The 57,671-nt window shown below is 37.0% G+C and carries 50 protein-coding genes, 1 tRNA gene, 2 pseudogenes and 1 riboswitch (1 of these 54 running past the window's edge); of the genes and pseudogenes, 29 read left to right on the forward strand and 24 right to left on the reverse strand.

Translation table 11 applies throughout. From position 1 onward, the window contains the following. Window positions 1–19: 19 nt before the first annotated feature. From HC728_RS11580 to HC728_RS11590, 3 genes are all read right to left on the reverse strand, one after another. Window positions 20–110, reverse strand: a tRNA-Ser gene (locus HC728_RS11580). An 82-nt stretch (window positions 111–192) separates the two neighbouring features. Next, window positions 193–690 (reverse strand): RimK/LysX family protein, encoded by a 498-nt coding sequence (locus tag HC728_RS11585; RefSeq protein ID WP_005422204.1) that lies wholly within the window; start codon window positions 688–690, stop codon window positions 193–195. Window positions 691–834: 144 nt separating this feature from the next. Next, entirely contained in the window at window positions 835–1,791 is a 957-nt protein-coding gene (locus HC728_RS11590) for a TerC/Alx family metal homeostasis membrane protein (protein WP_065640148.1), read from the reverse strand. A 388-nt stretch (window positions 1,792–2,179) separates the two neighbouring features. Here HC728_RS11590 and HC728_RS11595 point away from each other — a divergent pair, with 388 nt between their 5' ends. Then, window positions 2,180–3,349: a tetratricopeptide repeat protein gene (locus tag HC728_RS11595; RefSeq protein WP_005422208.1), complete on the forward strand. Its 1,170-nt coding sequence runs from the start codon at window positions 2,180–2,182 to the stop codon at window positions 3,347–3,349. Between the two features lie 61 nt (window positions 3,350–3,410). Here HC728_RS11595 and HC728_RS11600 read toward each other — a convergent pair whose 3' ends face one another. Further along, window positions 3,411–4,304, reverse strand: a complete 894-nt coding sequence (locus tag HC728_RS11600) for a metal-dependent hydrolase (RefSeq protein WP_233651386.1) — start codon at window positions 4,302–4,304, stop codon at window positions 3,411–3,413. Between the two features lie 240 nt (window positions 4,305–4,544). On the opposite strand from HC728_RS11600, the gene nrdD reads away from it, so the two are divergent. The 4 genes from nrdD to HC728_RS11620 all read left to right on the forward strand — a co-directional run bounded on the left by nrdD (window position 4,545) and on the right by HC728_RS11620 (window position 9,128). After that, the gene (gene nrdD, locus HC728_RS11605) at window positions 4,545–6,665 is read left to right on the forward strand and encodes an anaerobic ribonucleoside-triphosphate reductase (RefSeq protein WP_012535347.1); all 2,121 of its coding nucleotides are present in this window, start codon (window positions 4,545–4,547) and stop codon (window positions 6,663–6,665) included. After that, window positions 6,665–7,135 (forward strand): anaerobic ribonucleoside-triphosphate reductase-activating protein, encoded by a 471-nt coding sequence (gene nrdG, locus HC728_RS11610; protein ID WP_017020316.1) that lies wholly within the window; start codon window positions 6,665–6,667, stop codon window positions 7,133–7,135. The genes nrdD and nrdG overlap by 1 nt, the downstream gene beginning before the upstream one ends. 90 nt (window positions 7,136–7,225) lie before the next feature. After that, the gene (locus HC728_RS11615) at window positions 7,226–8,413 is read left to right on the forward strand and encodes an amino acid aminotransferase (protein WP_005422226.1); all 1,188 of its coding nucleotides are present in this window, start codon (window positions 7,226–7,228) and stop codon (window positions 8,411–8,413) included. Between the two features lie 64 nt (window positions 8,414–8,477). Further along, complete coding sequence (locus tag HC728_RS11620; protein ID WP_005422227.1) at window positions 8,478–9,128, forward strand: ATP-dependent zinc protease; 651 nt, start codon at window positions 8,478–8,480, stop codon at window positions 9,126–9,128. A gap of 70 nt (window positions 9,129–9,198) precedes the next feature. Here HC728_RS11620 and HC728_RS11625 read toward each other — a convergent pair whose 3' ends face one another. The 4 genes and pseudogenes from HC728_RS11625 to HC728_RS11640 all read right to left on the reverse strand — a co-directional run bounded on the left by HC728_RS11625 (window position 9,199) and on the right by HC728_RS11640 (window position 13,405). Further along, window positions 9,199–10,617 (reverse strand): lytic transglycosylase F, encoded by a 1,419-nt coding sequence (locus HC728_RS11625; protein WP_190395526.1) that lies wholly within the window; start codon window positions 10,615–10,617, stop codon window positions 9,199–9,201. Between the two features lie 90 nt (window positions 10,618–10,707). After that, window positions 10,708–12,141, reverse strand: a pseudogene (locus HC728_RS11630) (transglycosylase SLT domain-containing protein). 263 nt (window positions 12,142–12,404) lie between these two features. Beyond that, on the reverse strand, window positions 12,405–12,944 hold the full coding sequence (locus tag HC728_RS11635) for a hypothetical protein (protein ID WP_011263176.1): 540 nt from the start codon (window positions 12,942–12,944) through the stop codon (window positions 12,405–12,407). 80 nt (window positions 12,945–13,024) lie between these two features. Beyond that, window positions 13,025–13,405 (reverse strand): YgiW/YdeI family stress tolerance OB fold protein, encoded by a 381-nt coding sequence (locus HC728_RS11640; protein ID WP_012535384.1) that lies wholly within the window; start codon window positions 13,403–13,405, stop codon window positions 13,025–13,027. 191 nt (window positions 13,406–13,596) lie between these two features. Between HC728_RS11640 and HC728_RS11645 the strand changes: the two genes are divergently transcribed. The 5 genes from HC728_RS11645 to yjjG are packed head-to-tail and all read left to right on the forward strand — an operon-like array spanning window position 13,597 to window position 18,314. Continuing rightward, window positions 13,597–15,084: a cobyric acid synthase gene (locus HC728_RS11645; protein WP_065621856.1), complete on the forward strand. Its 1,488-nt coding sequence runs from the start codon at window positions 13,597–13,599 to the stop codon at window positions 15,082–15,084. Between the two features lie 11 nt (window positions 15,085–15,095). Continuing rightward, entirely contained in the window at window positions 15,096–15,833 is a 738-nt protein-coding gene (gene modA / locus HC728_RS11650; RefSeq protein ID WP_017020312.1) for a molybdate ABC transporter substrate-binding protein, read from the forward strand. Beyond that, complete coding sequence (gene modB / locus HC728_RS11655; protein ID WP_005422234.1) at window positions 15,830–16,519, forward strand: molybdate ABC transporter permease subunit; 690 nt, start codon at window positions 15,830–15,832, stop codon at window positions 16,517–16,519. The genes modA and modB overlap by 4 nt, the downstream gene beginning before the upstream one ends. Before the next feature lie 3 nt (window positions 16,520–16,522). Then, on the forward strand, window positions 16,523–17,617 hold the full coding sequence (gene modC, locus HC728_RS11660; RefSeq protein WP_065597400.1) for a molybdenum ABC transporter ATP-binding protein ModC: 1,095 nt from the start codon (window positions 16,523–16,525) through the stop codon (window positions 17,615–17,617). Window positions 17,618–17,627: 10 nt separating this feature from the next. Then, window positions 17,628–18,314, forward strand: coding sequence for a pyrimidine 5'-nucleotidase (gene yjjG / locus HC728_RS11665; RefSeq protein ID WP_012535622.1), 687 nt, complete (start codon window positions 17,628–17,630; stop codon window positions 18,312–18,314). A gap of 65 nt (window positions 18,315–18,379) precedes the next feature. On the opposite strand, the gene HC728_RS11670 is transcribed toward yjjG, so the two are convergent. Further along, window positions 18,380–18,556 carry a DUF2986 domain-containing protein gene (locus tag HC728_RS11670; protein WP_065597398.1) on the reverse strand — a complete coding sequence of 59 codons (177 nt, stop codon included), beginning with the start codon at window positions 18,554–18,556 and terminating at the stop codon, window positions 18,380–18,382. A gap of 4 nt (window positions 18,557–18,560) precedes the next feature. Beyond that, window positions 18,561–19,079, reverse strand: a complete 519-nt coding sequence (locus tag HC728_RS11675) for a DUF2058 domain-containing protein (RefSeq protein ID WP_012535642.1) — start codon at window positions 19,077–19,079, stop codon at window positions 18,561–18,563. An 83-nt stretch (window positions 19,080–19,162) separates the two neighbouring features. Here HC728_RS11675 and HC728_RS11680 point away from each other — a divergent pair. The 6 genes and pseudogenes from HC728_RS11680 to HC728_RS11705 all read left to right on the forward strand — a co-directional run bounded on the left by HC728_RS11680 (window position 19,163) and on the right by HC728_RS11705 (window position 28,066). After that, a pseudogene (locus HC728_RS11680) lies at window positions 19,163–19,471 on the forward strand (DUF1289 domain-containing protein). Between the two features lie 332 nt (window positions 19,472–19,803). After that, window positions 19,804–19,980: a trimethylamine N-oxide reductase system protein TorE gene (gene torE / locus HC728_RS11685; protein ID WP_012534944.1), complete on the forward strand. Its 177-nt coding sequence runs from the start codon at window positions 19,804–19,806 to the stop codon at window positions 19,978–19,980. Window positions 19,981–20,037: 57 nt separating this feature from the next. Beyond that, window positions 20,038–21,216, forward strand: a complete 1,179-nt coding sequence (torC, locus tag HC728_RS11690) for a pentaheme c-type cytochrome TorC (RefSeq protein WP_017020309.1) — start codon at window positions 20,038–20,040, stop codon at window positions 21,214–21,216. A gap of 23 nt (window positions 21,217–21,239) precedes the next feature. Next, complete coding sequence (gene torA, locus HC728_RS11695; RefSeq protein WP_012534849.1) at window positions 21,240–23,702, forward strand: trimethylamine-N-oxide reductase TorA; 2,463 nt, start codon at window positions 21,240–21,242, stop codon at window positions 23,700–23,702. Between the two features lie 237 nt (window positions 23,703–23,939). Further along, window positions 23,940–25,925 (forward strand): methyl-accepting chemotaxis protein, encoded by a 1,986-nt coding sequence (locus tag HC728_RS11700; protein WP_017020308.1) that lies wholly within the window; start codon window positions 23,940–23,942, stop codon window positions 25,923–25,925. Window positions 25,926–26,323: 398 nt separating this feature from the next. Continuing rightward, entirely contained in the window at window positions 26,324–28,066 is a 1,743-nt protein-coding gene (locus HC728_RS11705) for a glycoside hydrolase family 36 protein (protein WP_017020307.1), read from the forward strand. A gap of 67 nt (window positions 28,067–28,133) precedes the next feature. Here the strand turns inward: HC728_RS11705 and HC728_RS11710 are convergent, their stop codons facing one another. The 6 genes from HC728_RS11710 to pspF form a co-directional block, all read right to left on the reverse strand. Next, window positions 28,134–28,958, reverse strand: a complete 825-nt coding sequence (locus HC728_RS11710) for an ATP-binding cassette domain-containing protein (protein WP_005422269.1) — start codon at window positions 28,956–28,958, stop codon at window positions 28,134–28,136. After that, window positions 28,942–29,955: an oligopeptide/dipeptide ABC transporter ATP-binding protein gene (locus HC728_RS11715; RefSeq protein ID WP_065621857.1), complete on the reverse strand. Its 1,014-nt coding sequence runs from the start codon at window positions 29,953–29,955 to the stop codon at window positions 28,942–28,944. The genes HC728_RS11710 and HC728_RS11715 overlap by 17 nt, the downstream gene beginning before the upstream one ends. Next, complete coding sequence (gene sapC / locus HC728_RS11720; RefSeq protein WP_005422273.1) at window positions 29,955–30,842, reverse strand: putrescine export ABC transporter permease SapC; 888 nt, start codon at window positions 30,840–30,842, stop codon at window positions 29,955–29,957. The genes HC728_RS11715 and sapC overlap by 1 nt, the downstream gene beginning before the upstream one ends. Continuing rightward, entirely contained in the window at window positions 30,829–31,791 is a 963-nt protein-coding gene (locus tag HC728_RS11725; RefSeq protein ID WP_017020305.1) for an ABC transporter permease subunit, read from the reverse strand. Before HC728_RS11725 ends, sapC begins: the two co-directional genes overlap by 14 nt. Then, the gene (gene sapA / locus HC728_RS11730) at window positions 31,791–33,416 is read right to left on the reverse strand and encodes an ABC transporter substrate-binding protein SapA (RefSeq protein ID WP_017020304.1); all 1,626 of its coding nucleotides are present in this window, start codon (window positions 33,414–33,416) and stop codon (window positions 31,791–31,793) included. Before sapA ends, HC728_RS11725 begins: the two co-directional genes overlap by 1 nt. Window positions 33,417–33,493: 77 nt before the next feature. Further along, window positions 33,494–34,513, reverse strand: coding sequence for a phage shock protein operon transcriptional activator (gene pspF, locus HC728_RS11735; RefSeq protein WP_017020303.1), 1,020 nt, complete (start codon window positions 34,511–34,513; stop codon window positions 33,494–33,496). Between the two features lie 175 nt (window positions 34,514–34,688). Here pspF and pspA point away from each other — a divergent pair, with 175 nt between their 5' ends. From pspA to thiD, 6 genes are all read left to right on the forward strand, one after another. Continuing rightward, complete coding sequence (pspA, locus tag HC728_RS11740; protein ID WP_017020302.1) at window positions 34,689–35,354, forward strand: phage shock protein PspA; 666 nt, start codon at window positions 34,689–34,691, stop codon at window positions 35,352–35,354. Window positions 35,355–35,417: 63 nt separating this feature from the next. After that, window positions 35,418–35,642: an envelope stress response membrane protein PspB gene (pspB, locus tag HC728_RS11745; RefSeq protein ID WP_005422281.1), complete on the forward strand. Its 225-nt coding sequence runs from the start codon at window positions 35,418–35,420 to the stop codon at window positions 35,640–35,642. Further along, a complete protein-coding gene (gene pspC, locus HC728_RS11750) occupies window positions 35,642–36,028 on the forward strand; it encodes an envelope stress response membrane protein PspC (RefSeq protein WP_017020301.1) in 387 nt (128 codons plus the stop codon). The genes pspB and pspC overlap by 1 nt, the downstream gene beginning before the upstream one ends. Window positions 36,029–36,123: 95 nt before the next feature. Further along, the gene (locus HC728_RS11755) at window positions 36,124–37,521 is read left to right on the forward strand and encodes a YcjX family protein (protein WP_065594871.1); all 1,398 of its coding nucleotides are present in this window, start codon (window positions 36,124–36,126) and stop codon (window positions 37,519–37,521) included. Next, window positions 37,518–38,549 (forward strand): YcjF family protein, encoded by a 1,032-nt coding sequence (locus tag HC728_RS11760; RefSeq protein WP_065597396.1) that lies wholly within the window; start codon window positions 37,518–37,520, stop codon window positions 38,547–38,549. The genes HC728_RS11755 and HC728_RS11760 overlap by 4 nt, the downstream gene beginning before the upstream one ends. A gap of 53 nt (window positions 38,550–38,602) precedes the next feature. Next, window positions 38,603–38,700, forward strand: a riboswitch (TPP riboswitch). Between the two features lie 102 nt (window positions 38,701–38,802). Next, window positions 38,803–39,657, forward strand: coding sequence for a bifunctional hydroxymethylpyrimidine kinase/phosphomethylpyrimidine kinase (gene thiD / locus HC728_RS11765; protein WP_065604781.1), 855 nt, complete (start codon window positions 38,803–38,805; stop codon window positions 39,655–39,657). Here thiD and HC728_RS11770 read toward each other — a convergent pair. Further along, window positions 39,650–40,435 (reverse strand): diguanylate cyclase, encoded by a 786-nt coding sequence (locus HC728_RS11770; RefSeq protein WP_065622647.1) that lies wholly within the window; start codon window positions 40,433–40,435, stop codon window positions 39,650–39,652. The two genes, thiD and HC728_RS11770, sit on opposite strands and share 8 nt — an antisense overlap. A gap of 375 nt (window positions 40,436–40,810) precedes the next feature. On the opposite strand from HC728_RS11770, the gene HC728_RS11775 reads away from it, so the two are divergent. Further along, window positions 40,811–42,472, forward strand: a complete 1,662-nt coding sequence (locus HC728_RS11775; protein ID WP_065640984.1) for a methyl-accepting chemotaxis protein — start codon at window positions 40,811–40,813, stop codon at window positions 42,470–42,472. Between the two features lie 57 nt (window positions 42,473–42,529). Here HC728_RS11775 and HC728_RS11780 read toward each other — a convergent pair whose 3' ends face one another. Further along, window positions 42,530–43,228: a metal-dependent hydrolase gene (locus tag HC728_RS11780; protein ID WP_011263211.1), complete on the reverse strand. Its 699-nt coding sequence runs from the start codon at window positions 43,226–43,228 to the stop codon at window positions 42,530–42,532. Between the two features lie 56 nt (window positions 43,229–43,284). Here HC728_RS11780 and HC728_RS11785 point away from each other — a divergent pair, with 56 nt between their 5' ends. Then, a complete protein-coding gene (locus HC728_RS11785) occupies window positions 43,285–43,455 on the forward strand; it encodes a hypothetical protein (protein WP_017020289.1) in 171 nt (56 codons plus the stop codon). Between the two features lie 165 nt (window positions 43,456–43,620). Here HC728_RS11785 and HC728_RS11790 read toward each other — a convergent pair whose 3' ends face one another. Both HC728_RS11790 and HC728_RS11795 read right to left on the reverse strand, forming a co-directional pair. Beyond that, entirely contained in the window at window positions 43,621–44,289 is a 669-nt protein-coding gene (locus HC728_RS11790; RefSeq protein WP_005422307.1) for an OmpA family protein, read from the reverse strand. A gap of 142 nt (window positions 44,290–44,431) precedes the next feature. Further along, window positions 44,432–44,899: a MarR family winged helix-turn-helix transcriptional regulator gene (locus HC728_RS11795; protein WP_065604778.1), complete on the reverse strand. Its 468-nt coding sequence runs from the start codon at window positions 44,897–44,899 to the stop codon at window positions 44,432–44,434. A 150-nt stretch (window positions 44,900–45,049) separates the two neighbouring features. Between HC728_RS11795 and HC728_RS11800 the strand changes: the two genes are divergently transcribed. Together HC728_RS11800 and HC728_RS11805 are read left to right on the forward strand one after the other, a co-directional pair. Further along, window positions 45,050–45,472, forward strand: coding sequence for an organic hydroperoxide resistance protein (locus tag HC728_RS11800; RefSeq protein WP_065604777.1), 423 nt, complete (start codon window positions 45,050–45,052; stop codon window positions 45,470–45,472). Window positions 45,473–45,490: 18 nt separating this feature from the next. After that, the gene (locus tag HC728_RS11805) at window positions 45,491–45,886 is read left to right on the forward strand and encodes a DoxX family protein (RefSeq protein WP_190395527.1); all 396 of its coding nucleotides are present in this window, start codon (window positions 45,491–45,493) and stop codon (window positions 45,884–45,886) included. 80 nt (window positions 45,887–45,966) lie between these two features. Here the strand turns inward: HC728_RS11805 and ygjK are convergent, their stop codons facing one another. From ygjK to HC728_RS11820, 3 genes are all read right to left on the reverse strand, one after another. Beyond that, complete coding sequence (gene ygjK, locus HC728_RS11810; protein WP_190395528.1) at window positions 45,967–48,345, reverse strand: alpha-glucosidase; 2,379 nt, start codon at window positions 48,343–48,345, stop codon at window positions 45,967–45,969. Window positions 48,346–48,475: 130 nt separating this feature from the next. After that, window positions 48,476–49,471 (reverse strand): protein YgjJ, encoded by a 996-nt coding sequence (gene ygjJ / locus HC728_RS11815; protein WP_017020279.1) that lies wholly within the window; start codon window positions 49,469–49,471, stop codon window positions 48,476–48,478. 361 nt (window positions 49,472–49,832) lie between these two features. Continuing rightward, window positions 49,833–51,257, reverse strand: coding sequence for an amino acid permease (locus HC728_RS11820; RefSeq protein ID WP_017020278.1), 1,425 nt, complete (start codon window positions 51,255–51,257; stop codon window positions 49,833–49,835). 601 nt (window positions 51,258–51,858) lie between these two features. Here HC728_RS11820 and HC728_RS11825 point away from each other — a divergent pair. Genes HC728_RS11825 through HC728_RS11835 form a run of 3 tightly spaced genes read left to right on the forward strand, consistent with a single transcriptional unit; the run spans window position 51,859 to window position 55,983 of the window. After that, window positions 51,859–53,232, forward strand: a complete 1,374-nt coding sequence (locus HC728_RS11825; RefSeq protein WP_017020277.1) for a GGDEF domain-containing protein — start codon at window positions 51,859–51,861, stop codon at window positions 53,230–53,232. Further along, window positions 53,219–54,547: a GGDEF domain-containing protein gene (locus tag HC728_RS11830; protein ID WP_017020276.1), complete on the forward strand. Its 1,329-nt coding sequence runs from the start codon at window positions 53,219–53,221 to the stop codon at window positions 54,545–54,547. The genes HC728_RS11825 and HC728_RS11830 overlap by 14 nt, the downstream gene beginning before the upstream one ends. 5 nt (window positions 54,548–54,552) lie before the next feature. Next, on the forward strand, window positions 54,553–55,983 hold the full coding sequence (locus HC728_RS11835) for an EAL domain-containing protein (RefSeq protein ID WP_017020275.1): 1,431 nt from the start codon (window positions 54,553–54,555) through the stop codon (window positions 55,981–55,983). Between the two features lie 73 nt (window positions 55,984–56,056). On the opposite strand, the gene HC728_RS11840 is transcribed toward HC728_RS11835, so the two are convergent. Beyond that, window positions 56,057–57,671, reverse strand: the 3' portion of a protein-coding gene (locus tag HC728_RS11840) for an HD domain-containing phosphohydrolase (protein WP_238933811.1). The gene runs 1,286 nt beyond the window's last position; only the last 1,615 of its 2,901 coding nucleotides appear in the window; its start codon lies beyond the right edge, outside the window — the gene reads right to left on this strand; the stop codon is at window positions 56,057–56,059.

Below are 57,671 nucleotides of genomic sequence, written 5' to 3' on the forward strand. Positions count from 1 at the left end.
TCTATCTGAATCTCGAAAGTGGCGGAGGGATAGGGATTTGAACCCTAGAAGGGCTATTAACCCTTGCCGGTTTTCAAGACCGGTGCTTTCGACCACTCAGCCATCCCTCCAACGCGGTGAATAATAGTAATCTTTAGTTTTTAAGTAAAGTACTTTTTTGAAAAAAGAGTTTAAGCGTTTAAAAAATAAACGTTATTCTGCATTTTTTTCGACATCGACTAAATAATCGCCTTCTAACCAGTTGCGACCAATAAGTAATTTATAGTCGAGCTTACTGCGATCACGTAAGTTAACGGCTACTTTCTTTTCTTCACCATTGAATCGTAAATGCATGCGTACTGCGTATCGACGTTCTACACCTTGTGCATTTCGGATTTTGCTTACTTTAATGATTCGTCCAGTATGTTCTGTTGCAACGTTGTCTTCGTTATAAGTTGTGAACTTAACAGTATCACCAAGATGATCACGCATATCATCACTTTCATCTTCTTGGTTTATTATTTGGATATTGGTTGCGTGAATTGACGTTGTTGCTGCACCTGTATCGATACGAGCTTCATAATCGGTATTAAGTTCATCAACGTGAATAGTTTCAATTTGTCCAACAATGGTTTTATTTGAACAACTTTCATGAGCAAAAACAGAAGATGATAGTAACAATAGGCTAATAGATAAAATGGCTTTGTTCATAACAACCTTTATGTAAGTAAAAATAAAGTTCAATAAGGATGAAGTGTAGACGTTTATTTTGGAAAGGAGTTCAGGTTTGTGTAAAAAGTTTGAATAGTAAATATAAAAAAGGCGATAACTATCGCTATCGCCTTAAGAGTTTTTTTAATCTTGTACTTCTTGTTGCTGAGAACGGTTTTTATAAATAGAACCGATGATCGCTAAGGTAATGATTGCAACGATCGTTAATAATGAGATGACCGTTGGAACTTCGTATTTTGTACCAACCAAGAACATTTTTATACCGATAAAGCTCAGTATGAATGCCAATGCAGGTTGCAGGTAGCAGAACTTATCAAGCATACCTTGAAGAACAAAATACAATGAACGTAGACCTAATAGTGCAAACACATTTGCAGCAAACACTAAGAATGGCTCTTGTGTAATCGCAAAAATTGCAGGTATTGAATCCAAAGCGAACATAATATCGGTAAACATAATTACAATAACCACTAGTAATAGAGGTGTTGCAATTGTTTTTCCGCTTACTTTAGCAAACAGTTGATTGCCATGGTATTTGTCATCAAATGGGATGTGCTTTTTAAAGAACATAACCAATTTTGATGATGCAAAATCACTGTTTTCTTCTGTATCTGCAAACCACAACTTCACACCAGTAATGATTAGGAATACAGCAAAGATGTATAGGATCCAGTGGTACTGAGCTAATAATTCAGCGCCAACAAAAATCATCACTGCACGTAAAGCAAGGGCACCAATAATACCCCATAACAGAATACGTGGACGACTTGACTCTGGAACGGCGAATTGACTAAAAATTAATGCGAAAACAAAAAGGTTATCGACACTTAGCATTTTTTCAAGCAAATAGCCGGTAAGGAAAGCAACACTAGCATCGGTGCGTGTATAACTACTTTCTGGAGCCATTAATGGCCAGTAAAGATAAATGACAGCACAAAAAATAAATGCAAGAACAAACCAGAATAAAGACCAAACTAATGCTTTTTTAAGGCTTGGTGTATCTTTTCTTGTTTGAAATAGATCAAGAGCGAACATAGCGAGAACAACGAAACCAAAAAGTTCCCAAGTTAACGGTGACATAAGTATTCCTTAAATAGAGGCGAAAGGAATAGGCATGAATAAAGAGCATAGACCTTCCACCACAAACAATAAAAATTAATGTTATGGTTTTGGTCTTGTCAAAGCGATTGGCAACCTTTGCCCACTTACAGATACCGGAAGCCGAAGCTTCGGGATGACGATATCTGAACAAGATTAAGTATTAAATCTTGTGACTACTCCCCAATGATCTGGATAGTAATCCCGATCTTTAAATAATTCAAACAAAAAATAGTCGTAGGAAATTTATTTATCGAGAAAATTGATAATAAGCTGAAAATTAGGAGGAAATCACAAACTTTTTTTTATGTTTTTAACATTTATGTCGATAATAAAAAAGGTAACTAAATTTAATAGAATATGGTGTCGGATGAATTGGATTCAAATAGCAGTCGTAGGATTGTTAATTTTACTCGCAATTGTATGTATCAACTTTTTCTTTGCGAATCAAAAACAGAAGAAAATAGAAAAAAGAAAAGAGCTTGAAGAGAGCTCTTATCGTCGTGCGCTTGCAGAAGCTCGAGCAGCAGAAAGACAAGAGCGGGTATATAAAGCGCAAACCGGGCATATTTCAACTCAACTCTTTTTAGCTAAAGAAGCAGAAATGAGTAATTTTGAAGAAGCGCTACATTGGTATGAAATGGCAGCCAATTTAAACAACAGTATTGCTATTCGTTCTGTTATTCGTTTATGTGATAGTCGTCGTGATAACCCTGAATTAAGAGAGAAATCGACATTTTGGGGGAAAGTGGTTGCGGCTGAAGAAGGTGGGCCTGAGGATAAATTAGCGCTTGGCATTGCGTTTTTACAAGGTAAAGGCGTTGAGGCCAATATTGAAAAAGGCATTGCGTTGATAACAGAAGCAGCAGAAGCTAATCATATCCCTGCACAATTGTTTATTGCCGATTGGTATGTTGCAGAAGCTAACCCGCAACCGAATGCAAAATTAGCCGCGGAATGGAATCTACGAGCAGCGATGCTTGATAATGTTGAAGCGCAGATCCGTATCGGTAAGCAATACGCTGAAGGAAGAGGTGTTGCTGTGGATCCGAAGAAAGCAACATATTGGTTAGAAGTTGCAGCTGAATCTGGTGATGCTAAAGCGCAATATTTCGCTGGTGAAATGGGGGCAGATACCAATGAAAAAGGTAATTCAATAGCCTATATCTGGTTATGGCTTGCTGCTAAAAATGGCATTGAAGCCGCAGTTTCTCGACGAGATCATGTCGGGCATTTAGTCGGGGTTGATGCGGTAATTGGCTTACAAAGCATGGCAAAACCACTTTATGAAAAAATGAGTAAAGGTAAGCTTAAAAAGCACGCCATTATTAAATCTTTGGATAAGCTGTATCAACGAGAAAGTTATTTTCCTGATGAAAATGAATTTATGGTTGGAGAAGAGTCAAATACTTCAGCTACTGAAAATGAGATTACAGCAGACAATGTAGAAGATGTGGTTTCAGTAACTGAGAAAAAAGAAGAAACAAAAGAACCGATGAATTTTAGTCAAACTAAAATGGATAGTGGGGCGAAGTTTTAATTCTACATATGTAAAAGGAGCGCAAGGTGCGCTCCTTTTTTATATGTTTAATAAAAGAGAGTTAATTATTCATTTCAAATAAAATAGGGCAATGATCACTCAGTTGATATTTTTTGACATCGGCTTCCGTAAATTGTTGCTGAGTCACTTGGAAAGAACGATTCGAGATATTTGTAATGCCGTGATCGATCAAACGAGTGAATGTCGTGTACTTAGGCCAGTCTCGTTTCCATTGCTTAACTGTGCAACGAGCTTTTGTATCTTCAGTTAGTAATAATGGTGTATCAGAAGTATTACTCTTTATATTCTTCCATAACCAGCTTCTCGGATGCGCAAGAGTATGATTGAAATCCCCCAAAATTAGATACTCTTCATTATTGGCTTCACGAGAGTTAATCCATTCTATTACTTCATCAGTTTGTTGCTTTAACGTCGAACACGAATAATTTTTCTTTTTTTGTCCTAGACATCCAGATTTTAGATGCACAGATAAGAGGTGTACTGGACGTGATGGATTGCCTATATCAGCCACAATATAAGTGGCATAACGCAACTTGCTGGTTTTTTTCTTTGGTAATAATGAAAAATCATTAGGATCTATAACAGGGATTGACTGATGAACGGCGAAACCTGTGTATTGATTTATGTCGGTAAACTGAAGTTTTGAGTTTAAAGAACGATCAGAGAGGTAAATTTTATAATCATTTCCCACTATTCTTTGGATTGCTTCTTTTGAATCGACTTCTTGAAAAGCTAAAATTTTGCTATTGGATTGCGAAAAGTAAAAATTTAGCTGCTCAAAATCTTGTTGACTTCGATCTGATGAGCGAAATTTTTCAGAAGGCGAGAGCGTTAACCATTCCATATTCCATGTCGATAATGTGATCGCATAGCTTGAAAATGTACTAAAAGTAAGCATTAAAAAAATCAGTGTTCGAGTAATTCGTTGATTCATAAGTCCTCCAGAAATCGCAAGCAGTTTAATTAAAAATTTACCACTTAGCACACAAAAAAATGTTTCATTTTCATACATTGCAACGAAAGTGAGAACAATCTTAAAGCAGTGGTGAAAGTAGAATCACCCATAAAATTAGATTGATCTAGATCAAAGTATTTTATTCTCAGATCGAGCCTAATACACCACATCTTGTGTTGGCTAGTTCAACACCCCCACTATTTAGTATTTGGAGTCACTGTGAATATAACTGTAATCAAGCGAGATGGAAGTCGCGCAGCATATAAAAGTTCTCGTATAATTGACGCTGTAAAAGGTGCTTCAGAGCAGGTGACTCCTGAGATAGAGAGTTACGCTAAATTAGTTGCTCATGCTGTTGAGATTGCATTACAGGGACAACAAGAAGTGGGCATTCGCCAGATTCAAGAACTGGTTGAAAACGAATTAATGCAAGGACCACATAAAGTGCTTGCTCGTGCTTATATTGAATATCGTCATGATAGAGATATTGCTCGTGAAAAAATCAGCGTACTAAATAAGGAAATTAGTGGTCTGATTGAACAAAGTAATGCTGAGTTACTGAATGAAAACGCAAATAAAGACGGTAAAGTGATTCCAACTCAACGTGATTTATTAGCGGGTATTGTTGCTAAGCACTACGCAACTCGTCATATTTTACCTCGTGATATTGTACAAGCTCACGAGCGTGGTGAGATCCACTACCACGATTTAGATTACGCACCATTTTTCCCAATGTTTAACTGTATGCTAATTGATTTAAAAGGCATGTTAACTGGTGGCTTTAAAATGGGTAATGCGGAAATTGATACACCAAAATCAATCGCAACCGCAACTGCCGTAACTGCACAAATTATTGCACAAGTAGCAAGTCATATTTATGGCGGAACTACGATTAACCGTATTGATGAAATTTTAGCGCCTTACGTAACTGTGAGTTATGAAAAAGCGTTAAAGCTTGCTGAAAAATGGGGCATTCCTGATGCTGAAGCTTTTGCTCAAGCTCAAACAGAAAAAGAATGTTATGACGCATTCCAATCGCTTGAATACGAAGTAAACACATTACATACAGCAAACGGACAAACACCATTTGTAACATTCGGCTTTGGTTTAGGTACGAGCTGGGAATCAAAACTGATCCAACGCTCTATTTTAGAAAACCGTATTGCAGGTCTAGGTAAAAACCGTAAAACAGCGGTATTCCCTAAATTAGTATTTGCTATTCGTGATGGTCTAAACCATAAAAAAGCAGATCCAAACTACGATATTAAACAATTAGCATTAGAATGTGCGTCAAAACGCATGTACCCAGATATCCTTAACTATGACAAAGTAGTTGAAGTAACGGGGTCATTTAAAACGCCAATGGGTTGTCGTAGCTTCCTAGATTTATATGAAGAGAACGGTGAGCAAATTCACGATGGTCGTAATAACCTAGGTGTGGTGAGCTTGAACTTACCTCGTGTTGCGATTGAAGCAAAAGGTGATGTAGATACATTCTATAAATTGCTTGATGAGCGCTTAGTGCTATGTCGTCGTGCGTTAGAATCACGTATTTCTCGTTTAGAAGGCGTGAAAGCTCGTGTTGCTCCAATCCTTTACATGGAAGGGGCGTGTGGTGTTCGTCTAAAACCAGATGATGACATCATTAATATCTTTAAAAACGGTCGTGCGTCTGTATCGCTTGGCTACATTGGTGTACATGAAACTATCGAAGCACTATTTGGTAGTGATGATCACTTATATGATAATGCTGAGCTTCAAGTTAAAGCATTAGAAATTATTCAGTACCTAAAAGACGCTGTTCAAGTATGGACAAAAGAAACTGGCTTTGGTTTTAGTTTATACGGTACTCCAAGTGAAAACCTATGTTCTCGTTTCTGTAAGCTTGATAACACACAATTTGGTGTGATTGATAAAGTGACAGATAAAGGTTACTACACAAATAGTTTCCATTTAGATGTACAGAAGAAAGTGAATCCATACGATAAGATTGACTTTGAAATGCCATACCCAGAAATCTCAAGTGGTGGTTTCATTTGTTATGGTGAATTCCCGAACATGCAACGTAACATCGAAGCATTAGAAAACGTATGGGATTACAGCTATACGCGTGTTCCTTATTACGGCACAAATACACCGATCGATGAGTGCTACGAATGTGGTTACACTGGTGAATTTGAATGTACAAGTAAAGGTTTCACTTGTCCTAAATGTGGAAACCATGACTCAACGAAAGTATCAGTAACACGTCGTGTGTGTGGTTATTTAGGTAGCCCTGATGCTCGTCCATTTAACTTCGGTAAACAAGAAGAAGTTCAACGTCGAGTGAAACATTTATAATGAACTATCACGTATATCATTCAATTGATGTGGTTAATGGACCGGGTACGCGTTGTACCCTGTTCGTTTCAGGTTGTGAGCACAACTGTAAAGGGTGCTATAACAAATCCACACTTAATCCAAATTCAGGACATCTTTTTACTAAAGAGCTAGAAGATAAGATTATTGCTGATCTGAATGATACACGTATTCCACGTAGAGGGTTGTCACTGTCGGGCGGCGATCCTCTTCATCCAATGAACTGTGAATCTATTCTTAAGCTAGTAAAACGTGTTAAATCTGAATGTGAAAGTAAAGACATTTGGATGTGGACGGGTTATACCTTAAGTGAGCTAAATCCAATACAAAAAGAGATCGTTGACTTAATTGATACGTTAATTGATGGTCGTTTTGAACAAGATAAGGCTGATCCATCATTAGATTGGCGTGGTAGCAGCAATCAGATTATTCATACATTCAATGTATTGTGAGAAAATTGTAAAAATCTAAACAATAAAACGTGATATTTTCCTATCTGAATGGTAACTTAAATACATTACAGATCATAAGGATATGAAAATATGCTGCAAAATATAGCGACTCCTGCTAAAGATCCCATTCTTTCTCTTTCTATCGAATATCGAGCCGATGATCGCGATAATAAAGTCGATCTCGGTATCGGTGTTTATCGTAACGATCAAGGTTTAACACCAATCATGAAAGCCGTAAGCGATTCGGCGAAATCTATTGCAGCAGAGCAAACCACAAAAGCTTATGTTGGTCTTGCTGGTTGTGAAGTTTTTAATCAAAGCATGGTTGATTTACTGTTACGTGACACCTCTGCTTATGAGCGTGTTTCTGCAATTCAAACTCCAGGTGCGAGTGGGGCTTTACGCATGCTTGCTGATTTAATTAAATCAACAGAACCTGATGCAACAGTTTGGATAAGTAATCCAAGTTACGTTAATCATCAACCAGTGATGGAAGCGGCAGGTCTTAAAGTTCGTCATTACACATATTTCAATCCTCTGACAAAACAGGTGGATAGCGAAGCTATGCTTGCTGACTTAGCAAAAGCGGGTCCTAAAGATATCATTTTACTGCACGGTTGTTGTCATAACCCAACTGGTGCAGATATTCGTCTTTCGGATTGGATTGCTATTACAGAGTTAGCATTAAAAAATGGTTTTATTCCTTTTGTTGATATCGCATACCAAGGATTTGGTGATGGATTAGAAGCTGATGCAGCTGGTTTACGATTTATGGCAGACCGTGTACCTCAAATGTTCATAGCAACATCGTGCTCGAAAAATTTCGGTTTGTATCGTGAGCGAACGGGGGCGGCTATGGTGATCGCAGGCAATATTGAGATAGCAATGAATGCTAAAGCGAAACTACTACAGATGGCTCGTGCAACTTACACTATGCCACCAGATCATGGTGCTGCGATTGTTGGTCGAATTTTAAATGATGAGCAATTAACGTTATCGTGGCGCACTGAATTGGATGAGATGCAAAAACGCTTAGTTGGTTTACGAACTAACTTATGTGAAGCACTGCGTAATGAAACGCAATCAGAGGCATTTGATTTTATTGAACAGCATAAAGGCATGTTCTCAGTAATTGGTTTTACGTCAGAGCAAATGGCATCTTTAAAATCAGAGCATGGTATTTACGCCGTTGGAGATGGGCGAATCAATATTGCAGGAATGCAAGAAAAACACATTGATTATATTGCTAAATCTGTTGCCTCTGTTGCAAATAAGTAACAGAAAAATTAGAGATATTAACTATACTAATGAAATATAACAGATAAACCGTAAAGGAAAACGAATGAAGATAACTAAAAAATGGTCAACGTTACTTTTACCTATACTACTTGCTGGTTGTATGTCGACGGCTACAACAACGTCGGAAACTGATGGAGCAACGAATCCATCGGTAGAGCAACCTGTTACTCCAGAAACAAAGCCTGAAGTAAAACCAGAGCAAAAACCGCAAGTAGATCCTAAACCTCCAGTTAAACCAGAAGCAAATGAGTTAAAAACGGCGGATGGAAAATTGCTGTTAGGTGAAGAAGAATGGATTTACATTAAAGCCATTAATCACAATGCTAAAGCTCGTATAGATACAGGGGCAACAACGTCTTCTATTTCAGCTGTAGATATTGAAATGTTTGAGCGTGATGGTAAGGATTGGGTTAAATTTAAATTAGCTCATAATGAAAAAGAAACCAAAGAGTTTGAGTCTCCTGTATCTCGTATCGTGACAATTCGACAATCAAGTACAGAAAAACGAACTGATCGTCCTGTAATTGAAGCTTGGGTTCAAATTGGTGATTTAAAAACCAAAACTGAATTCACTCTGAATGATCGTACGCATATGACATTCCCTGTGTTACTTGGTCGAACTTTCTTTCGTGATGTAGCTGTTGTTGATGTCAGTAAAAAGTTTATTCAACCTAAAGTGAAAGTAGAGAAATAACGTGTTTTTCTACTGATACATTATTAATAAAAACGCCCACAATTATGTGGGCGTTTTTATTTTGCCATATCTAAAAGAGTTTATAAGTAGCAGCGTTTCGTTGCTCTCTGTGGATTTGAAGTTGAGCTATTTGCTTATAAATAACGTAATAGCGACTGATATTTGCAACATAGTGAACAGGCTCTTTACTTACGTATTTTCTTGCCATTATCTCGACGTTATTGAACCAAATATTAGGGTCATATCCATGTTTTATTGCCATTCTACGCATTTTACGAACATTTTCCGGACCTGCATTATAAGCAGCTAAAGAAAAGTACATTTGGTTCTCTTCTGTTATCTCTGGTTTTAAAAAGTAACGTTTATGTACAAAGTTCATATACTTAACACCGGCATGGATGTTGTTTTCTAGCTCTCTAAAATTTTTGATATTTATGTAAGGTTCTTTGGCTGTTTTAGGCAACACCTGCATGATCCCAACAGCACCCATGTGTGAGACAAGACGGTTATTGAATTTGGACTCTTGGTAAGCTTGAGCTGAAATCATTAACCAATCAAATTCATATTTATCCGCATATTGTTCAAAGAGCGCGGCTAAATTTTTAAATTGTTTTACTGTTTCAGGGTCTACTGCTTTTTTTAGCCACTTGGTGTTAGCAAGGTATTTCTTATAAATAACATTACCTAAAAAAGAGCCTTGTCGAATGGTTCTAATGTACTTGTTTACTGCTGTTTTTAATTGAGGGCTGTTTTTCCTCATTGCCCAACCAATATTGGCGTTTTCTCTAATCGGAAGAGTTTCATATATGGTGATATTCTTCATGACTTGAGACCAAAGACGAGATTTATGACTATCGATAACCGTAATTGGTAAAATATCTTGGTTGAGCATTTCCATTAATTCATAGTCTTGTAAGTTTTCTTCTAAGAATTGAACATTGATAGGGGAGATCCCTTGGGAAGATAACTGCTTATTAATTCGCTGTAAGCTCTCAAAATAGCTTGAGCTTGGTCTAACCCATACTTCTTTACCCGATAAATCTTCTAGAGAATCTAAAGGAGGTGTAGATGGTGAGCTAACGAGCCACTCTTGGCTATTGCTGATCACAGGATCACTAAAATCGACAAATTGAAGTCGTTGCGGGGTAATCGTTAGGTTAGCAACGGCAAGATCACCAAAGCCTCGTTCTAAAGCGGTAAATAAGTCATCCCGTGGGATAGGGATGACTTGAACATTAACGCGAATTTTATTTTTGCGTAAATGTAATTCGAAATGATGAAGAAATTCGGCAATGATCCCCTTCGGTTGCCCTTTTTCTATGTAGTAAAAGCCAAGATCAGCAGATACTAATACTCGTATCGTTCCTTTTTTCTCTAGTGCTTTCAAATCGCCAACATAAGGCGTTTGAGTTAACGGCGAAAGCTCTATTGCAAAAGCAAGCTGAGGAAGCAGTAATAATACCCAGAAAACGTGACGTAAACGATCCATGTTATGAGTCCTTGTTTAACAGTGTATTAACAATTTATGTTGAAATTAGCTGAAATTCAAGTCCTCTTCATTCTATGCTCTCGATTTATATTAGATATTATCAAAGTCGAATGTGGCTTTATTTAACGCATTACGTTGCTCTTTTTGTTCTTTTAACTGAACTATTTGTTTATAAATCACATAGTAACGACTTATGTTTGATACATAATGAACGGGTTCTTTACTGATATACTTCAGCGCCATTAATTCCACATTATTGAACCAGACATTAGGGTCATAGCCCTGTTCCTGCGCTTTTTTTCGAATGCGTCTTATTTTAGCTGGACCTGCATTATAAGCCGCCAATGAGAAGTAGAGTTGATTATCTGCTGATATTTCTGGTTTATCAAAATATCGTTTATGCACAAAGCTTAAATATTTAATACCTGCATGTATGTTGTTTTCTAAGGTATAAATATTGTCTATTTGTACATGCTTATCTTTTGCTGTGCTAGGTAGAACTTGCATTATTCCAACAGCGCCTTTATGAGATACGGCTTTATTATCCAATCTCGACTCTTGATAAGCTAAGGCTGAGGTTAGCTGCCAATCTAAGTTGTACATACTAGAGTAGTGTTTAAATATATCAGATAACTCGTAAAGCTTATCGATATTATCGGTTTGCAGAATTTTCGCTAACCATTTTTCGTCATTAAGGTATTTCTTATAAATCAAATTGCCTAGAAATGACCCTTTTTTTATTTTAGTAATGTACTGATTTACGACATTAGTTAGTTGAGGACTATTTTTTCGTACTGCCCAAGCGATATTAATATCTTGTTTTAATGGGAATTCTTCATGATATTGAATGTTAGGAATGATCTTTTTCCATAGTATTGCTCGATAGTTCTCTATTACGGTTGCTGGCAATAATTTATTTTCAACCATCTCAAGAACTTCATTATCACCTAATGATTCTTCCAAAAAATGAACATCCATAGGAGCCATATTATTTGATGTCAATTGTTCATTAATGTTTTGAAGTGTCTCAAAGTAACTGGAGCTGCCTTTTACCCATATCTCTTTACCTGAAAGGTCGGCTAGTTCAGTGATAGGGGCGTGTCCTTTAGCTGTGATTAGCCACTCTTCACTGTCTTTTATTGTGGGAGTACTAAAATCAATATGACGTAATCGAGCTTTGGTGATCGCTAAGTGACCAACGGCAATGTCGCCAAACCCTGCTTTTAATGACCATATTAAATCGTCATCAGAAACGGGAATAATTCGAATATGAGTGTGGTCATTTTTTTTCGCTTAATGACGTTCAAAGTGTGAGAGAAACTCTGAAATTATTCCGATTGGTTTACCATTACTTACTTGGTAAAAGCCTACTTCCATTGAAACTAGAACACGAATTACGCCTTTTTTTGATATCTCATTGTAATCACCTTTATAGGATTTGTTACTTAGAGGGGCTAGCTCAAGTGCTTCAGCGTTTATAGGTAATATAAGTAGAGTAAAAAATAACTTATGGAATAGATTCATAGTTTGTCATCCATGATACAACATGATTACAAGTTATGTTTCCATTTCGTTAAAAACAAGGCGTTATTTTGTTGTTTTTATGTCGTTTTACTTTTGAGACGACAAGGATGAGTTAAGCTACAATTAAGTGTTTAATTTATGATTATTTGAGGTTTTTTATGAAAGTAAGAATTATAGAGATGAGATTGATTATTTGTTTGGTAAATATAAGTCAGCGAGTTTCTTGCTGACTTATATAGATGGTTATGTTCGTTAAAAGGAGGTTAGAATGTGAAACGAGCGGTCATCATCATTTGTCCACCATATACGCCATTGAATTTGGCTTCTGCACCCACAGATAATTGCTCTGTTGAGTGGAATCGGAAATGGACACTACCAATATTTTTGCTGTCGTTACTATCAAACAATTGACCGTATTGTGCACCAACTTCAATTTGTTGCATTAACCATACACGGAAACCAATATTAATTTCGGTAAGCATTTCGTCGCCAAACTTATCGCTTCCTTTATCTTTCACGTTGTGTAGTAATAATTGGCCGTAAATATCAGAAAATTCGTTAACTGGACCGTTAAAACCAATACCACCGCTAATATCCCAATCGCCAGAAAATTTAGTATCTGCCTTTGCTATCAAATGAGAGTTTTCAGTGAATTGTTGGTTAACTTGAACCCCATAAGTACCAGGACTGGTTCCAATTCGTGCTTCAAAAAAGCTATAAGGAAAGTTATTTGCCATTGCTGTCGAAGAAGATAGCGCTGTTGCTAATAAAAACGCTTTTTTGATGAATTTTGTAGATGCCATAACCTTATAACCTGATATTCATGAATTTTATCTATAAAAAAGCTTGCAAAAAGCAGGCCAGTTTATAAGGAGAGGGGGTTTTATAGTAATTGAATTCGTTCTACTTCGATTTCTGGTGTACTACCACCTTCATATTCCCCGAAGATACGAACTTTGGTTGTTTCATTGATTGCCGTGGGCTGTGAAATATCATCATCTAATTCAATTTGAATTTCTTTTGTCCCATCAGTAAATACATATTTGTCTTTACGAATGTGACGGATGATTCTTCCATCAATAATAGCGTCTTGCTCTGCAAACATACTTGTATCAGTTAATAGTTCGGCAACCGTTGTAGTTTCAACCGGTCCTGTATAATTAAAAGTGCGAGAGTTATGATCTTTATTATGTCCACCATCAGCAAGAGCGATAGTAGGAGATAGGATTAGAGCTGCTGTGATTGCGATAATTGTCTTTTTCATAATGGCTTCCTTTTTTAAAATAATTTCTAGTACCTAGTACTTGTCTCGTTTAGATGCCTCTATTAAAGCAAATACAGTTTGAATCTAGCGTGAGGGATATGTTCATATTCCATTCATTTTTAAACAAGAAGCGATAATCGATTGATGTTATTATTCTTGTTCTTAAAAATTTTATGAATTTAGATGGAATTATGCGTAAATATTCTCCTTTGATGGTTCAAGGAACCACATCAGATGCTGGAAAAACAGTTCTAGTGGCAGGCTTATGCCGATTACTTGCCAATAAAGGGATCCAAGTTGCCCCTTTTAAACCACAAAATATGGCGCTAAATAGCGCGGTAACAGAAGATGGTGGAGAGATCGGCCGAGCTCAAGCTCTTCAAGCTGATGCAGCAAGGGTTAAACCGCATGTTCATATGAATCCTATCTTACTCAAGCCAAATACAGATATTGGCGCGCAAGTCATTGTTCAAGGAAAGGCGATTGAAACCATGGATGCGTGGGGGTTTCATGATTATAAAAAATTGGCAATGCCGTATGTATTAGAATCATTTTCTTATTTATCTAATAACTATGAATGCGTCGTTATTGAAGGAGCAGGGAGCCCCGCTGAGATAAATTTACGTGAAAATGATATTGCGAATATGGGATTTGCGGAAGCGGCTGATGTTCCTGTAATCATTGTCGCCGATATTGATCGTGGTGGAGTATTTGCTCATCTTTATGGCACATTAGCTTTATTGTCTGAATCAGAGCAAGCTCGGGTAAAAGGTTTCGTTATTAACCGTTTTCGAGGTGATATTTCGCTTCTCGTTCCGGGACTTGAATGGTTGGAAGAAAAAACGGGTAAGCCTGTATTGGGTGTCATTCCCTATTTGTATGGCTTAAATTTAGAAGCTGAAGATGCGATAAAAAGCGAACAACTGGATAAAGGTAAGTTTGTAGTTAAAGTACCAGTCGTTACTCGTATCAGTAATCATACGGATTTTGACCCATTACGTTTACATCCAGATATTGATTTGCAATTTATTGGGAAAGGGGAGTCTTTATCTGGCGCTGACTTTATTATTTTGCCAGGCAGTAAATCGGTTCAGGCCGACTTAGATTACGTAAAGGCACAGGGGTGGGATAAAGATATTGAACGTCATTTACGTTATGGCGGGAAAGTGATGGGAATTTGTGGTGGTTATCAAATGCTTGGTGAATATCTTGCTGACCCACTTGGTATTGAAGGGGCTCCTTGTAGTATTAAAGGGTTAGGGTATTTATCTATTTCGACAGAATTACAAAAACAAAAGCAACTGACTTTAGTGGAAGGAAAGTTAGTATTACCTAACCAAAGTGCTGTAAAAGTGAAAGGATATGAGATACACGCAGGAGTGAGCACTAACTTAGGACAAGAGCATAGACCAATCAGTATTCATACAAAAGATGCGATGAGATATGATGGTACTATTAATAGTGAAAACTCTATTTTTGGTACGTACTTACATGGTGTTTTTGATGAACCAGAAGCATTTGAGGCGATTTTAACATGGGCTGGATTAGAAAAATGCCAAGCAATTAATATGCACGATATCCAAGAAGAGGCCATTGAGCGTATTGCAAAATCAATGGAAGAAAGTTTAGATTTATCATTAATTTGGCCTGATGTTTTTGAAAAGAATAAAGCTTATTAAAGGGAACACTAATGTTACGAATAATGCTGTTTTTAACTTTAATGATGAGTACATTTTTTGCTTCTGCAAATGTGACGGTTTATGCCGCATCATCACTAACGAATGTAATGGATGATATTGTTTATGCTTACCAACGCCAAACTGGAAATAAAATTCGTGTAAGTTATGCTGGCTCATCTTCTCTTGCTCGCCAGATAGCAAATGGAGCTCCTGCTGATATTTATTTATCCGCTAATACTAAGTGGATGGATTATTTAGTAAATCAGGATCAAATAGAGCCGAACACAAATCGAGATTTATTAAAAAATAGCTTAGTACTCGTTGCTTCAAAAAGCACGCCAAAAGTGGATTCATGGCAGTGGTTTGTTCAACAAAAAGATCTGCGTCTTTCTATGGCAGATCCTAGGCATGTTCCAGCAGGTATTTATGGTAAGCAAAGTTTAGAGAACCAAAAGCGTTGGGAGTCGGTTAGTCATCGAATCGCATCAGGAAATAATGTTCGTTCAGCATTGTTGTTTGTAGAGCGAGATGAAGCGCCATTAGGTATTGTATATAAAACCGATGCGCTTTCTTCAAAAGGCGTTAAGATTGTTGAGGAATTTCCTAATGAATCGCATGATCCGATTGTTTACCCAATCGCCATTGTTAAAGATAAATCATCGAAAGATGTGTTAGATTTTTATCATTATTTATTGTCTGAAAATGCAACAAGTCGATTTATGAAATACGGATTTACCCCTTTCAAATGATACTGACAGATTATGAAATAGAAGCGCTATTATTAAGCTTAAAAATCGCAGGAATTGCGGTGAGCTTTTCATTGCCCATCGGGATCTTGCTCGCTTGGCTATTAGCGCGTTGTGACTTTAAAGGAAAGTCCATACTAGATGGTATTATTCATTTGCCTTTGGTATTACCTCCTGTTGTTATTGGATACTTATTGCTTATCTCAATGGGGAGACAGGGTATTATTGGTAAATGGCTCTATGAGTGGTTTGGGTTAACCTTTAGCTTTAATTGGAAAGGTGCCGCTTTAGCCTCCGCGATTGTCGCTTTGCCGTTAATGGTTCGTGCTATTCGTTTAGCGTTAGAATCCGTTGACCAAAAATTGGAACAGGCGGCAAGAACTCTTGGTGCTTCACGCTTTAAAGTTTTTTCTACTATCACGCTTCCTTTGATGCTACCGGGTATTCTTACTGGAGCCGTTTTAGCTTTCGCTCGTAGCTTGGGAGAGTTTGGGGCAACCATCAGTTTTGTCTCTAATATTGAGGGTGAAACACGTACTTTACCCCTTGCGATGTTCAGTTATATTGAGATCCCAGGAGCAGAGATGGAAGCGGCACGCTTGTGTGTTATTTCAATCATTGTCGCTTTAATCTCATTGCTATTGTCTGAATTTTTGGCTCGTGCAAGCAAAAAGAAGTTGATGGGTTAAGTCATGTTAGTGATTGATATAAAAAAACAACTTGGTGATTTGTTATTAGACGTTAAATTATCACTTCCTTCTTCTGGTATCAGTGCGATCTTTGGGCGTTCTGGTGCTGGGAAGTCCTCACTTGCCAATGTGATTAGCGGATTAACTTCTCCTGAAGAGGGCCGTATTACATTAAATAATCGTGTTTTATTTGATTCAGAAACAAGAGTATCGATGCCGCCAGAAAAACGTAATATCGGTTATGTGTTTCAAGATGCTCGTTTATTTCCTCATTATAAAGTCGAAGGTAATTTACTGTATGGCTGTGGTGGAAAAAGAACACCGCATTTTAACGATGTAGTGAAGTTATTAGATATTGAATCCTTATTGGCTCGTTACCCACATTCTTTATCTGGTGGTGAAAAACAACGCGTAGCTATCGGACGAGCAATTTTATCTGAACCTGCACTGTTAATTATGGATGAACCATTAGCGTCTCTAGATCTACCAAGAAAGCATGAAGTCATGCCTTATTTAGAGCGCCTTGCAAAAGAGATTAAAATTCCAATCCTTTATGTATCACATAGCTTAGATGAGATTTTACGACTAGCTGATAATATGGTGCTGTTAAATCAAGGAGCAGTCAGTTTATCCGGTGATATTACCTCAGTTTGGAGCTCTCCATTAATGAGACCGTGGTTAAATGCTTCAGAGCATTCAGCGTTACTGGAAGGAACGATTTCAGAACTACATTCAGATCATCCTATGACCAAAGTGACACTCAATAACAGCCAGCAAGGTATTTGGGTTAAGTCCCCTTGTAATTGTATTGAACAGGGAAGAAAAATTCGTTTGCGTATCCGCGCTAATGATGTCTCGCTCATTAAACAGCAGCCTCAATATAGTTCAATCCGTAATATTCTTCCGGTTGTCATTGAAGATCTTACTGAAGATAAAGAGAATGATGTTGTTGCGGTAAAGTTAAATTTATCGGGTCATGTGTTATGGGCAAATATTACACCTTGGGCACGTGATGAGTTGCAGTTAGACATAGGGCAGTCTTGGTTCGCTCAAATTAAAGGGGTCAGTGTGACACAGTCTGATCTATGTTCAAAATAAGGAAAACATAATGAAGTACCAATGGATCTTATTTGATGCAGATGAAACCTTGTTTCACTTTGACGCTTTTGCTGGTTTGCAACGAATGTTTGCTGGCTATGGTGTTGAATTTGGTAAAGAAGAGTTTATTGAATACCAGCTAGTGAATAAGCCACTGTGGGTAGATTATCAAAATAATGAAATTACCGCGCAGCAATTACAAGAGACTCGTTTTGAGTATTGGGCTAATAAAGTCGGTGTTACGCCAAAAGCAATGAATAGTGCGTTTATGATGGCGATGGCTGAAATATGTGAACCGTTAGATGGCGCGCGTGATTTATTGGATACGTTATTAGCAAATAATGTAAAAATGGGGATCATTACTAATGGATTTACAGAGTTACAAAAAATTCGTTTAGAGAGAACCGAATTTAGTCATTATTTTGAACTCATTGTTATTTCTGAACAAGTAGGCGTAGCAAAACCGGACAAACGTATTTTTGAACATAGCTTTTCAATGATGGGTGAGGTTGATTTAGCGCGTGTATTGATGGTTGGGGATAATCCAGACTCTGATGTACTAGGTGGAATGAATGCTGGCATCGATACATGTTGGCTTAATGTTCATAGTAAGTCATGTCCTGAAGGCGTACAGCCAACTTATGATGTCACTTCATTAGCTAATTTAAAGACAATATTAATGTCATCATCATCGTGATATAAGAAAGCCCCTAGAGTGTAGCTCCTAGGGGCTTTTATTTTATTATACTGAGTTGAGATTACTTAGTCTTCAGAAGCTGTTGTGTCTGTCAAACTTTCAGTCGTTTGTTCTGCTTCAAGTTCCATTTTATCTCTATCTGCTTTCGAGATATATTTAGGTTTGTTTGCGCGACTTTGTTTGGTTTGATTTTTACGGTGCTTTTTTAAAATCGCGTCTTTAACTTTCTTTTTACGACTCATCGAATTACCACATTAAATCATCAGGAATAACAAACTCTGCGTATGGGTCATCTTCGTCTTTTTCTTCTTCAGAAATAACGTTATTTAATACTACGATAGACTCATCACGAAGTGTGATTTTGTCAGCAACACCAGCGGGAACGACTTCGTAATCATCATTATAGTTCACAATAGCAAGGCGACCTGCAACTAGTTGATCTTGCATTGCTTTATCAACATAAATTTTCTTCACTAACGTACCATCAGTAAAGTTATAACCGATATCACCATGTGTACGATCAATTTTGTTTACGCTAATTAGTTGCTTAATTTGAGCGGCTAATTCTTTTTGCTCTTTTTCTTGTTTCTGTTGCAGGCTTAACTCTTTGTCTCTTTCTGCTTGAGCAAGTTTATTTGCTTCAACCGCGGCTTTTGCTTCACGGTTTTGAACTCTTGATTTTTTAGATGCTTTTTTTGCTTTTGCTGCTTTCTTTTGGTTCACTAACCCAGCTTTTAGCATTTGCTCTTGTAAGCTCAGTGCCATATGTTGTTCCTAATTGATATTTGCAGAATTGAAATGATTATCCCATGAGTTGTCTGGGATTTAAAGATATAGAGAGAAGTTAGATGAAAAGCCCTTGTCGTGCAGCGTGTAAAAATGAAGGTGGTATTTGCATTGGATGTAAGCGCACTATGAAAGAAGTTCTGGAATGGCGAGATTTAGGTGATGAGGGGAGGGACAAGATTATGGGGATTCTTGATGGTGAAATACAGACACATTTATGCCCCTAGTGTGGTGAGTCAGCGCAATGTGATATTAAAATGGGAAAAGAAACATGCTGGTGTTTTGAGCTAGAACCTCGCAGTGTAAATCTTATGCCTGACCCGTCAGTATGTCTGTGCCGTCATTGTTTAGCTAAAAAGCCTGTAGCCTAAATTCTACGTGCCACTTAATACGAAATGGTGTTAAAATATTGATGTAGATCAATTTGATTCCCCTTTTTTTTCGCCTACTCTTAAGTGGTAATTAACATTATTAACAATTACTACATAAAATTAATTTGTCACATCTATTAATATTTTTACATTTAATTTTTCAATTAAATATATCTCTGGATGAGCTCAAAAAAGTAGTGGATAAAAGGACTTATCTTCAAAATTTAATTGAAGCACTATTTATGAGGGATTAAAATTTACGGCAAATAGGTTCGACAAGTTGTTAACATTTTCTATATTTAAACAGTAGAAAAATAACTAGGAATATAATTATGAGCAATGTAGTAAAGCAAGGCGATGAAAATCAACGCTCTTCTGAATGGAAGGCATTTTTCTTCATCACAGTTGTTCTTTTCCCAATTTTAAGTGTGGGTGTGGTTGGTGCTTACGGTTTCTCTGTATGGTTCATGCAGATGCTGTTTTTTGGAATGCCAGGTCACGGCGGTTAATTCTTATATAAAGAATGCTGTTACTAACGATTTAGAATTATTAGAAGAGATACAATTATGATGTCATTACTTAAAAAAGCTTGGGCTGTTTTTGCACGTCCGAGTGTTCACATCAGCTTGGGTGTTTTAACCCTTGGTGGTTTCGTTGCGGGGGTGATTTTCTGGGGTGGTTTTAACACTGCTTTAGAAGCAACAAATACAGAAGAATTCTGTGTAAGCTGTCACGCAGACAATATTGCACCAGAATACGCTGGTACTATTCACGATAAAAACCGTTCAGGTGTACGTGCGACATGTCCAGACTGTCACGTTCCACATGATTGGACTTCAAAAATTGCTCGTAAAATGCAAGCAAGTAAAGAAGTATTTGCTCACGTATTCGGCTTTATTGATACTCCAGAAAAATTTGAAGAGCGTCGTATCATCTTAGCCCAACACGAGTGGGATCGCTTTAGCGCAAACAAATCTCTTGAATGTCGTAACTGTCACGACTACGACGGCATGGATTTCTCTAAAATGCAGCCAACGGCTCGTATTCAAATGCAAGGTGCAAAAGAACGAGATCAAAGCTGTGTTGACTGTCACAAAGGTATTGCACACAAACTTCCAGCAAACATGGACAGCTCTGGTGGCATGATCAGTGAGCTAACTCAACTTGCTGGCAATACTAAGTATGAAGATGGCCAAACTTACGTTTCTGTTCGTCACTTACCAATGTATGAAGATGAAAAACTAACTATTGAAGCAGGTCTATTAAACCCAGCATCTCAAGTTACTGTACTTGAAGAGAAAGGCGATGCAATGAAAGTTGCAATTGACGGTTGGCGTAAAGTTAAAGGCTTCGGTCGTGTTATCCAAGAAGATTTTGGTATGAACATCGCTGTAGGTTCTTTACTTAAGAGCGTATCTCAAAACGACAAATTTGTTCAGAAATTTGAAACTAAAGAAGATGAATTAACAGGTCTACCTTGGCAGCGTGTTACTGTGAATCTATGGATGAAGAAAGAAGACTTCATGCCTGATTACACAACGGTTTGGCAAAAAGCTGAAGAATCATACAAAACTAACTGTTCTGTATGTCACACACAGCCAGCAGAAGCACACTTCGATTCAAATACATGGCCTGGTATGTTTGACGGTATGATGGCATTCGTTAACTTCGATACAGACAGCAAGTCACTTGTATTGAAATACCTACAAAAACACTCTTCAGATTTTTCTGACGAAAAACACTAAGAATTAATTGGAGTAGATAGAATATGTCTATTAGCAGAAGAAGTTTTCTAAAAGGTGTTGCAACAACAAGTGCAGTATCTTTAGTAGGTCCAAGCCTACTAATGTCTTCAAAAGCAAATGCAGCTGAAACTACAGGTACATGGCGTACATCTGGTTCTCACTGGGGTGCATTCCGTGCACACATCTATGGTGGTAAAGTTCAAGAGCTTAAAGCAATTGAATTAGATAAATACCCAACAGATATGTTGAATGGTATCAAAGGTATTATCTACAGCCCAAGCCGTGTACGTTACCCAATGGTTCGTCTTGATTGGTTGAAAAAACACAAGTACTCAGCTGAGACTCGTGGTAACAACCGTTTTATCCGTGTAACTTGGGATGAAGCACTAGACCTTTTCTACCGAGAATTAGAGCGCGTTCAAAAAGACTACGGTCCATGGGCTCTACACGCAGGTCAAACAGGTTGGAACCAAACAGGTTCTTTCCACAACTGTACAGCTCAAATGCAACGTGCCGTTGGTATGCACGGTAACTTCATCAAGAAAGTAGGTGACTACTCTACGGGTGCAGGTCAAACGATCATGCCATACGTACTTGGTTCTACAGAAGTTTACGCACAAGGTACATCTTGGTCTGAGATCCTAAAACACTCAGACAACATTATCTTATGGGCAACGGATCCAGTTAAAAACTTACAAGTAGGTTGGAACTGTGAAACTCATGAATCTTACGAATATCTTGAGCAACTTAAAGAAAAAGTAGCGAAAGGTGAGATCAACGTACTTTCTGTTGACCCGGTTAAGAACAAAACACAGCGTTACCTACAGAATGACCACATGTACATTAACCCACAATCTGATGTGGCGTTCATGCTGGCTGTAGCTTACACGCTATACACAGAAGATATGTACGATAAGAAGTTCATTGAAACTTACTGTTTAGGTTTTGATGAGTTCATGCAATACGTACTAGGTGAGACTAAAGATAAAGTAGTTAAAACTCCTGAGTGGGCTGCTGAAATCTGTGGTGTATCACCAGAGCAAATTCGTGAATTCGCGAAAATGATGTCTACTGGCCGTACACAGATCCTATTTGGCTGGTGTATTCAACGTCAACAACACGGTGAACAACCATACTGGATGGGTACAGTTCTATCAGCAATGACTGGTCAAATCGGTCTAGCTGGTGGTGGTGTATCTTATAGTCACCACTACTCAAGTGTTGGTGTTCCATCAACAGGATTCTCTGGTCCTGGCGGTTTCCCACGTAACGTGGACCAAGGTCATGAGCCTAAGTGGAATAACAATGACTACAACGGTTACAGCAGTACAATTCCTGTTGCTCGTTGGATCGACTGTCTATTAGAGCCAGGTAAAGAGATCCGTTACAACGGTTCTAAAGTTGTACTACCTGATTTCAAAATGATGGTTATCTCTGGTAACAACCCTTGGCATCACCACCAAGATCGTAACCGTATGAAGAAAGCGTTCCAAAAACTTCAAACGGTTGTGACAATTGATTTCACTTGGACTGCAACATGTCGTTTCTCAGACATCGTGCTACCAGCGTGTACGCAATGGGAACGTAATGATATTGACCAATACGGTTCATACTCTGCACGTGGTCTAATTGCAATGCATAAACTGGTTGATCCTCTGTATCAATCAAAATCAGACTTCGAGATCATGACTGAGCTAACACGTCGTTTTGGCCGTCATAAAGAATATACTCGTGGTATGGATGAAATGGAGTGGATCCGTTCACTTTATGCAGAATGTCGCACAGCGAACGAAGGCAAATTTGAAATGCCTGAGTTTGATGAGTTCTGGGAAAAAGGCGTTCTAGATTTCGGTGAAGGTAAGCCATGGGTACGTCATGCTGCGTTCCGTGAAGATCCAGAAGTTAACGCATTAGGTACACCATCAGGCTTCATCGAAATTTCAAGTCGTAAGATTGAACGTTTCGGTTATGAGCACTGTCAAGGTCACCCAATGTGGTTCGAAAAATCAGAACGTTCACATGGTGGTCCTGGTTCTAAGAAACACCCATTCTGGATGCAATCTTGTCACCCTGACAAACGTCTGCACTCACAAATGTGTGATTCAGAAGAGTTCCGTGCAACTTACACAGTTCAAGGTCGTGAGCCGGTATACTTAAACCCACAAGATGCTAAAGAAAAAGGCATCAAAGATGGTGATTTAGTACGCGTATTTAACGATCGTGGTCAACTACTAGCTGGTGCTGTTCTAACTGATAGCTACCCTCGTGGTGTTATCCGTATTGAAGAAGGTGCATGGTACGGTCCATTGAACGAGAAAGTAGGTGCTATTTGTACTTACGGTGATCCAAACACATTAACGCAAGATATCCCATCATCTGAGCTAGCTCAGGCGACATCTGCAAACACATGTTTGGTTGATTATGAGAAGTTCACAGGTAAAGTTCCACCAGTAACGTCATTCGGTGGCCCAATTATTATCGAATAATCATAATAATAAATAATATTAAAAAGCACCTAATTTAGGTGCTTTTTTTATATATATAATTCATGATTTATAATATATATATCCAAGTTAAATTGATAACTAAATAATATATTCATAGAACTTATCTAATGCCGTTTTTTTTCTAAACTCGTGTTATTTCTCTATGAGAAATCATAAACTTGTATTATTCTCTCGCCGGAATTTCACATTGCGTGAAATGTGCAGGATATAGCAAGAATGTCACACAAATTATTAACTAATCTAAAAACAAAATATCAAATATTAGTCCCTGTATTAGCAACCATTATAGTCATGGTGGTAGCGATTTATCTGGTTAACTTTAAATTAGAGTCAACAAACAGAAACGTTCAGATTTCTGATCATCGTAGCCTTCAATTGAGCAATGTTTCAATTGCAGAATCACGTCTTCTTTTCTTACGATTAAGTGTATCTTCAGGCTTCACTAATTATGAAGTATTAAAATCAATTGATTTTGATGGAATTATCGCTGAACTTAGTGCCAATTTTAAAAGTATGGTAGAAGAACAGCGTAAGCTACAAGAAATGAAAGCTGCGGTTAAAACACCTGAACAACTTCAAACTGAAGTCAACGTATTGATTTCTCAGCTTAACAGCTATAAAAAATATGCTGAAAACATTTCTAAATCTAATGATGCAAAAATAGAGGAATGGGGTAATTCACTGTATTTAACAACGCCTATTCAACAAGCAAGTGAACTAATTTTCACGGCATCTCAAAGTGAAGAATCAAAGCAGTATTGGAGCAAGGTTGTTCCTGAGGTTTATAGTCGAGCTGCTAAAATTGAAATTCAAATGACGTCTTTATTTAATGATGATTTATATACATCAGTAAGTAAGACACCAAGAATTGAACTTGTTGAGAAAGATTTTGAAGCACTAGCAAAATTAATTGCACCGTTAGAAAATAAAAAAGCGAAAGAGATTCTGGTTGCCGCATTTAAGGTTCAATCAGAATTAAATATGTCTTTATGGAATGCAACGGCTGATATTAATAAAAACAAGAAAGCATTGACTGAACTTGGTAGTCTTATTTATCAAGAGCTAAATGATGAGAAAAATCGTTTAACTGAAATGAATGGAAAAATTTCAGATCATAACATGCAATTAATATCAGAAAGCCAGAATCTATTATTAATGGCAATTACGATTACGGTTATTATTTCGTTGATTATCGGAATATTTATTGCGCAAATAGTGACAAGACCGATTTTAATACTGCAGAAACAAATGTCTGATATTTCAGAAGGTCGCTTAGATTCATTAAATGAGCAATCAAGTGATAATGAAATTGGTGAGCTATGTAAAAATACTGACGGCACTGTCATTCGTTTGCAAGAAATGATAAGTAATCTACGAAATGTTGGAGAGGAAGTCTCTTCTTCATCAACAGAACTAGCAGCAATCATGGTACAAAGTGAAGCTAATGCCTCAGATCAAAAATCTCAGGTTGATTTGATCGCAACTGCAATTACGCAATTAGCTGCATCCGCAAATCAGGTAGATGAATCTGCTAACCAAGCAGATGCGAAAGCAAAAGAAGTATTGACCATGAGCCGTGATGGCGCTCGTTCTGCTTCTGAAGGCGTAAAATTAAGCCAAGATTTAGCTTCTCAAATGGATGCAACCTCTGGCGAGGTGATGATACTTAAAGATCAGACAGATCGTATTAGCGAAGTTATTACAGTGATTGATTCAATCTCTGAACAGACGAACTTACTTGCTCTGAATGCGGCGATAGAGGCGGCACGAGCAGGGGAAAGTGGTCGTGGATTCGCGGTTGTTGCAGATGAAGTTCGTGTATTAGCGGCAAAGACACAGCAATCAACTCAGAACATTCAAAATATCATTAATGAGCTACAACAAAAATCATTGAATGTTGTTGAATCAGTAAATCAATCGATAGACATGATTCATCAAACAGCTCAAATGAGCATTGATACAAATAATCAATTGCTTAATATCTCAGAGTCAATTGAGCTCATTTCTGTTACGAATTCAGAGATGGCTACAGCGGCGAATGAACAAAACCGTGCAATTGAATCGATTAGCGAAAATGTAAATATGATCACTGAGACTATCAGTCAAAATGTTGAAGGGATCAAAGAGTCAACTCAAGCAAGTCAACACTTGTCAGAGTTATCGGAGAATCAAAGAGAACAACTATTGTTCTTTAAATTATAACGCGAAAACCGAGCAGGCAGCTAAGGTTGTCTGCTCCTCATCTTATTGATTAACATTCTTTGGAATCATTATGAATAATATAAACAACGATTATATTACGACTGTTAGCAAAGAATCATTGCTGGCTTTAGGGCTTACAGATGAAGAAATCGAATATATATTAATTATATTTGAGCTTGAACTGTAATAATTAACGCTAAATTTGATGGGGTAAGGCTACCTAAAAAAGTAAAATAACCACTCTCTATTGTTGATGTAATTCATATAATTAATACTAATAACCATCAAGACTTTCACTTTTATTTGTTCTTGTTGATTGTATTCTTAATAGTAGTATTCTATGCAAATTACAGAATTATCTGATTTTAGTTAATACAGCAGTCAACACTAGGAAGTGAATGATGAACCCACTATTTTTCTTATGTGGACAAGAAAGTATCCCGGTACAAACCGATTTAATTTATGAATTCCAAAATGATCAAATATCGATGCATTTTTCAGGTATTCATAATCTTCCAATTAATGATCATTATCTTATTCTGCAATTTCCAACCCAATTAGAGCACGATGCAAAAATTTTGGGTGATGGTTTTCAAATGCTTGCTCAGACAGGCGGAAAAGTCGACTCACCACAAGAGATCGGCCGCTGTCCTGATAATAGCCCTAGTTATCGAATTTATTCGGATCGCGCAAAAAAAAGATTTTATAATTATTTAGTGATTGAACAATCAGACGGATTTACTCTCTTTGGTTTTACTTCTTGTTATCGATTTGCTGGTTATTTCGAGATACATGAATATCAAGGAGCAATGAATGTAATGGCATTTCTTGATGGTGAATTTACTCATCCGCAAGATTGGGCCAGTAATCGAATGGAGTCATTAACGGTTATTAAGGCTGACTCTTTAGCTGAGTTATATGAGCTTTATGCAGCCAAAGTACAACAGCAGCACCCAATTCGACCAGGAGTAAAACAAGATGCTCCAATTGGCTGGTGCTCATGGTACGCCTACTATGCAGACGTTACAGAGAAAAATGTCATAGATAATGTTGAGGTCATGTGCCAAAAAGACTCTGAATTTGAGTGGGTGCTTCTTGATGATGGATATCAAGCCTTCATGGGAGACTGGTTAACGCCTTCAGATAAATTTCCTAATGGTATCAAAGCGCTTTTACAAGATATAAAAGCGAAAGGAAAGAAACCGGCTATTTGGATAGCTCCATTTATTGCACAACCTGAATCAGACATTTTTAAAAATCATCCAGATTGGTTTGTTCATCACGAAAATGGTGAATTATTAAAAGCGGAAGATATTACTTATGGCGGTTGGCGTTGTACGCCTTGGTATATCCTTGATACTTCAAAACAAGAAGTTCAAATTCATTTGACAGAAGTTATCCACACCATGAAGGAAGAGTGGGGAGTAGAACTGTTTAAATTGGATGCTAACTACTGGGGAACGCTAAAAGGTAAGCGAATACAATCTGGGATTACGGGCATTGAGGCATATCGATTAGGTATGCAAGCGATTACAAATGGGGCTGGTGATGCGTTAGTTCTTGGCTGTAATGCGCCAATGTGGCCATCGTTGGGTTTAGTTGATGCAATGCGAGTTTCTGATGATGTCGAACGTAACCCTCAACGTTTTGAACAGATAGCAAAAGAGACATTTTATCGTAGCTGGCAGCACCGTAAATTGTGGCAAATCGATCCTGATTGTGTCACGTTGATCTCATTGTCTAATCAAGGGACTGAACGAAAATATTATGAATTTCACCGAAATGTGATTTTAGCTTCTGGTGGACTTGCACTGTCTGGTGATCCGTTACCAGATTTGAATAAGTTCGCAAAGAAAACATGGAAGAATATTTTGTCTCGTCTTCGTTTAACTCAAGAGGCGGCTCAGTTTACTTCATTGAGTAATAAGCATTGCACATTAACACTCAATCATCAGCATGAATTGCATTGTCTATTTAACTATGATGATGAAGCAATGGAACACACCCTTGTTGCTGATCAGCCATCTATTTGGCGAGATTTCTGGACAGGGGAGCAGTTAAATGAAGAACCTACCCAGATGCTAATTTTAACTTTAGAGAGTGGATTGAACAGTAAAGCTATTTTAGTTTCTTCCTCATAATAAGAAGTTAGGTTGACGTAGTTTATAGCCTGTAATCATTTAGTTAGATACAGGCTATTTATGTATATCAACACTCAATTTTTGGTGTCGCAGCGCTGATGCGTTGTTTTCTATCGTGAGTTGGAGCATCAAAATGGCTTTCTAAAAGGCGTTGTGTGATTGAATGTTGAGGATTAGAAAAGATCTCTTGTGTTGGACCTTTTTCAACAACTTCTCCTTCATGCATCACCATTACTTTGTCGGTAATGTGTTTCACTACACCAATGTGCTGTGATACATAAATAAATGAAATGGCCATTTCTTGTTGCAGTTCCAAAAATAAATTAATGATTTGAGAACGCATTGCCATATCTAAGCCGTTTAACGCTTCATCAGCAACGATAATTGATGGCTGAAGAATTAATGCACGAGCCAAACAAACACGTTGTTTTTGACCTGTAGCAAGCATTTGTGGGTAAAAATAAGCATGCTCAGGTAATAAGCCTACACGAAGCAAGGTGTCTTTTACTCGTTGTTGACGTGCTTCTGGTGGCATGCTGGTATTACGTTTTAACGGACCTTCTAAAATTCGGCCAATTTGAATTCTAGGATTTAATGAGGAGTTTGGATCCTGAAAAATCATTCGAATCAGTTTACAGCGAGTTTGAAAGTCTTTGTAATCCAATACTTCACCATTAACTTTGATTATCCCTGATGTTGGTTCAACAACTCCAGCTAACATACGAGCAAGTGTGGATTTACCTGAGCCATTCGCTCCAATAAACCCAAGAGTCTGTCCCGCTTCTAAAGAAAAGCTAACAGGTTTAACGGCTTCACGTACTTGTTTGCGAAATAATCCAGTACGAAATACATAGTCTTTTTTAAGATCAGTAACCTCAAGAAGCGCAGTCATTCTTCTTCTCCTCAAAATTTAATGGGAAATGGCAGCTAAATTTGTGATCTTTCACTTTTTGTCTTTCTGGTACTTGAACACATTTACGTTGTGCATATGGACAACGAGGTCCAAGACGACAGCCAATGGGTAAATGTTGCAGAGGCGGAATTGTGCCAGGCAGTGATTCCAATTTAGCTTTATGTGGGATCCCATCTTTACTAAAATCAGGCATAGCACGAAGCAGTGCGTTGGTATATGGGTGTTTTGGCGCTTCAAGGATATCTTTACGGCAAGCTGATTCTACAGATTGGCCGCAATACATCACCGTAATTCTATCTACCCATTGAGTGAGGGTAATTAAATCATGACTGATTAATAAAATTGTCGTGTTGTTAACCTGATTCATTCGACTTAGTAAGCGAAATATTTGTGACTGTGTCACAGCATCCAATTCATCGGTCGGTTCATCAGCAATTAAGATCCGTGGTTTGTTGGCAATTGCCATTGCGATCATTACTTTTTGGCACTCACCATCTGTCAGTTCGTATGGGTAGCACTTCATAATACGTTTATGATCTTTGATACCAACTTTGTGGAGTAGGGCTATTGCGCCTTTCGTTCGCCAATTCCACCGTTGCCACCAACTACCTGTAAAATATTTAGAAGGGATAGCTTCTTTTAATTGATTACCCACTTGTTCTGATGGATCAAGACAGGTTGATGGCTCTTGGAAAATCATTGCCATTTCACGCCCGATAACACGACGTCGCTCTTTAGGAGATAGAGCTAATAAATCAATATTACCTAAGTGCATGCGGTCTGCACTGATTTTCCAGTTATCTTTAGTAATACCTAAAATAGCTTTAGCTACAAGAGATTTCCCTGAACCTGATTCACCTACAAGACCACGAATTTCACCTTCATTTAAGGTTAAACTCATGCGGTCTACCGCTTTCACCATACCTTGCGGTGTTTCTAGCTCAATGGTTAAATGACGAATATCTAATAACGGCATTATTCTGTCCCCGCATTTAACGCTCGTTGAATACCATCACCAACTAGGTTAATGATAATAACGGTAAAGGTAATCACAATACCGGGTAATGTTACTGTCCATGGAGCGGTATAAATTAATTCAATAGAATCACCTAACATGGCCCCCCATTCAGGACTCGGTGCTTGTGCCCCTAAACCAAGGAAACCTAATGCGGTGATATCTAAAATTGCAACAGAGATCGCCAGTGTCATTTCAGCAACCATTACAACCAGAATATTAGGTAATATGGAATTCCATAAAAGATAGAAGTTGTTTGCACCATCTAATCGAGCTGCGAGAATATAATCTTTTTCAACTTCACTATGAACAGCCGTATAAACAGCTCGAACAAAGCGTGGGATAAGCGCGAGCCAAATAGCTAATAAAATATTAAACTCACCAAACCCTAAAAATGCCACGAAAATGATTGCAAGCAATAGGGATGGGATAGATAAAATGGTATCGAGTAGGTGGTTTAACGTACTGGATAACAATCCTTTTGTCATACCTGCAAAAATACCAATTACACAGCCAACAAAACCCGATAGTAAGGCAACGATAACCGCATAACCAAAGGTTAATTGTGAACCCATGAGTAATCGTGACAAGATGTCTCTACCTAGATCATCTGTACCTAAGAAAAAGATAACATCCCCTTCAGAGCTCCATGATGGAGGCATCAGCAAATAATCTGATTGCCATTGTGGGTCATATGGACTCAGCCATGGAGAGGTGATTGTGATAATTACAATCAGTAATAAGCACCAAAAACCGAACATTGCGAGTGAATTTGCTCGATAACTCAACCAGAAACGTTCCATTTGAGTAGGGATATGTTCTTCTTGATAAACACTATTTGAGAGCATAGAACTCTTTCCTTACTAACGGGTTAACTGCTGCACCCAGTAAATCAGATAAAATGTTGGCTAATAAAATGAACGACGCAACAGTAATTACGCCAGCCTGAATGGCGACAAAGTCTTGATTAATGATGGAATCGAGTAACCAACGTCCAACCCCAGGCCAATTAAAAATCGATTCAGTTAAGATCGCAGCGGTAAACAAGCCAGATAATTGAACCCCTAATTTTGGAATAATTGGAGGTAAGGCATTACGAATAATGTGTTTGACCATTATTTCAAATTTAGATAAGCCTTTAGTATGCGCAACTTTGATGTAGTTTTGTGTAATCACCGTAGCAACCGATGAACGCATCAAGCGGACAACCTCGGTCATTGGTGCAATGGAAAGCACTAATGTTGGCAAAATCAAATGCTGAATAATGTTCTCAAGCATTTCTGCTCGATAAGGCGATTTTGAGGTAAGCACATCAATGAAGGCAAATCCTGTTTTAGCATCGAATTCATACAATAAGCTGTAACGTCCTGCAACTGGAGTGACGCCTAGCTGTAAGCTAAAAAACATTAATACTAATAAAGCAATCCAGAACAGAGGCATTGAATAGCCAACTAATGCGATTGATGATATTAGTGTGTCTAAAGGTTTACCTCTACGCATTCCGGCAATAGTACCAATCGGCGTACCTATAATTAGTGCAATAAAGAAAGCAAAGAAGCAAAGTTCGATAGTGGCAGGAAACACTCGAAGTATTTCATCAAGCATATCTACGCCATATTGATTTACACCTAAATTACCATTTAATAGTTGACCAAGATACGTTAACCAGCCAGATAGAAAAGGTGTCTGTGCCCAAGCTGATGCCTCATCTAGACGTAAAATATTAAAACCAATCAGAGTTAAAATGAATAGGGTAATAATAAATAAATTAAAGCGTCTAATGGTATAAATCCACATTAGTTCAACTCCTTAACTCTAACAACATTATGGAAAGAGTAAGTATTAAAAGGGCTTAATGTGAAGCCTGTTAAAGAAGATTGATTTGCTTGATATTTAACACCGTGCGCCAGAGGGATAACGGGTAATTCTTCACTCAATACGTTTTGGATTTGGCGATAAATATTAATACGGTATCTTGGTTGATTTGTTTCTTTAGCTAAATCTAATAACAAATCAAATTCTTCGTTACACCAGTTTGCAACACCAAAACCCGCTTGTTTTGCATCACACGAAAGTAACGGTCTAAGTAATGAATCAGGATCTGAGCTGTTTGCATTCCAGCCAGTAAGTACCAAATCAACATCAGCATCTTTTAGTTCATTTGAATTTAAAATATCAGAGGTGATCAGCTTTAAATTTATGCCTAATTTTGCAAAGTCACTTTGAATAATTTCTGCAGATTTTTTCGGACTTGGATTGTATGAGTTATTATCCAGTGGAACCCACATGGTGAGCTCTAGCCCATCTTTAATGCCAGCCTCACGTAACAAACCTTTAGCGTAATTGAGATCATAGCGAATGTGTGAATTGTCGTTACCATAAGCCCATGATGCGGGAGGTAAAATGGATTTTGCTTCAATGCCTGAATTGTAATAAACCGAATTAATTAAACTAGAACGATCGATAGCAAAACTGAGCGCTTTTCGCACTCGCTGATCTTGTAATATAGGCTCTCGCATATTAATTGCGATATAAGCGACATTCATTGCTGTCTGTGAGTATAAAGTCAATGCATCATTATCAATAATGATTGGTAGCTGGCTTGATATTGGATTGGCAACAACATCGCACTCTTGGCGCAGCAGTTTTGCTAAAGAGCCTGTCCCTCTGCTAGAAATATCAAAAACAACTTGAGACATGTTTGCTGGGCCTTGCCAATATTCATCATGACGTTTTAAGCGAACTAATTCACTTTTTTGGAATTGAGCCAACTTAAATGGACCGGTACCTACTGGGTTAATATCAATTAATGCTTTTTCGTCTATTGCTGCTAATTGTTGTGCGTATTCTTCTGAATGAATAACGGCATAGCTTGCAGCGAGAACCGATAAAAAGGTGTTATCTGGTGTTGATAAAATGAATCGTACTTGGTGAGGTGTGACTGCTTCAACCGACGAAACCATTTGAGAAAAGTTTATACTGTTAAACCAAGGGTAGTTCCCCGAATTAACGTTATGAAATGCGTTATTTTTATCTAAGATTCGATTAAAACTGAATACTACATCATTAGCCGTTAAAGCTCGGGATGGAGTAAACCATTCGGTTGTCTGGAATTCAACATTTTGTTTTAAATCAAATGTATAAACTGTACCCGTATCATCAACCTGCCAAGAGGTAGCGAGGTTAGCTGAAGGTTTTTGCGTAACAGGATCTATGATAAGCAAACGGTCATAAACTTGAGCACTTATGGCCTCAAGAATGCTGTTGCCGTCAGAAATCTGTGGGTTGAAAAAATCCACATTTCCAGATTCACAATAAATGAATCCTGTGTCATGAATCGTTTGTTTGATCCCCGCATCATAACAAGCCGTTAGATTAAATAATCCAGTAGCAGCTATGAGTAGGCGCGCAATAATCTTCATAATGACCGTAGTTTTATCGATTTAAATTAATGAACCTGCCATTTTATACCCAAGTGACTGGTTCTGCACTTAAATATCTAAGAATATCCCTTGATTGTGGTCAAGAGTTGATGTTTTTTTAATAATCCACGAAATTGATGGTAAGTAATGCCTAATTCTTCAGCAGCTTTTCGTTGGTGGTACTGTGTTTCAGCTAATGCTTGTTGCAGTAATTCTTTTTCTTGATCTAATTGAAATTGCTTTAGATTCAAAGGTAAAGATGGTTTGCTATCTTGCGTTACCGTCTTGTTGATTATAGTTGAAGAATTTTTTATTGGCGCATTTTCCCAAGGTGCAATAAATGGATTTATTTGAATGGATTCTATCTGAGCTTCTTCATGGTTATGTTTAAATACCGCTCGTTCAATACAATTACGAAGTTCGCGAACATTACCTGGCCAGTCATAATCTAAAATTTGATGTTTAGCTTGATGCGAAAAACCAGCGAAATAAGTCAGATTCATTTCCTGACACATTTTGATTGCAAAGTGTTCTGCAAGTAATAAAACATCGTTTTCACGGTATCGGAGTGGTGGCAGATGAATGACATCAAACGAGAGCCTATCTAATAGATCTGATCGAAATTTTTTCTCATTAATCATCTCTTGAGGGTTTTGATTAGTAGCACAAATTAGACGAACATTGGCTTTTAATGTTTGTGAGCCACCAACTCGTTCATATTCACCATACTCAATCACTCTAAGTAGTTTTTCTTGTACAGTAAGAGGAGCGGTGGTGAGTTCATCTAGAAATAAAGAGCCGCCATCGGCACGTTCAAATCGACCTTGATGACGTTGTTTTGCACCCGTAAAAGATCCTGCATCGTGGCCGAAAAGTTCCGAATCGAGAGTTCCAGAGTTTAGAGCTGCGCAATTTAAACTGATTAATGGCTCATCCCAGCGTCTAGATAAAAAATGCAAACGCTGAGCAATTAACTCTTTACCTGTGCCTCTTTCACCAAGGATCAGTATCGGTCTATCAATTGTCGCTAATTGTGAGGCATGGTCTAGTGCAGATAAGAATGCATCAGATTCCCCAACTAAACTGTCTTTCCTCATCAGATCTCCATTTCTATGGTTGTTTTGACCAAAAAGTAGTGGTTTTAATCATGACTTATTTTTGTTGTGTGGTCAATTTTAAATAAATTGTTGATTTTTATAGAGTAAAAAAGTGGCATGCATTGTGTAATAGCTATATTAAAAGCAAAATCGTTTATTTAGTGAGGATTCAATTATGGGTATTTTTTCACGTTTTGCAGATATCGTTAATTCTAATGTAACTTCTTTATTGGATAAGGCTGAAAATCCAGAAAAAATGATCCGTTTGATCATTCAAGAGATGGAAGATACGTTAGTTGAGGTACGCACAGCATCTGCAAAAGCGCTGGCAGATAAAAAAGAGCTAACTCGAAAAATTAGTTCTATTGAAGTACAAGTTGCAGATTGGCAAGATAAAGCCAGTTTAGCATTGCTTAAACAAAGAGAAGACCTTGCGCGTTCTGCATTAATTGAAAAACAAAAAGTTCAGGATATTCTTTCTAGCTTAAAAACCGAATTTATTTTGGTAGAAGAGAGTATTGAGAAGCTGAGCGCAGAATTAATTGAGTTAGAAACTAAACTGACAGAAACAAGAGCAAGACAACAAGCATTAGTCATTCGTCAACAAACTGCACAGCATAGGAATGACATAAAATCACATACACATTCAGGTAAGACAGAACGTGCTATGGCTAAGTTTGAGCAATATGAACGTCGAATTGATGAGTTAGATGCTAAAGCTGACAGTTACTCTGTTGGAAAAACAAATTCATTAGAACAAGAGTTTGCTGAACTGCAAGCGCAAGATGAAATTGATAAAGAAATTGAGCGTCTAAAAGAACAAATGAAGAAAGACGCATAGTCTTCTACCTAAGCAACAATTATCTGAATGGGTAGAGAGTTAATAATTATTTAGGAGAAAACAATGAGTAGCTTTTTTGCTTTCCCATTGGCTGTATTTTTTATTTTTGTTGCACCTTTATGGCTGTTTTTGCATTACCGAAATAAAGGTAAAGCAGGCCAAGGTTTGTCATACGAAGATGGCCAGTTACTGAAATCAATGACAGAGCGTGCAGATAAAATGCAAAAACGTATTGAAACGTTAGAGAAAATCCTAGATTCGGAGTCCCCAAGCTGGAGGGAGCGCTAATGTCACGAGAGCTATATAGAGATACTCGAAACGGAAAAATTGGAGGAGTATGCGCCGGTATTGCCCAATACTTTGGAGTAGAACCTTGGATTGTACGCATATTAGTGGTTTCCGCGGCGCTTTTTAGTGCGGGCTTTTTAGTTATGCTAGCGTATTTCGCTGGGATGCTATTTTTGGATAAAGCACCTGTCGAAATGTATTACCGAGCAGAAGAAAATCGTGAGCACACCGTAAAAAGTAAGCCATGGCAGGCAGGACAATCTGCATCAGAGGTAATTAAGCGTGTTGATCGTGATATGGCAAGAATGGAAGAGAAAATTCGCCGTATAGAAGGTTATGTAACCTCTTCTGAATATAAAGTACGTAAAGAGTTTCGTAACTTATAACCTTATTTATTACAAAGTAATACCTTGTTCATGGAGTGTTCAGATTAGGTTCTGTACACTCCACTTTGTATGAATGAATAAAGTGAGAACCATAAATGAGTAAATTAGCTAAAGAAATGAACAGATGGGTTAGTCGTAGTATGGATCGCCATGTGAAATTGGCTGTCACAGGACTTTCTCGTGCAGGTAAGACTGCATTTATCACCTCTTTAGTTAATCAATGCCTGCATGCTTCTACAAGTGACAAGCTACCCTTGTTATCTGCGAGTCGTGAAGGGCGAATGGTTGGAGCCAAACGAGTTCCGCAATCTAACTTATCTATTCCAAGCTTTACTTATGACGACGGAATGGATTCACTCTTATCTGATCCACCAACTTGGCCAGAACCAACAAGAGACGTTAGTGAGCTACGCTTAGCCATCAAATTTAAACCTAAATCTGGGGTGCTTAAGCATTTTCAGGACAGCGCAACTCTGTTTGTGGATATTGTTGATTATCCCGGTGAGTGGTTATTAGATCTGCCGTTGTTGGATATGGATTATTTAGCATGGTCAAAGCAACAGCAAGCTAATTTAACTGGGCATCGAAAAGTGCTTTCAGAGGCGTGGTTGCAAGAAGCGAAACGGTTAGATCCATTGGCACCTGTTGATGAAAAACAATTGGCACGTATTGCTGATGCATTTACTCATTATTTGCACACTTGTAAAGATGAAAAGGGGCTGCATTGGGTACAACCTGGTCGCTTTGTATTACCTGGAGAGCTTGCTGGCGCGCCAGTTTTGCAATTTTTTCCGTTTATGTTTTTACATAAATACACAGAAGAAGAGTTAGCAAAAGCAAAGAAAGGGTCAAATATTGCTGTGCTCAAGCAACGTTATAAGCATTACCAACAGAATGTGGTTAAAAAATTCTATAACGACCACTTTCGCCATTTTGATCGTCAGATTGTTTTAGTTGATTGTCTGCAGCCATTAAATGCAGGGGAAAATTCATTTAATGATATGCGACAAGCAATCGATCAATTAATGCACAGTTTTCAATATGGCAAGAGCTCATTACTTAAGCGTTTGTTTTCGCCAAAAATAGACAAGGTATTATTTGCCGCAACAAAAGCGGATCATGTTACTCCAGAACAACACCCTAATATGGTGTCGTTGCTTCAACAAATGATTTATCAAACATGGCAAGAAACCGCTTATGAAGGAATTAAGATGGAGTGCATGAGTATTGCTTCTATTCAGGCAACGACTGCGGGAATGATTGATGAAGATGGTGAGATCTTTGCGGCAATTTCTGGAATAAATACAGCTCAACAACCAATGATGATGTTTCCTGGAGAAGTACCAAAGCGTATACCAAGTAAAGCGTACTGGGAAACAGAACCATTTAATTTTATGAGTTTTCAGCCATTAAAAAATGAGAATGATAGACCGTTACAGCATATTCGAATGGATAAAGCGATACAGTTCTTATTGGGAGATAAATTGATATGAGTGAGTTAAAAAAACAGCGTGTTTTTCAATCGCAGGAACTAAAACAACAAGATGTAATTGAAGCGCTGAACACTCAAAAATTGTTTAATGATAATGTGACATTTATTCCTCAAAAGACAGAGGATGAAGAGGAGTTAGACAGCTCTGATATAGAAATGCCATTAATAAAAAAGGGAACACATTGGAGCATTAAGACTCTGGTTATTGGTTTTTTAGGTTTAACGCTTTGGCAGAGTATTGATCATGTCATTACTGCAATTCAATCGGCAGATTTTCTTTCATTAGGATGGGCTGGGTTAATCAGTTTTGCAGCATTACTGGGTGTGACAGCTATTGGTCGAGAGTTATTGACACTTCGTAAGTTAAAAGATCGTGCAGAGCTTCAAGAGCAAGTTACTGAACTGATTGATGGTAATGGTATAGGGCAAGCAAAGGTTTTTTGTGAAGGTTTGGCTAGAAAAAACTTAAAACTTAACCCTATTGAATATACTCGCTGGCAAAATATTATTGAACCACATCACAGCAATGCTGAAGTATTTGAAATGTACGACAGTATGGTTATCTCTGTTCAAGATAAACGAGCAAAAGCGTTAATAAGTAAGCATGCTGGTGAATCTGCTCTAATGGTTGCATTAAGCCCTTTAGCTGTGGTCGATATGTTATTAGTTGCATGGCGTAATATTCGATTAATAGAGCAAGTATCCGAAGTTTACGGGGTTGAATTAGGCTATTGGGGCCGCTTGCGTCTGTTTAAAATGGTTCTACAAAATATGGCTTTTGCTGGAGCAACAGAAATAGCAACGGATGTTGGTGTTGATATGCTTTCTACTGGTTTAGCTGGAAAATTATCAACTCGTGCAGCTCAAGGTTTAGGTATTGGTTTAATTACGGCTCGTTTTGGTTTGAAAACCATGAACTTAATGCGTCCATTGCCTTGGATGAATGATGAAGTACCTAAATTATCAGATATGCGTAAAACGATTGTTGCTCAACTGGTATCAAAGTTAGGTGCACAAAATTCAAACTAGTTAACATCTTCATAAAAATCATACTATTTATAAATAAATTAATGATAGTATGAGCTCATTAGTCGGGGAGCCAATAGGCTGAGATCGCAATAGCGAACCCGTTGAACCTGATTCAGTTAGTACTGACGTAGGGAACTAATGGTCCTTTTGACACGATCTTTTTAGATCCGTTTCTTTTGATGAGAGCTTACGCTTATACGTAGGAGTGATCTCATTTGACTGTTTTTCCTAAACGTCAGTTAGGGAAATTAATATGTCTACATCCACAGAAATAACGTCTTCTAAATCATCTATTGAAAATGAATTAGCAGCAACTCCTATTGTATTAACCATTGCAGGTTCTGATAGTGGTGGTGGGGCTGGTATTCAAGCCGATATTAAAGCTATTTCAGCTACAGGGGGTTATGCATGCTCTGTGATTACGGCATTAACCGCCCAAAATACTCAAGGGGTAACAGGAATTTATCCAATTAGTGGTGAATTTGTTGAACAACAACTTGATGCCGTTTTTTCTGATTTGAATGTAATAGGTGTTAAGGTTGGAATGTTGAGTGACTCAGATATTATTCATTCTGTAGCTAAAAAAATTAAACAATATGCACCTCAATATCTAGTGGTTGACCCTGTTATGGTAGCAACTAGTGGAGATTTACTCCTTCAAGCATCTGCAATTGATAGCCTTAAATCTGAACTTCTTCCCCTTGCTGACGTGATCACTCCAAACTTGCCTGAAGCAGCAGCATTAGTGGGAGGTAAAGTTCCTAAAAATGAAGATGAAATGATCGCAATGATCAGTGAACTTCGTCAATTGGGAGCAAAATCAGTTTTATTAAAAGGTGGGCATTTAGAAGAAGATACAAACAGTACAGATTTACTCATTCTTTCTGACAAGGTAGAGCGTTTATCGAACCTACGCATTAACACTCGTAATACTCATGGAACTGGTTGTACTTTATCATCGGCAATAGCATCTTACCTAGCTCAAGGGTATAAATTGCAAGATGCAGTAAGCTTAGGGAAAGAATATATTACTCAAGCGATTATTTATGCTGATAAGTTAAATATAGGTAAGGGGCATGGACCTGTGAATCATTTTTATTCTAGATAGTTATCTTTTTCTGTTTCTTTTTCATTTTATACATCGCTTTGTCTGCTGATATTAAAGCCGCTTCAACGTCATTTAGGTTAGTGGTTTTAATTCCATATGCAAAGCTCATCTGCTCATTTTCGAGTTGCTTATTCACGTGTTCTACAAATTTATTTGCTCTTCCTTTATGGGTAATAGCTATGAATTCATCTCCTCCGACACGTAAAGCCATTTCCTTTGGATGACAGGCATATCTTAAAGCATGAGCAAATCTAATTAGCATAAGATCGCCAATAGAGTGACCTTTTAAGTCATTAACAAGCTTTAGACCATTTAAATCAAAATAGATTAAATCGAACTCGTCGAATGGAATTTCGGATAATTTCTTACGGTTATATAACTGAGTTAAATCATCTTTTTTATTTGCCTTGATAAGGCCGGACATCATGTGTGTAACACCAATAGCGATAAATACAAAAGCGACAAATAGAGAGCCGTCGTCAAGTATTGTGTCGATAACTTCAAATCTATCGGCATATTCTTCAATTTGGGGAACTTCAGTTAAGAGATCGTAGGCTTTATTGAATAGCAATAACCAAGAACCGATAAGTAAAAATCGATGAGGTTTAAAAACAGAATAAGCGGTTTGGTATATATAAATTAAGAGAATGAGGGTGCTGCCTTCAAACCCGAGATCGGCTAATGACTCAAACCCAAGCTCTTGATAGAAGGTAATACATAAAGATAGACCAAAAAGTAGTATAAAAGCGGTGATTAGGGGACTTTTTCTGTCTAACATGAAATGAACCATTCAATAATGTATTGATATACATACCATACTTCGTTTTCATTAAAAAATAAATGCTCACAAAGGATAAGTTTAGGTAAATTGGGGATAATAGAAACAAAGTTGAAGTTATTTGCGTAATTTAGCAATAAAAATGCGATAAGTGACGTTTGTTATCAACAAATATTATTTTGTGAAGTTAGAAAGCTATGTTTAAGGCAATTACTCTTTTCTTGTAGAAAAGTAAGGTAAATGTAAATGGCATGATGTGATGACATTTCTTTGGTGAATTATTGGCATGAAAATTGATAATAAAATGAAATAATAATTATGTGTCTACTGCAACTTATAATAAAGATGTAGATGGAACTACCTGAGAGAAAAGTTATGAATTTATCAATCAAATCAAGATTGTATTTGCTTGCAATATTACCAATAGTTTTAACCTCCTTGTTAATCATGTTAATGACATACAAGGAAACCAATGCGCTTAACCAAGCTCAAATGGATATGACGCGCGCACAAATGATGGAAATGAAGCGCGTAGAACTGAAATCGTATTTAGATATCGTTTCATCTGAATTAGAACATCTTGAAAAACAAGGAAAATCAATAGATGAAGTGCTTGAAACACTAAAACCGATTCAATTTGCTGATACAGGTTATTTATTTGGTTTCCAATCCAATGGTGTACGAATTTTACAAGGTAATACCAATGATATTGGTAACAATATGTGGAATGCGAAAGACAAAAGAGGCAACTATTTAATCCAAGATATCATTACAGCCGCTAAAAATAAGTCTGGATATTCAACATATTACTATCCTAAATTAAACGAAACTGTTGCTTTACCTAAACTGGCTTACAGTGTTTATTTTCCAGCATGGGATTTGATTGTAGGTACTGGTTTTTATACTGATGATGTTGATGCAGTTATTGCGGATATGAAAGCGCTTAGTGATGAGCAGCTTGCACAAAGTATGAAAGCGATTGTGTTGTTCACATTAGTTATTGTGGCTGTTGTTGCAATGATCGGCTTCTATATCAATAGAAGTATTATGGCTCCAATTCAAAAATTTGATGAATCGATTCGTTCATTTGCTTCGGGTGATGCAGATTTAACGGCAAGAATGCCTGAGTTTACCGTTCCTGAGTTTAATCAATTGAGTCATAATTTTAACTTATTCGTTAATTCTCTACATCAAATCATTAGTAATGTATCACTAGTGAGTCAAGATGTTGTCGCTGAAACCACTCGAATGTCAGAGCGTTCAGCGCAAGTTAATGCTGTTGTGACAAATCAGCGTTCTGAAACTGAGCAAATTGCAACAGCGATGACAGAGTTAACGACGTCTTCTCATGAGATCTCTGCTAATGCTGAGCAAGCCGCTAGTTCAGCTCAAGATGCTGATAATAATGCACAAGTTGCAATGCAAACGGTAAATGAAGCATCAGAATCAGTGAAGACGCTAGCTGCAGAATTAGATGAAGCAAGTGATGTTATTTCAAAACTAGAAGGTGATGTACAAAATATCGCAAGTACGTTATCCGTTATTCAAGATATTGCTGAACAAACTAACTTGCTGGCTCTTAATGCGGCCATTGAAGCGGCAAGGGCGGGTGAGCAAGGGCGTGGTTTTGCCGTTGTTGCTGACGAAGTACGTAAGCTAGCAAGTCGCACTCAAGAGAGTACAGCACAAATTCACCAACGAATTGAAGCGCTTAAGTCAGGTTCTGATTCGGCAGTACAAGTGATGGCGGCAAGTAAAAATTTCAGTACATTGACGGTAACTAAAGCGGTTGCTGCATCTGAATCGTTAAGCCAAATTTTAGTGTCTGTTAATACGATCATGGAAATGAACTCATTAATAGCGACAGCGACCCAAGAGCAGAGTTTGGTTGGGCAAGAGATCTCAGAGCGTATTGTGTCGGTATCTGATCAGAGTTTAGAATCCGCAGATTTAGCGAGTCAAAACCGCTCTGGTGGTATTGTGTTAAACCAAAAAGCCAACGAACTGTCAGAATTAGTTGAGCGTTTTACACTTTAATCGATACGTAAATTAATACATAAAAGCACAAGATTGATGAGATCTTGTGCTTTTTTATTACCATAATTTAAATGTATCCCAATTACTTAACGCTTCAATACTTGAATCAATTGGAGGTGCTAAAAAAGCTAAAATCACCGTAGCAATTACGAATATTGCAGATAGCGATAAGTTTGAAAAATCAGTCAGTTTTAATGCTGAACCAAATGAGCGTTTAATACGAACATTGGCCAAATCAACACTGTATATTTCGTCTAATAGAAGATGAATGACACCACCACAGAATACAAAGATGCCGGATAACCAAGCAAATAGATCCGCATTTTTAAATTTGTCATTGATAATAAAAGCGGTTGTGTTTGTGGTTAGTAAGCCGCAAAAGAGCAAAAATAACAATGAATGACATATGCCTCTATGAATCGTTTGCCACTCGAATACGTTTCGGATCCCATATTTTATAATTAGGTGTATTACAACAGGTAAACCAATTAAAAGCATAAATTGCCTTTCATTAATGGCATCACTCGTAAAGTAGCGAATACTGAGTAAAACAATACACACAGTAAAAAGGTTAAAAATAATATCGAGAGAGGTCGAATTGTCTGAGTCAATGTCAGGCAGCAGGCCACCAATGGTACCTAAAAACCAAAGCCATAAAGCCGTATCAAGATCGATATGGTTAGCAGAAAGCAGTGCTGCAGAGGCGGCACCTGATGTTAATGCGGCGACATTTAAATGTGTGCTGAAATTTGCCATAGGTTTTCTAAGAATTCTTTTGTAATATGAAGGCTGATTAATTGAGATAAGAAATTATGTTTAAAATATTTGCATTACTGTTCATCGTGTTAGGTATCTATATTGGAATGAATTACGGCGATGAAGTTCAAAGTGTTATGGATTCAGATGCCTTTGAGCAAGTACAAGATACCTTGGTTGATGGAAAAGATCTTGTGATTGAAAAAATTGAAGATGCTGTTCAGTAATAATTAGCATGTTCGATGGATAAAATAAAAATCCCCCTTGATAGCAATATCGTGGGGGATTTTTGATTCTATACAAACGAATCATGAAAACAAGAGATTAACTGTTTTTATATACAGTTATTTTCTGTTTTGGTTAAATTCATGGCTAACGATGCGTGAATTAACTTATTTAAGCGGTAAAATTGTGATTTCTACACGGCGGTTACAAGCACGGCCTTGTTTTGTAGAGTTATCACAAACTGGGTAACGAGCACCGTAACCACGAGCATTAACTCGACCAGCAGCAACGTCTTGCTTAATTAGGTAGGTACGCACTGAATCAGCACGTTGCTCTGATAGTGTTTGGTTTTTAGTTGCATTACCAGAACTGTCAGTATGACCATCAATTTGAAGAGCTGTATCTGGGTATTCAACAAGGATACGTGCAACACCGTTTAATGTGTTGTAGATACTAGCATCTAATTGGTATGAGCTAGATTGGAAGCCAATACCGTTGTCCATTACTAGTTTAAGTTCGTTTTTTCCTACACGTTCAACTTGAACACCAGAGCTCTTAAGCTCATTACGTAGTGCTTTTTCTTGTTGGTCGAAGTAGTAACCAACACCACCACCCACAGCACCACCAGCAGCAGCACCAATTAATGCGTTTTTACGACGCTCTTTTGCGTTATCACCTGTTGCAAGACCAATTGCAACACCTGCAAGTGCACCAGCAAGAACGCCTTTAGTTGCTGAGTTTGTTTCAGACTCACCAGTTGTTGCGTTTTGGCGTTGAGTTGCCTGACAGCCAGTTAATGAAATAAGTAATGCAAGCGCAATTGTGATTTTTTTCATGTTTTTCTCTAGTTATGTACATCTGTGGCGCGCAGTTTACTCCTAGATGATCAAAAATCAATGCTTTATATGAAAGGTTATTGACAAAAATACTGATAATAACGTGATAAGTGTCACCCTTGTGTTTAGGGAAATAGTGAACTTATTTTTCTAGATTTGCTAATAGCTTTTCACAGGTCGCTTTTAACTGTTGCAATTCTTCAAGCTGTAATTGGCTTTTACAAAAAATACCATTAGGTACAGATAGGGCTTTATCTTTTAGTTCAATTCCTTGTTTTGTAAGGAAAACCAAACGGATACGTTCGTCTTCTTTGCTGCGTTCTCTTGTTACTATCCCTTTTGATTCTAATCGCTTAAGTAAAGGGGTTAGGGTGCCAGAGTCAAGGTGTAGATCATGTCCAAGATCTTTTACATTAATGCCATTTTTTTCCCAGATAACCATCATTGCGAGATATTGAGGATAGGTAAGATCCAATGTACTGAGCAATGGACGATATGCTCTGATCATGGCATTAGAGGCGCTGTATAAAGAGAAACATACTTGATTCTTAAGTAATAATTGAGGGGAATCAATATTATTTTTTTCTTGAGTTTTGTTTCGTTTTTCCATTGATGCCTCTTTGAATAAAAATAGATTGTGCACAATATACTTGTATTTCATTTAAGAATCGACATATACTGAATGAAATTAAATTGCGCACAATCTAATTGTTGGCAATTTTTATAGATTAAATAGAATTTAGAATAAAGGGGCACCATCATGACAACATTGTATACAACAAAAGCAACGGCTTTGGCTGGACGTAATGGTCAAGTAAAAACAAATGATAATATGCTTGAGCTTGCATTAAGTTATCCAAAAGAAATGGGTGGTACAGGGGAAGCAACGAACCCTGAGCAGTTATTTGCTGCAGGTTATTCAGCGTGTTTTTCAAATGCAATTCTTCATGTGGCTCGTGAAATGAAAATTAAATTAACTCAAGCTCCTGTGACTGCTGAAGTAGGTATAGGCCCAAATAGTGCGGGTGGTTTTGCTTTAACGGTTGCGCTTGCTGTTGTGCTTGATTTAGAAGACCAACAAGCACAGCAATTAGTAAAAACAGCGCATCAAGTTTGTCCATATTCGAATGCGGTTAAAGGGAATATTGATGTAAAACTCTCTGTAAATGGCGTCGCACTTTAACTCGTAAGGAATGATTAAATGAACACGTTATTATTGACGGCAGGGCGTGTACTTCTTGCTTTGTACTTTTTAATCCCAGGTATCATGAAGTTTGTATCTTGGGATATGCACATTCAATTGATGGAAAAGCATGAGATGCCGTTTGTGCCTGTTCTGCTAGGGCTCGCTGGTGTTTTCCAGATTGGTGCTGCGATTTTATTGATTGCAAATCGCTTTACGTGGATCGTCGCTTTGTTATTAGCTGGTTTAGTACTTGTGATTAATGTGTCTTTACATGATTTTTGGAATTATTCAGGAATGGAAGGGGCGCATGAAATGCAAAACTTCATTAAAAACTTAGGTATTTTTGCTGGTCTGCTCGTACTTTCAGGTCACTCTATGCCTGAGTGTTGCAAGATAAAAAAGAAGTCATAATAAAACGTGAATAGCGCAATGAAGAAAGGGATATGAAATTAAGCATATCCCTTTTTTATTAATTAGTTAATGTGATCTACTTACTTTTCAGCAGTAAAGAAATCATTATAAAGCATGTAGAGGTGAGCAGAGCTCCAAGAGAAATTTGGAGCACCTTGTTGATCACCCGTTAGTGGGTTGTAGTTTTCACGAATAGGACCGTCACCAACTAAGCCATCAGCATGGTCAAAGAAAGCACTCGCCATTTGTACCGCATCATCACGATAACCGTAACTTTCCATTCCTTTTAATCCGAAATAGAATTGATCAACCCAAACACGACCACGCCAGTAGATATCAGGACCAAAAGCAGGACTTGTTAATGCTGCCGTTCCTAAAGGTACATACGTATTAAATTCTTTAGGGTCTTTCATTACTTTAACAACGGCATCGGCATGAGATTGAGTTGCCGCTTTGTTGAAGAGAGGAGACCAACCTTCAGGACCTTTTCCTCGTTCAACAATAGGTTTACCAGCACAGTCATTGGCTAATGGTTTGTCTTCGATACGAATATCGTAGAAGAATCCAGTACCTTCATCAAACATACAGGTATTAATGTAGTTGGCTAACTTATCTGCTTTTTCTCTAAAGTCTTTTGCCTCAGATGTTTTGCCTAATATATCGGCCATTTCAGCTAGGTATTGGTTATCACTATACATATAGCTTGCTTGGTCAACAGATTCTTGCAGTAATGAATATCCTAGTAGTGTGCCATTTTTATCTCGATTTTGAGCAAATTTAACTTCCCAATCAGAGCGTTTACCACCATTTTTAACATAAGCGTCCAGTTGCTCTTTATCGATAAACCCAAACGCTGCTGCATCATCACGACCTGATTCCCAAGAGGCCGCAGTTTGCGCCGGGATCTCAATATGATCATAGTTACCAGATTTAATGATCTCTTGGTATTTATCTAAACCAGCAAGTTCTTCCTTTTTATTACCACGTTCAACTGTAAATAGCATATCGCCATTGTCAGTATTGTGTGCTTTATCGCGTGAAGCGCCGTATTCAGGAACGCCGTTACCGTTATTATCACGGTTACGCAGCCACCAATCATGATAAGCAACCAGCTTAGGGTACATTTCTTCTAACCATGCTTTATCTTCAGTGGTTTTGTACACTTCCATTACTGCCCATGCAGCAAGACTTGGTTTGGTGTTTCTTTCATTCCAGTTACCACCGTCACCGCCTCGCTCTGGACTTGTGTTGTAGGCAACTAAGTCAGGTATAAAGCCTTTATCCCATGGGCGAACAGCGTCATCAGCTTGGATTTGATAAGCAAACATCGCTCGAATGTTGTCTTTAGCGACTTCAGGATTAAAGTGTGCCATTGTATAGGCCTGTTTCCATGTATCCCAAGGCCATGTTTGATTTCCAGAGAACCAACGAGCAGTAACCGATGGCGTTACTGAATCAAATTGCATAGCACCAGCTGCACCACGCCAGTTGGCATTTAAGGTTTCCATTGCCTTTACGGCTACACGCTCTTGGGCTGGTGTTGCGTCAGGATTTGTTAATCCTTTTTCTAGATAATTTTCCCAACGTTGCTCACTTGCCGTTAAGTATTGTTGTGGGTGGGCGAAAATATCCAATATCTTAATTTGTTCTTCTTGATTTTCTTCAGCAGTTAAGACGTGAGAATAAGTGGTGTAGATTGTGGTGGATTGTTCAATTTTTGCCGTAGAGTTAAAGCTTAACCCCTCAACTTTTGTTGTTGTAGGTATCGATTTGTGAATTTGATACTCTGATTCACCAGATGTTAGCAGTGACCAAGTCGCTCTCACTTTACCAAAAGTCACCTTCAAACCGTCATCTGTAGGTACAATGGTTCGATTATAATTTGGGTACTCTTCAGCAATTGTTTTTTCTGATTGGCTTTTTTCTTCTTTAGCGTGATTTCCTTCGATTAATTGACCGTCCCAAACCAGTTCAACAGGAGTGTTTGTGATAATTTTGGTTTCAACTAGCGAGGTACGGTTCGTTGCAAAGCGAAGTGTCATTTCAATAGTTACTTCATCGGACGTTAATATTTGAACTAAAGCTCCTGGAAGACTGTATGCCTCCATGCTGAATTCAACTTTTTTACCATCTTTATATACACTTAAGCGATCAAAATTATTCGCCATAAAGTTAATGTATTCTTCAGTTAGTAGCGCTGTACCTGGGAAACCTCCCATGCCATCGTCATTATCAGGTAGTAGGTGGCCGTGCCATGCTCCCATATCAAAGAAAGGGTTAAAGCGTTGATGATCATCAAAATCGTAATCACGCATGTAATCAGGGGAACCTGTACGGTCGATAACGTTTTTATATTGAGTCGCTTTTAAATCAGAAGTCTTGGTCGTTGATGTCGTTTGAGTACATCCAACAGCAAAAAGGGCAGTAGCAACAGCAAGTGCAGAAATTTTTAAATTCATAGTGGATTCTTATTCTCATTTAAGTAAAGTTTTACTAAATTTAACCTTTGCATGGTAGTCATAAATGAGGGGAGTTTCAGTGAAGCTTGTCTCACAAAATTAAACAAGCTTCATAAACGGTGTGACCTACTTACCAATAGTAATATTGCATGATGAATATTTCGTTGGATGAGTCAGTGGTGTCATTATTCATGAAAAACTTAGAATCAATGGCGGTAGCGAATTTACCATCAGCATATTCATACCAAACACCACCATTGATATATGAGGTAGTTTCATTTTCTGCTGTATCCATTTTTGTGTTTGCATAGTTGTATGCGGCAGATAAGTAAACGCCTTTTGCAACTTCATAATAGGCACTGGTCATAATGCCTGTTTCTGTTCCTTCACTGTATTCATTACCTTGGTCTGTATGATGCCAAACACGAGCAGCTAAGGTTTTATACTCAGCACCTAGTAAATACATCTCACCGGAACCGTCAGTAAATTCAGCACCACCAAGTAATGTTAAATCATCGGCAATATCATATTGGATATAACCATTCACAAAAGCATCATAGGTATATTTATTAGCGTATTCATCATATTTACCAAAATGAACTGGCGCATCATTTTCTGTAAAGTCAGACTCTGGTGCTGCTGAGATGCTATAGCGAAGTGCACCAACTTCGTTACGGATCTTGATCCCTACGTGTACGTCACGAGTATTTGGTAGGGTATAACCATTTTCTGGTGTTGCATCTCCCCACCATTGAATATCATCGAGTGAAGAGTCAATGCGTCCAGCAATAAATTCGGTCCCAGCATCGGTTCGATATCCGGCATAAAATCGATTTATACCTCCTTCAAAGCCACCCCAACCATGACCAGTAGCCCATGCATTACCATCGTCATCAGCTTGGACTGTCCAACCTTCACCATAAATGAGGCCAAACCAATTTCCTTCTTCAATGGCAAGACCTCCTTCAATATATGTTCCATCACTGTAACGGCCTTTATCGTTGCCATCAAAAAACGTTCTTCCCCCAATTCCCATTTCACCGTAAAAATCAGTTTCAATGGCGTGAACGTTTGCTGTTAAAAGTAGAGTTGAAAGTAGTGACAGCTTCGCAAAAGTAGGTTTCATATGTAAATATTCTCACTATAGTAGAATTCATTTTTATAGGTAAATATTGGGAACCAACGCTTCTGTAATTGTGTTTGTAGCGATGACCAATAAGAGAAAGAATATCGATGAGAAGGTTGAAATAGTAGGCTCTAAAGGGAAAAGTGTGAGTATGTTAAGACGATTTTTACTTATATTTACCTAAATTTTACTTGTAGAAAAATCACATGATTTGATTTTTAGAATCGCTACGATTACCGTTTTATCAATGAAAATTGAGCGTTAATATATCTTGCATAGATTAATCGAATAAAAAAGGCACTGAATATTATCAGTGCCTTTTGTCATATCTAGGGGAAACTAAATGCTAATTTGTTTCGTGTTACTTGGTTGATGTTGCTGTTTTGAGCTCTTGACTCTTTGCTTGTTTTTTCTCGAAGCGAGAGATCCACCAGTAAGCAAGTGCTGAGAAAATCATGGTCATAAAGACATTGATAAAGAAGGCTTTCATTAAATCTACACCTGTTGGGAAGGCTGAAGCCGTCATACTTACAACAAAGATAAGAATAAGAACAGATACAACACCCATACCGAAATGACGAGAACCCATGCGGAAATCACGAGGCGTGTCATCAAACTTTAGACGGAAAACAAAGTAGGCAATCATGATGAAAATAGGCGGTAACATTGCAGTACCTGCTGTTAAGTTAATTGCAGTATTCATCATCTCTTGTACTGATTCAGAGCCAAATCCGTTAACAACAAGCATGACAAATACAAAAGCAAATTGCCACCAAGCTGCGCGAACAGGAACACCATGCTCATTTAACTCAGTTGTTTTTTCACCATAGACACCTTTTGGAATTTCAGAAAAGTGGATTTTAACTGGTGCAGCGGTCCACATCATCATTGAGCCAAACATTGCGATGAATAGAACGATACCAACAAAACGACCGACTAGAGCTTCAGAAATATTGAAGTACTGAGCCATACCGGTAAATATTTCAACCATACCGCCAGCATACGTTAAGCTTTCACGTGGAATGAACACATTTACAAGTAAAGAACCAACAGCGTACATAGCACCAATTAAAATACCTGCTGCGATAATGACTTTAATAAAGGTTTTTTGACCACCTTTTACGTCTTTTAAATAAGCCGCTGCGGTTTCTGCACCACCGGCAGCTTGGAAGATCCAACACATAATACCAAGAGTTGCCCAATTAATGGTTGGTGTCATTGCTTCCATCGTAATTGGTTGAGCAGGGGTATGATCGCCACCAAGCGCCATTAATGCTCCGATAACATAGATACCAAACAGGGCAAATACACCATAAGCAACCATTTCTGATATTTTACCTAACCATGATGCGCCTTTGGTCGATATGTGTGTGGCTGCTGCAAATAACACAATAGAGATAATGGATGTCACCATTGGTGAAAAAGAGTATTCATAACCTAGCATTGCATATGAAGCATAAGCAATTACGTTTGGCAGTAGGGATACGAACCAAAATAGATTTACAAACCAGTATAAGAAAGAGCCTAGATAGGCCATCTTTGTTCCCAGAGGTTGTTTTAACCAGTCATACATGCCTGATTCAGAGTTTTTATTAGCAGATACAAATTCGGCAATGATAAAAACGAATGGAATAAAGTAGACAATAGTCGCTAGCAAAAAGATAGGGGCCGAGCTTAATCCCAATTCAATGTTGTTGTTTACAATGTTACGCACGTTAAATACGGCGGCCATTGTCATAGACAGCAAGGCAAACTTACCTATTGTGCCTCGTACAGATTCAGACATAGTTATTGCATTCCTATATGTTTGCGTTAATGTTATTTTTGTATGTAAGGTAACTTTTAGTAAAATTATAGTAATTAATTTTACTAAAAGTTACTGTGAGATGTGTCATTAAATAATGAAGAAAAAACAAACAAAGTGTGATGATGGTCTAGTCTAGTTGGATGAAGTTTATAAAAGTGTTGCTGTATTCAGTTAGTATTCGCCTTCAATAAACAGTTCATTGGTACAGCAATAGATGTTTAATTCATTATCTAAATCTATAAAACGCGACTTTACCTAATGTAATACTCATATAAATTAATAAATGTTTCAATAAGTATAATTATATGAAATTATTTATAGTGAGAGATTGATTATTTATAATCAATTAAATATAAATATTGACCTTTTTGAGATTGCAGCATATAAGGTAGCAAAATTTAATGTATCTAATATAAGGCCTAAATATTTAATTTTAATTGTCTTTAATAGAACGGAAACCTAAACCACTTTCATTCAATACAAACAACAGAAGGTTAAACTGATAGAGCTATTTTGAGTTTTTATTTATTAGTTTTATTGATATAGCAATTATTTTGTCATCATAGAATGATTCATTTTTGTGAATGAATTATATGTATTTGTAGTATGTAAATTTAAAATGATTAATGTTAAATTATTTGGTCTAGAGAAGTTCTTCTTATTCGTTGTTTTGTTTTTTGGTGTTTTAGCATCGATAATTTATTATCATATATATTCCATATCAATTTTGGAAAAAAGCATTCACATTAACTATCAAAAGGTTGTTGATGTAACAAAGCGCTTTCATGGGTATTATATAAATTCGGATACGATACCTTTAAAAAAAGGTGTTCATGATAATGATGGCGTAGGCGTTATTGTTAATAAGTTGGGAAACGTTAAGGTTTTATCTCCAGCTATAAATCAGCTTTATAAGAGCTTATCTGAAGTGATAGAGTCAAAATATATCTGGACTGTTGCTGTTATAGATAAATTGCATCATGAAAATACAGAAAACTCATATTTCAGGCCTTTAAGAGATGGTTATCTTAGATTTAATAATAAATCATTGCATGATTCTAATATATTAGAAAGCATAGTTAATTTAGAAAGCTTGAAAATTAGTTATAAATCTTTTCATCATGACGATGTTAGAATTACTGAGATATATAAAGAGCAATGGACTGGTGAAGAAATATACTCAGTTATTTATCCTATTTACTTAGATACAAAGCTAACGTCGGTTATTATTGTAGATATTAAAAGAGGGTGGAATTCTCTTTTAATTGAAAACTTTAACCAGAAACGCTGGACTCATTTTTATTATGGTAAAGGTGCTAATTGGGCAACGTTTACTCTTGCATTGCCATATACATCTGATAAATATTCACCAGGTGTCAGTATTGATATTTTTTCAATATTAGTTGTGAGCTTTTATATATCTTTTATTGTCTTCTTTGCCGCATTATGTGGTTATTATTTTTATGTAAAAGTAAGCATAATGAGAAGTTATGATCATATGACGGGTTTTTATCGCCGTGATTTTTATGAGCCAAAGTTAAAAGCATTAGAGTCAGCTTCATTTTTAATGATAGATATCGATCATTTTAAGCGAGTAAATGATACTTACGGACATGATTTTGGAGATATTGTTATTCAACAAGTTTCTTATCGTATAAAAAACTGCATTAGAGTCAATGATATTGCGATCCGGTGGGGAGGCGAAGAATTCATAGTTATTTTTCAAAAAATCGATCAAGACGATCTTATGAATAAAGCAGAAGTTATTCGAAAAGTGATAGAAAATAAATCGATTGATGGAATAAATATTACTATATCTATTGGCGGAGCTAAACAAAGAGATTTTGAATCAGTTAATGATGTAATAAAAAGAGCTGATGCAGCTCTCTATGATTCTAAGAATACAGGTCGTAATAGAGTTACATTAGATAAGAACAACTATGATTTCAATTAATGCGGATAAAAATAATATGTACATGAGATTTTTCTTATGCTCATTCATATTGTCAGGATATGTATTGTATCAATATAACAGATTAGAAATAGATTCGTTTAAAATGGAATTTCAAAGTAACATCAATAAACTTTATGATACGATCAGAAAGATAACACCATATTATTTGAATACCAATACGGTAGAGTTATATAAAGGGACGTATACTATTGATCAAGTTTCGGTAATGGTGAATGAAAATAGTAAGGTAAAGGAGTTATCTTTAGGAATAAATTTATTAGAAACAGAGATTAGAAAATATATTGGTGATGACTATTGGAGTATTGCAATCATACAAAAGTCGGACATAAATACAGATTCAAATACAGCACATTTTAAGCCTTTACGAGATATCCATGTTAATCTAAATTCAGATATGAAATATGATCACAATTGGATAGATAGAATATTGATTAATGAAAATATATCAAGCAATTATCATATTCTATCATTGTGCGACTTGAAATTAACAGAATCTTACGTTGAGAAAATCTCGGAACAAAAGGTTAGAAGTATATTTTACCCTATATATGTTAACAAAAATTTAACTGCAATGTTTCTGTTGGATATTAAAGATACTGTATTTAATAATTGGTTAACTCAATTTAATAAAGATAGATTTAGCTTTTTATACTATATCAATGATAAAAATCCATTTTTTACTTTAGATAACTCAATAGATATTCCTTGTTCTCCAGTAGGAAATATATTGGGATTATCAATTAATGTAAATAATATAATAATATGGAGTTTGTTATTTGCATCTGTTATTACTTGCGGGTTCATTTTTATTGAAAAAACATTAAGAAAATTTATTTTTTATTGCACACTCGATGACATGACGGGGCTTTATCGTCGTGACTTTTATGAAATGAAACTTAATCATATGTCAGGTAAATCTATTATTATTGTGGATATTGATAAATTTAAAGAAATCAATGACAAACACGGTCACTTTAAAGGAGATGAAGTCATAACTGAGGTATGTCGTCGTTTAAGACAATGCATTAGAGGTGATGATTTAGCTATTCGTTGGGGTGGTGAAGAGTTCGTTATTGTTTTAAGTAATGTTTCTTGTATTGATTTATTTAATCGTTCTGAAGCAATAAGAATATCGGTTTCAGAAAGCCCAATTGCTGGTATGAATGTGTCTGTATCTATAGGTGCAGCTATAGGGCAGAAATTATCTTTTAAACGAACGCTAAAAATGGCGGATACTGCATTATATCAATCAAAAAATGCAGGAAGAAACAAAGTAACGGTATTTGAAGGATAATATATATGAAATTTATTACTAATAAATATACTGTTTATTTGTTGATTCTTGTGGTTTTTGTACAATTTTTCGTCGTTACAGATTACGAAAAATTTGTTGATAATAACGTTAGAAGTGCAATTGAGAGTATTGAATATAAACTTGATTCAGCCAAAGAAACAGTCGGTGAGTTACAGAAGTTTAAAGAGAAAAATTGTGAAGAAATGATGTTACCTTTACAAAAGATTGTTGCCTTAAATCCAATGATAAATAGCATTTCATTTGTTCGTGACGGTGCTTACTACTGTAGCTCTATTGCTGGTAAGAAGGTGTCTTCTGCGGTATTACCTAAAAGAGAGATTCATATACATGAAAAGAATTACTTAACTGGAATGCCAAGTTTTTCTTATTATCATCAGTATAATGACGATCATGGGGTTCAATTTTACATGAAGGGGATCTCTGTTGATTTAGGCGATAGTCCGGTTGGTCATCTATCTTTATCTAATAAAGAATACGTGATATCAAAAAACAATGTATTTAGTGTGTATGTGCCAAATGAAAAGCAGACACATAAATCAGAAAAATACGATTTTGTAATTTTACTGGACTATAATGCTGAACTATCAATAAAAAATTATCTCATTAGTCATGTACTTACGATTGTTATCGTCTTACTGCTAATCATGCTTATTAAAGTATTATCATTTAAGCTTTCGTTATTAGATATTGAATTGATAAGGCTAAAAAAAGCAATTAAAAACAACAGGATAGTTCCTTTCATACAACCTATTGTTGATGCTAATGAAAATATCATTGGAGGGGAGGTATTAGCTCGATGGATTACTTCTTCAGGTGAGGTTATTCCGCCGTTGTCTTTTATTCCTAAAATAGAAAAGTTTGGTTTAATTAACGCAATGACGAAATCCTTATTAAATCAGCTTAAAGTGTATGTAAATGAGCATCAGGTTCATGGATTAAAAGTAAGCGTAAATTTTACTGAAAGCTGTCTTTATGATGAAGAAATGTACGAATTGTGTAAAGAGTTATCGGGACACTTTATATTGATTTTAGAATTTACAGAATCTATGGAATTTGCAGATAAAAATAAGATAATTTTGTACATGGAAAAGTTTAGAAAAATTGGCGTTCAATTTTCCCTTGATGATTATGGAACAGGATATTCATCATTGAAATATTTAAACTACTACCAGTTTGATGTTATCAAAATTGATAAATCATTTATTGATGATATAGAAACGAATCAGCACTCTATCAAAATTATCGAGAACATTATCTTATTAGCCAATAATTTAGATATTCAATTAGTTGCGGAAGGCGTTGAGAACCATCGACAAAAGAAAATTCTTAATGATTTGAACATTTCAGCACAGCAAGGGTTTTACTATTTCAAACCAATGCCTTTGGATAATTTTCATTCCATAATGCGTGATTAAAACAAAAGGGGGAATAAATTATGTTTATTCTCCCTTTTGTTTATTTTTGCATCAGGATTAGGTAGTAGTCTAGTTAACTTAAGAATTTTTCTATATCAACGTCATCACATTGTTCTGGTTTTAAATAGGTATCTGCGTACTTTTTATATAAACCAGAGGTTAAGAATAAATCAAATAGATCACTATCAATATGTTGATCTTTAACCATAAAGTGCATTATTTTGAGAGATTCCGTTAAGGTTTTGGCTTTTTTATATGGACGATCGTGACTGGTTAATGCCTCAAAAATATCAGCTATCGCCATCATTTTTGCTGTTAATGGCATTTGTTCAGACGTAAGACCCATAGGGTAGCCTGTACCATTCACTTTCTCATGATGACCGCCGGCTATCTTTGCAATGTCCTTCATCGTTTTTGGAAAGGGAAGGGTTTCTAACATTTGAATTGTTTGAATTATATGGTTGTTTATTACAAATCGCTCTTCGTTATTCAGTGTTCCTCGTTGAATTAACAAATTGTAGATTTCACCGAGATTATTTTCGTATTGAGTCGGTTGTAATGTGAATCGCTCATCATGCGGTAGGTTCATTTCTCTTGGAATTAAGTGAAATAGGTTATCTTGTAATAGATTTACAGTTAATGGTACTTGTTGGCCATCAGAGTTATTTAGACGTTCTTTTTCTTCCCAAGAAAGACCAAGACTGGAGTCTAGAGTTTGTGTCCATGTTCGTTGGCTAATCTCTTGTATTTGTGTCGCGTCTTGTTCAGATAAAAATTCATCTCCGACATTCATTTTTGCAATGAAAGTAAATTCGTCATCAAGTTTCTGCCATTCATTCTGTAATATTTCTTTATTCTTTTGTGGGAGTTCTTGTTTGAACGCTTGCTTCCATTGTTCTATTTCAACATCACGCTTTAATACTTCAAATCGAGTTCTTATTTCATGGATACGGTTATAGATAGTTTCTAGTTTTGTCGCTTTATCAACAACGTGTTCTGGTGTTGTAATTTTTCCGCAGTCATGTAGCCATGATGCAATTCGTAATTCTTCTTTTTGTATGTTGTTTAATGTGAAATGTGTAAATTTGGGTGATGAAGATTGATCTGCAACTTCTGCTAACCATTGTGTTAATACCGGCACTTTTTGACAGTGGTTACCTGTATAAGGTGATTTAGTATCGATCGCACTGGCCATGACTTGAATGAATGATTCAAGTAAGTCTTTTTGGTTTTGTAACATTTTCCGACCATGAAGAGCAATGGCAGTAAAATTTATTAATGATTCGAAGTAATCGAATTTATCATTACGTATGGCTTCACTATCCTTAATATCAAAAACTAATACCATAGCGCCAATAGTTTGCTTTCCTTTTGTGAATAATGGGAAAGTGAGTGACCATGTATCTTCGTCTTTTAGTCCCAGTTTTTCTTTTTCATTTATGTCGAGTTTTTGAATACTTAAACCTTCAAAAGGTTTCTTTTTAACTAGGATGTATTCCAGATTTTTAGCTATCTCTTTGTCGTCGAGAGAGTAACGTTTTAATTCGCTAATATCTTCATTTTTTGTGTTTGCACGCCATGCAAAATGAGGCTCTATGTGTGTTTCATCATCATTAATGAGATAAAGGTAGGCTCCTGCCGCTTGTGTCGCGTTAGCTGTATTTCGTCCAATGATTTGTATGAGATCA

The organism is Aliivibrio sp. S10_S31 (assembly GCF_014694495.1).
Lineage (GTDB): Bacteria > Pseudomonadota > Gammaproteobacteria > Enterobacterales > Vibrionaceae > Aliivibrio > Aliivibrio fischeri.

Excerpts from the sequence above, each read along its gene's own strand:
- HC728_RS11600 (WP_233651386.1), bottom strand. The coding sequence starts at position 4,304 with ATGAATCAACGAATTACTCGAACACTGATTTTTTTAATGCTTACTTTT.
- pspB (WP_005422281.1), top strand. The coding sequence starts at position 35,418 with ATGAGTAGCTTTTTTGCTTTCCCATTGGCTGTATTTTTTATTTTTGTT.
- HC728_RS11715 (WP_065621857.1), bottom strand. The coding sequence starts at position 29,955 with ATGCCGTTATTAGATATTCGTCATTTAACCATTGAGCTAGAAACACCG.
- HC728_RS11645 (WP_065621856.1), top strand. The coding sequence starts at position 13,597 with ATGCGTAAATATTCTCCTTTGATGGTTCAAGGAACCACATCAGATGCT.
- torE (WP_012534944.1), top strand. The coding sequence starts at position 19,804 with ATGAGCAATGTAGTAAAGCAAGGCGATGAAAATCAACGCTCTTCTGAA.
- HC728_RS11820 (WP_017020278.1), bottom strand. The coding sequence starts at position 51,257 with ATGTCTGAATCTGTACGAGGCACAATAGGTAAGTTTGCCTTGCTGTCT.
- HC728_RS11835 (WP_017020275.1), top strand. The coding sequence starts at position 54,553 with ATGAAATTTATTACTAATAAATATACTGTTTATTTGTTGATTCTTGTG.
- HC728_RS11585 (WP_005422204.1), bottom strand. The coding sequence starts at position 690 with ATGAACAAAGCCATTTTATCTATTAGCCTATTGTTACTATCATCTTCT.
- modA (WP_017020312.1), top strand. The coding sequence starts at position 15,096 with ATGTTACGAATAATGCTGTTTTTAACTTTAATGATGAGTACATTTTTT.
- HC728_RS11760 (WP_065597396.1), top strand. The coding sequence starts at position 37,518 with ATGAGTGAGTTAAAAAAACAGCGTGTTTTTCAATCGCAGGAACTAAAA.
- HC728_RS11725 (WP_017020305.1), bottom strand. The coding sequence starts at position 31,791 with ATGTGGATTTATACCATTAGACGCTTTAATTTATTTATTATTACCCTA.
- ygjJ (WP_017020279.1), bottom strand. The coding sequence starts at position 49,471 with ATGAAACCTACTTTTGCGAAGCTGTCACTACTTTCAACTCTACTTTTA.
- pspC (WP_017020301.1), top strand. The coding sequence starts at position 35,642 with ATGTCACGAGAGCTATATAGAGATACTCGAAACGGAAAAATTGGAGGA.
- yjjG (WP_012535622.1), top strand. The coding sequence starts at position 17,628 with ATGAAGTACCAATGGATCTTATTTGATGCAGATGAAACCTTGTTTCAC.
- pspF (WP_017020303.1), bottom strand. The coding sequence starts at position 34,513 with ATGAGGAAAGACAGTTTAGTTGGGGAATCTGATGCATTCTTATCTGCA.
- torA (WP_012534849.1), top strand. The coding sequence starts at position 21,240 with ATGTCTATTAGCAGAAGAAGTTTTCTAAAAGGTGTTGCAACAACAAGT.
- HC728_RS11670 (WP_065597398.1), bottom strand. The coding sequence starts at position 18,556 with ATGAGTCGTAAAAAGAAAGTTAAAGACGCGATTTTAAAAAAGCACCGT.
- HC728_RS11770 (WP_065622647.1), bottom strand. The coding sequence starts at position 40,435 with ATGTTAGACAGAAAAAGTCCCCTAATCACCGCTTTTATACTACTTTTT.
- thiD (WP_065604781.1), top strand. The coding sequence starts at position 38,803 with ATGTCTACATCCACAGAAATAACGTCTTCTAAATCATCTATTGAAAAT.
- pspA (WP_017020302.1), top strand. The coding sequence starts at position 34,689 with ATGGGTATTTTTTCACGTTTTGCAGATATCGTTAATTCTAATGTAACT.
- HC728_RS11640 (WP_012535384.1), bottom strand. The coding sequence starts at position 13,405 with ATGAAAAAGACAATTATCGCAATCACAGCAGCTCTAATCCTATCTCCT.
- HC728_RS11830 (WP_017020276.1), top strand. The coding sequence starts at position 53,219 with ATGATTTCAATTAATGCGGATAAAAATAATATGTACATGAGATTTTTC.
- HC728_RS11780 (WP_011263211.1), bottom strand. The coding sequence starts at position 43,228 with ATGGCAAATTTCAGCACACATTTAAATGTCGCCGCATTAACATCAGGT.
- HC728_RS11595 (WP_005422208.1), top strand. The coding sequence starts at position 2,180 with ATGAATTGGATTCAAATAGCAGTCGTAGGATTGTTAATTTTACTCGCA.
- torC (WP_017020309.1), top strand. The coding sequence starts at position 20,038 with ATGATGTCATTACTTAAAAAAGCTTGGGCTGTTTTTGCACGTCCGAGT.
- HC728_RS11625 (WP_190395526.1), bottom strand. The coding sequence starts at position 10,617 with ATGGATCGTTTACGTCACGTTTTCTGGGTATTATTACTGCTTCCTCAG.
- HC728_RS11790 (WP_005422307.1), bottom strand. The coding sequence starts at position 44,289 with ATGAAAAAAATCACAATTGCGCTTGCATTACTTATTTCATTAACTGGC.
- HC728_RS11615 (WP_005422226.1), top strand. The coding sequence starts at position 7,226 with ATGCTGCAAAATATAGCGACTCCTGCTAAAGATCCCATTCTTTCTCTT.
- HC728_RS11620 (WP_005422227.1), top strand. The coding sequence starts at position 8,478 with ATGAAGATAACTAAAAAATGGTCAACGTTACTTTTACCTATACTACTT.
- sapA (WP_017020304.1), bottom strand. The coding sequence starts at position 33,416 with ATGAAGATTATTGCGCGCCTACTCATAGCTGCTACTGGATTATTTAAT.
- HC728_RS11785 (WP_017020289.1), top strand. The coding sequence starts at position 43,285 with ATGTTTAAAATATTTGCATTACTGTTCATCGTGTTAGGTATCTATATT.
- modB (WP_005422234.1), top strand. The coding sequence starts at position 15,830 with ATGATACTGACAGATTATGAAATAGAAGCGCTATTATTAAGCTTAAAA.
- HC728_RS11700 (WP_017020308.1), top strand. The coding sequence starts at position 23,940 with ATGTCACACAAATTATTAACTAATCTAAAAACAAAATATCAAATATTA.
- HC728_RS11675 (WP_012535642.1), bottom strand. The coding sequence starts at position 19,079 with ATGGCACTGAGCTTACAAGAGCAAATGCTAAAAGCTGGGTTAGTGAAC.
- HC728_RS11590 (WP_065640148.1), bottom strand. The coding sequence starts at position 1,791 with ATGTCACCGTTAACTTGGGAACTTTTTGGTTTCGTTGTTCTCGCTATG.
- sapC (WP_005422273.1), bottom strand. The coding sequence starts at position 30,842 with ATGCTCTCAAATAGTGTTTATCAAGAAGAACATATCCCTACTCAAATG.
- nrdG (WP_017020316.1), top strand. The coding sequence starts at position 6,665 with ATGAACTATCACGTATATCATTCAATTGATGTGGTTAATGGACCGGGT.
- HC728_RS11755 (WP_065594871.1), top strand. The coding sequence starts at position 36,124 with ATGAGTAAATTAGCTAAAGAAATGAACAGATGGGTTAGTCGTAGTATG.
- HC728_RS11800 (WP_065604777.1), top strand. The coding sequence starts at position 45,050 with ATGACAACATTGTATACAACAAAAGCAACGGCTTTGGCTGGACGTAAT.
- HC728_RS11805 (WP_190395527.1), top strand. The coding sequence starts at position 45,491 with ATGAACACGTTATTATTGACGGCAGGGCGTGTACTTCTTGCTTTGTAC.
- HC728_RS11795 (WP_065604778.1), bottom strand. The coding sequence starts at position 44,899 with ATGGAAAAACGAAACAAAACTCAAGAAAAAAATAATATTGATTCCCCT.
- modC (WP_065597400.1), top strand. The coding sequence starts at position 16,523 with ATGTTAGTGATTGATATAAAAAAACAACTTGGTGATTTGTTATTAGAC.
- HC728_RS11705 (WP_017020307.1), top strand. The coding sequence starts at position 26,324 with ATGATGAACCCACTATTTTTCTTATGTGGACAAGAAAGTATCCCGGTA.
- HC728_RS11710 (WP_005422269.1), bottom strand. The coding sequence starts at position 28,958 with ATGACTGCGCTTCTTGAGGTTACTGATCTTAAAAAAGACTATGTATTT.
- HC728_RS11775 (WP_065640984.1), top strand. The coding sequence starts at position 40,811 with ATGAATTTATCAATCAAATCAAGATTGTATTTGCTTGCAATATTACCA.
- HC728_RS11635 (WP_011263176.1), bottom strand. The coding sequence starts at position 12,944 with ATGGCATCTACAAAATTCATCAAAAAAGCGTTTTTATTAGCAACAGCG.
- ygjK (WP_190395528.1), bottom strand. The coding sequence starts at position 48,345 with ATGAATTTAAAAATTTCTGCACTTGCTGTTGCTACTGCCCTTTTTGCT.